The organism is Sulfitobacter sediminivivens (assembly GCF_042611115.2).
GTDB classification, from domain to species: Bacteria; Pseudomonadota; Alphaproteobacteria; order Rhodobacterales; family Rhodobacteraceae; genus Sulfitobacter; species Sulfitobacter sediminivivens.
In genome coordinates, this window is sequence record NZ_JBHGAR020000022.1 from 1 (window position 1) to 51,547 (window position 51,547).

The following is a 51,547-nucleotide window of genomic DNA, read 5'->3' on the forward strand; positions in this document are numbered from 1 at the left end:
CCGAGGCGTATATCCTGACCAAGGAAGAGGGTGGCCGTCACACGCCGTTCTTTGCCAACTACCGTCCGCAGTTCTACTTCCGCACGACGGATGTGACCGGCACCGTGAACCTGCCCGAGGGCACAGAAATGGTGATGCCGGGCGACAACCTTCAGTTCGACGTTGAACTGATCGCACCGATTGCGATGGAAGACGGGCTGCGCTTTGCGATCCGCGAAGGTGGCCGGACCGTGGGTGCGGGCGTGGTTTCCAAAATCACCGAGTAGGCCCCGGCCCTCGCTGCGGCACGCAACCGCATCTGAAACATCAAAGGCCGCAGCACACGCTGCGGCCTTTTTGCGTTGCCAACAGCAGACAAAACCCCACCAGACAACGCCACCCACAAGCCGAACCTGCAAGAACGCAATCGGGTGAGATCACAATTCGGCCAAAACCGCCGTCACGCGCTGACATCTGGTTCAAACTGCGCTATCATATGGTCATGAAATACTTCTCCCCTTACCTTCGCCACGTATTCATTCTGTTGTTTGCCATGCTGCCTGCCATGGGATTGGCGGCGGACATTGACCGGTTTCTTGGGACGTATTCCGGGACTGCTGAATTCGTCTATGAAGGAAAAAACGAACACCGCGACATGAGCGCGACGATTGTGCCGACGAAAAAGGGCTTTAGCGTCACCTGGACGTCCGTGACCTACAAGAGCGATGGGCGGAAAAAGGAAAAGACCTACACCATCGAGTTTATCCCAAGCGACAGGGCCAATATTTACGGCTCAGCGATGAAAAACAATGTTTTCGGGAAAGCCGTTCCCCTTAATCCACTGGCGGGAGAGCCCTATGTCTGGGCCCGGATAGAGGATGATACATTCACGGTCTTTTCGCTTTTCATCAATGAGGCGGGGGACTACGAAATGCAGGAATATCATCGGACGCTGGCGGCAGGTGGTTTGGATCTGGTATTCCGCAGAACCGCTCACCACCTTCCCGAAAAAGAGATTAAGGCGTTTTTGAAACGGGTGGAGTAACTGGGCGTCCTGAGAATCCGTAGATAATCTGAAAGCCAGCTTTGGGACCCGGTTCATCCAAAGCAACCGGCTGTCTCGCCAATATGCAACGAATTGCAGAAAGTTGGCACCTGAAATTCTGGCACACCCTAAGTCAGCCAACTAGGTTCTAAGTTCTGTAAATCCCCCTTGCCACCTCGACCGCACTCCCCTATAGCACCCTCACTGACTCGGGGTGCATCCATTGCGCCCCGTTTCACTTACACAACAAGACGCGATGAGGCGGGGCGATGAGCGCTCCCCCTCCAATCCGTTGACATCCCAATCGTAAGGGATATGCACATGGCTCAAAGCCAGAACATCCGCATCCGCCTGAAGGCGTTTGATTACCGGGTGCTTGATGCCTCCACTCAGGAAATCGTCAACACTGCCAAACGCACCGGCGCATCTGTTCGCGGACCCATTCCGCTGCCGAACAAGATCGAAAAATTCACCGTTTTGCGTGGACCCCACGTAGACAAGAAATCCCGTGACCAGTTCGAAATCCGCACGCACAAGCGTTTGCTGGATATCGTTGATCCGACCCCCCAGACCGTTGACGCGCTGATGAAGCTCGACCTCGCCGCTGGTGTGGACGTCGAGATCAAGCTGCAGTCATAAACGTAGGAGGGTAATATTATGTTGCGCTCAGGCGTTATTGCAAAAAAGATGGGCATGACCCGTCTGTTCATGGAAGACGGAAAGCAGATCCCTGTGACCGTTCTTCAGCTCGATAACCTTCAGGTTGTTGCACAGCGTACCATCGAAAAGGACGGCTATGTTGCTGTTCAGCTCGGTGCCGGTACCGCAAAAGTGAAACGCACAAGCCAAGCGATGCGCGGTCACTTTGCAGCAGCAAAGGTTGAACCAAAGCGTAAAGTTGCTGAATTCCGCGTTGATGCGGATGCGATGCTGGACGTGGGTGAGGAAATCATCGCGGACCATTATTTCGCAGGTCAGTACGTTGACGTTGCAGGCACATCTATCGGTAAAGGTTTTGCCGGTGCAATGAAGCGCCACAACTTTGGCGGTCTGCGTGCTACACACGGTGTGTCGATCTCTCACCGTTCACATGGTTCAACCGGTCAGTGTCAGGATCCCGGCAAGGTTTTCAAAGGCAAGAAAATGGCCGGTCACATGGGCGCTGCCCGTGTTACCACACAGAACCTCGAAGTTGTCAAAACTGACTCTGCGCGTGGTCTGATCATGGTCAAGGGCGCTGTGCCTGGCTCCAAGGGGGGATGGGTTACTGTCAAGGATGCGGTGAAAAAGCCGTTCCCTGAAAGCGCCATCGTGCCAGCCGCTCTGAAATCTGCAGCAGCAGAAGCCGCGAAAGCCGCTGATGCAGCCGCCGCAGCCGCCGCAGCCGAAGCAGAAGCAGAAGCAGCACGCCTTGCTGAAGAGCAGGCAGCAGCCGAAGCAGAAGCACTGAAAGCCGCAGAGGCCGATATTGCGTCTGACAAAGCAGAAGCCGGTGACCAAAGCGAGGCTTTGGACCCTACGAAGAAGGAAGGTGACGAATGAAACTTGATGTCATCAAACTCGACGGCGGCAAGGCCGGTTCGGTAGATCTGGACGAGGCCCTGTTTGGCCTCGAGCCACGTGCCGACATCCTGCACCGCGTCGTGCGCTGGCAGCGCAACAACGCACAGGCCGGTACGCACAAGGTAAAGACTCGTCGCGAGGTCAGCTATTCGACCAAGAAGATCTATCGTCAGAAAGGCACCGGCGGCGCACGCCACGGCGCACGTTCTGCACCGATCTTCCGCGGTGGTGGTGTCTATAAGGGCCCAACGCCCCGCAGCCACGGCCACGAGCTGACCAAAAAGTTCCGCAAACTTGGCCTGCGCCACGCGCTTTCTGCCAAGATGAAAGCGGGATCATTGGTCATCATTGACGACGCCTCATCCGATGGGAAAACCGCCGCTTTGGCCAAACAGGTGAAATCCCTGGGCTGGAAGCGCGCGTTGATCATTGATGGCGCAACCGTGAATGAGAACTTTCTGCAAGCCGCACGTAACATCGAAGGTCTGGATATCCTGCCAACGATGGGTGCAAACGTCTATGATATCCTCAAGCGTGATACACTTGTGATCACCAAAGCGGGTATCGAAGCACTGGAGGCCCGTTTGAAATGACCGCCAAGCACACTCACTACGACGTGATCCGCAAGCCGATCATCACGGAAAAAGCAACCATGGCGTCAGAGAACAACGCAGTTGTGTTCGAAGTTGCAATGGAGAGCAACAAGCCGATGATCAAAGAGGCCGTTGAGGCGCTCTTTGGTGTCAAGGTGAAGGCCGTTAACACGACCATCACCAAAGGCAAGGTCAAACGTTTCCGGGGCCAGATGGGCCGCCGCAAGGACGTGAAAAAGGCCTATGTGACGCTCGAAGAAGGCAACACCATCGACGTCTCCACCGGTCTCTGATCCGGTCAGACACGCGTGATTAAAAGGCCCTCGCACCTGCGGGGGCCTTTTGCGTTTGAGGGTAGGCGGGTGCTGGCCTGTTAAGCGCTTGTGAATAAAGATGCTTGCTATTGTGCGGCCAATGCCCCATGTGGTGCATGCGACGTTACTATATCTATCGGCATTACTGCTCCTTTTGGGCTCAGTCATTCGATCTTTCACTGACTTAGCCGACCTGCCGCATTCTGCGGGCAGCACATCTTAAGGAATACTAAAATGGCCACTGGTACAGTAAAATGGTTCAACACCACTAAAGGTTTCGGTTTTATCGCTCCCGATGGCGGCAGCAAAGACGTGTTTGTACACATCTCTGCCGTTGAGCAAGCGGGCCTCACAGGTCTGTCCGATGATCAGAAAGTTACTTTCGACATCGAAGCCGGCCGCGACGGCCGTGAATCAGCGACAAACATCGTTCTGGCGTAAGCTGGTGTTGGCTCCGTAAGGGGCCGATGTTTGAGAGAATTGAGGGGGCGTGGCTTTAGGGCTGCGCCTTTTTTTGTTTGTGGAATAGTTGGCTTGGCGCGCAGTTTCTGCACACCCGAACGTTTGCTACGACTTGTCGAAACCTTTGTCGCCCTCCATGATGGCATGTAAATGAGTTGAGTGGATGATTTTATGGCCCGTTTTCCACTTGGGCAAACTCTAGTGTCATCAGCACTTGGAGGTCCCGAACCAACAGCAGTGCTCGATTGGTACAGAACTCGACTAAGCGAATACGAGCGCATCCACAAAGAGAGAGGCGGACTTCCGAGAAGCGACCTCTGGCGCGCCCAATATCTTCAACATCCCTATTTGCTTTTGTGCTCGGAAGTGGAGCTTCGAGAGCGCTGGGTCGATGTATTTGCAAATACATCGACCCTTACTGAAGAAGGGAAGATAGGCATGGACGTAGGTGAACTGACGAAACCTGGTTCGATGACGGAAGCGTTTACACATATGCTTGAGGCATTTGCCGCCCGGGGCGGTGTCGAAGGTGATTGTGTGAACATGGGCACTGCCGAGCTATCCAAGTATTTTGCGGATGGAGAGCCGCCCGGCGTTGCAATGTTCAAAGACATGCCAAAGCGCCTCAACAATAGCATTGTGAAGTTTTCGCGCCGAGAGTTCTTGGAGCCAATGTTGAAAGAAGGACGGTTGAGATTGGCTCCGGCTAGCTATTATGCCCGCGGAAGTCACCTCAAATCAGTCCGTGATCTTGAGACAGAAAAGAAAATAAGGATACCGGCTGTGCGAGAGGCGCTCGCTGGACAAACTCACGTCAACTATGAAGGCAAAAATCTACCGATTGAAGGTGGCGCTATTACGCTGCCAATTGTTGTGCCTGACTATTTCTTGTTCTCAAGCTGCCTTGATCTTGACCAAAGAATGCCCACTGACTTTGAGGCAGATGCAGCGTTGATAATTCGGGATGCTGAATTTTTTGCACGAAAAGTGAAAAAGGCTTTCAAGAAGGAGTTTGGTCAAGCAAATGTTTATCATGGTCCGGTGAGTTATTTTGATCCATTCAGATGGCGACCAAATGGCCCTCTGTTACCGGAAATGATGAAACACTTTGCATTTTCTTATCAAAAAGAACATCGAATTGTTCTACGGCCTATTGGTGACGCGTTAGAAGCAGAACCAAAATTTCTGAGCATTGGCTCTATGGAAGACTATGCAGAGATCGTTCCTTAGATCAGCACCCTTGACCCTCACCCCCATCCCCCCTAAACGACCCCATCGGCATGCCCCAGATTCGTCTGGGGCTTTGTTGTTGTCTTGATGGTGCGCATGAATGCGCACCCTACGGACAATCGGTAGGGTGTGCCTTCAAGCGCACCGCGCCACTCTAACCGGGCACCTACGGGGGCCTATAAACCATAGCCGCCCTCGCGTGGCTGACAAGCAAAACGGAAGACAGACAACATGGCACTCAAGTCGTACAAACCGACGACGCCGGGCCAGCGTGGGCTGGTACTGATTGACCGTTCGGAGCTTTGGAAAGGTCGCCCCGTTAAGGCCCTCACTGAGGGACTTTCAAAACACGGCGGACGGAACAACACCGGACGGATCACAATGCGTCGCAAAGGCGGTGGGGCAAAGCGCCTTTACCGTATCGTTGATTTCAAGCGTAACAAGCTGGACATGTCCGCTGTGGTCGCTCGGATCGAATATGACCCGAACCGGACCGCGTTTATCGCACTGATTCAATACGAAGATGGTGAGCAGGCCTATATCCTCGCGCCACAGCGTCTGGCTGTTGGTGACAAGGTGATCGCCAGCGCCAAGGCAGACATCAAGCCCGGCAACGCGATGCCGTTCTCTGGTATGCCCATCGGTACCATCATCCACAACATCGAGATGAAACCCGGCAAGGGTGGTCAGATCGCGCGTGCAGCCGGTACATACGCCCAATTCGTTGGTCGTGATGGTGGCTATGCTCAGATCCGCCTGTCATCGGGTGAATTGCGCTTGGTGCGTCAGGAATGTATGGCCACCGTTGGTGCCGTGTCCAACCCCGACAACTCCAACCAGAACTACGGTAAAGCGGGCCGCATGCGTCACAAGGGCATCCGCCCCTCTGTACGTGGTGTCGTGATGAACCCGATCGACCACCCGCACGGTGGTGGTGAAGGCCGGACATCTGGTGGTCGTCATCCGGTTACGCCTTGGGGCAAGCCGACTAAGGGTGCAAAAACCCGGAACAAGAAAAAAGCGTCAAGTGCACTGATTATCCGGTCACGCCACGCCAAGAAGAAGGGGCGTTAATTTATGTCTCGTTCAGTATGGAAAGGTCCTTTTGTTGACTCTTATGTCCTCAAAAAGGCCGAAGCCTCCCGCGAAAGCGGTCGCAGTGAAGTGATCAAAATCTGGTCGCGCCGTTCAACGATCCTGCCACAGTTTGTTGGTCTGACGTTCGGTGTGTACAACGGTCACAAGCACATCCCTGTAAACGTCAGCGAAGACATGATCGGTCAGAAGTTTGGTGAATATTCACCAACACGGACTTACTACGGTCATGCCGCCGACAAAAAAGCGAAGCGGAAATAAGCCATGAGCAAGGATAAAAATCCCCGCCGCGTGGCAGACAATGAAGCACGTGCAAAACTGCGCATGTTGCGGACGTCGCCGCAGAAACTGAACCTCGTCGCCGCATTGATCCGCGGCAAGAAGGTGGACAAGGCCCTGACGGACCTTACCTTCTCGAAAAAGCGGATCGCAGCAGATGTGAAGAAATGTCTTCAGTCCGCGATTGCAAACGGCGAAAACAACCACAACCTCGACGTTGATGAACTGGTCGTTGCCGAAGCTTATGTTGGCAAGAACCTGATCATGAAGCGCGGTCGCCCGCGTGCGCGCGGCCGTTTCGGCAAGATCATCAAGCCGTTCTCAGAGATTACAATCGTCGTGCGTCAAGTTGAGGAGCAAGCATAATGGGTAACAAAGTAAACCCGATCGGCATGCGCCTTCAGGTCAACCGCACCTGGGACAGCCGCTGGTACGCTGATACAAAGGACTATGGTGATCTTCTGCTCGAAGACCTCGCCATCCGCGCCTTCGTCAAAGAAGAATGCAAGCAAGCGGGCATCAGCCGTGTGATCATTGAACGTCCGCACAAAAAGTGCCGCGTCACGATCCACACCGCACGCCCCGGCGTGATCATAGGCAAGAAAGGGGCAGACATCGAAGGTCTGCGTCAGAAAATCGCCAAGATCACCAAGTCTGACCTGCACCTCAACATCGTTGAGGTTCGCAAGCCAGAGCTGGACGCGGCATTGGTTGGTGAAAGCATTGCACAGCAATTGGAACGCCGGGTGTCTTTCCGCCGCGCCATGAAACGTGCCGTGCAGAACGCCATGCGCATGGGGTCTTTGGGCATCCGTGTGAACCTTGCCGGTCGTTTGGGCGGCGCAGAGATTGCGCGGACTGAATGGTACCGTGAAGGTCGCGTGCCGTTGCACACATTGCGTGCCGACATTGATTACGCCCATGTTGAGGCGATGACTGCTTATGGCATCATCGGCATCAAGACGTGGATCTTCAAAGGTGAGATCATGGAACATGATCCCGCCGCGCGTGACCGCAAGGCACAGGAACTTCAAGACGGCCCAGCACCTCGCGGTGCCGGCGGTCGGCGTTAAGGAGTAGATAGATGCTACAGCCAAAACGGACGAAATTCCGCAAGCAGCACAAAGGCAAGATCAAGGGTCTGGCAAAGGGCGGGTCTGACCTGAACTTCGGCACCTATGGTCTTAAGGCAACCGAGCCTGAGCGTGTCACCGCACGCCAGATCGAAGCGGCACGTCGTGCCATGACGCGCCACATGAAGCGTCAGGGCCGAGTCTGGATCCGGATTTTCCCGGATTTGCCAGTGACGTCAAAACCAACCGAAGTCCGTATGGGTAAAGGTAAAGGTTCTGTCGATTTCTGGGCCTGCCGGGTCAAACCGGGCCGGGTGATGTTCGAAATCGACGGCGTGAACGATGATATCGCACGTGAAGCCCTGCGTCTGGCCGCGATGAAGCTGCCGATCAAGACACGGGTCGTTGTACGCGAAGACTGGTAACCGTCACCCTTTAGGGCGACGCGGCGAAGGCAGCGCATTCTCTTGAGAATGCGCGTTCCGCTTACGGTAGAGTTAAGGAAACCCCCGTCGCGCAAGCGGTGGGGGTTTCGCTTTCTTACCTGTTTGGGGGATAGGCTTCCTTTACTCACGCGAAGTCTAAAATTACTTTCGGGCGAGGGGCGGGCACTTTGCTTCCTGCCTTTCGGTTCGGGCGCGGTGTTCTATTAGAGCCGGGCCTGCTACCCCCACCCGTAATTAAAGCTCACTGACACCCGGTCCTCATCCACCAAGTTCATCGGCACCTCGTGCCTTAACCAGCTTTCCCACAACAACACATCGCCCACCTGCGGCGCGATATACAAGAATGTCCGCATTTCCTCGCGTGCATCTTTCACCCGCGCGGGCGCGGCCATCATCATGGCCAGTCGGGGGTCCTCGAACTTGATCGCGCTGGCACCGTCGGGCATGGCCACATAGGTTGTGCCGGAAATCACCGAATGGGGATGGATGTGCGCCGTGTGAATACCGCCTCGGGGAAGGATGTTGATCCACAGGTCCTCAAGCTTCAGTTTTTTGCCATCCAGATCAAAGGCCAGATCCTTGGCAAATACCTTAACATGTTTATCCAGCACCTTCTTGAGGTCCTTGAAGATCGGAAAGCGCCAGGGCAGGTCGGTCAGGGACGCGTAAGAGGTGTAGCCCGGAAAATCGTTTTCCGCGCACCAGTTCTGACCCGCTTCGTCATCTTCGGCAACAGACAGGCATGAATCCTCTAATTCCTCCGCGTCAATAGGATTACCCTGCTCTGAAAGAGCGGCGTGATAAAGGCGGGTGGCAAAGAGCGATTTGATTTCAGACATGACGTTTCATACCTTATCCGATCCGCCGATGCGATAGTGTGGATCAAAACGCCATTTGATTGGCCCGCGAGAGGTGAAACCCATGGCCACTCTCATTACGACATTGCAGCCCGGACGTTGCGGAGTAACAGGTAAAGCCACCGAATTTGCCTTCTACATTGTATTCGGCGACGCCCTGCGTCCCGGTTGGGCGCGCACCCGCCGCGGCACATGCGCCGCGCACGCCGCCTGTGTCATTCATCCAAAATGTGATTCCCCGGCTCAGTGGACATCCGGCCAGTGCGGCGACCTTGGCAGGCGCGCTGCGTTTGTAGATCGTGCATTCGATGTCGGAGCCTTCGAACCCTTCGCCTACGATACATTCGATGTTTCCCGATGGGGTGTTGAAACTCCAGACGTCCGCATGGACAGGGGATGATAAAAATGCGAGTGCGCAGAACAGGCGGATGGACATAATAGGCTCCTATCTAAATCGGTGTTCGAACCTGTAGAATAACGTAATTGCGCCGATCTGTCTTGGGTTGCGGCCATCGCCCTGCGCAGGGGGTTGCGCGGGCCATGAAACCCCCCTATACGGCGCACTTCACCCCACTCCACCGGGAATCAGGGTCACGCTTTTGCGGCCCTCCGGTGATGTTGAAAAGGAAGATGGCAATGAAAGCCAGCGAACTACATGACAAGACGCCGGACCAGCTCCGCGACGAACTTGTGAACCTGAAAAAAGAATCGTTCAACCTGCGTTTTCAGCAGGCCACAGGCCAGCTGGAAAACGCAGCCCGTCTGCGCACCGTCAAGCGTGACGTGGCCCGTGTGCACACCGTGTTGAACCAAAAAGCTGCTGCTGCAGCATCCGAAGAATAAGGAGCCTGAGAAATGCCCAAGCGTATCCTGACAGGTACCGTAACATCGGACGCCAACGCCCAGACCGTGACCGTATCCGTAGAGCGCCGCTTTACGCACCCGGTTCTAAAGAAGACCATTCGTAAGTCCAAGAAATACCGGGCCCACGATGAGAACAACACATTCAAAGTGGGCGACAGCGTTCGCATCATCGAATGTGCACCAAAGTCGAAAACCAAACGTTGGGAAGTGTTGCAAGCCGCTGAGGCCTGAACCACGCCCACTTAATCGAAACCCTGGGGATCACGCACGCATCGCGCCCCAAAGGTCGGGAGAAACCAAATGATCCAGATGCAGACCAACCTGGATGTTGCTGACAACTCAGGCGCGCGCCGAGTTCAGTGCATCAAGGTACTGGGTGGTTCCAAGCGTAAATACGCATCCGTCGGCGACATTATTGTCGTGTCGGTCAAGGAAGCCATCCCTCGCGGTCGTGTGAAAAAAGGCGACGTCCGTAAGGCCGTCGTTGTTCGCACCGCCAAAGAAGTACGTCGTGACGATGGCACTGCCATCCGTTTCGATCGCAACGCCGCCGTTATCCTCAACAACAACAACGAGCCCATCGGTACACGTATCTTTGGCCCGGTTGTACGTGAGTTGCGTGCAAAAAACTTCATGAAGATCATTTCGCTTGCGCCGGAGGTGCTGTAATGGCTGCTAAACTTCGCAAAGGTGACAAGGTCATCGTGTTGGCTGGTAAGGACAAGGGCAAGACAGGCAGCATTACGTCTGTTGACCCAAAGTCGAACAAAGCCATCGTGGACGGCATCAACATTTCCATCCGCGCCACACGTCAATCACAAGAAAGCCAGGGGGGCCGCATCCCCAAGGCGATGCCGATTGACCTGAGCAACCTCGCAATTGCAGATGCCAATGGCAAAGCAAGCCGCGTGGGATTCAAAATGGACGGCGACAAGAAAGTCCGATTCGCCAAGACAACAGGGGATGTGATCTGATGCTTGATACCGCAACATATACGCCTCGGTTGAAGGGCGTTTACAACGACACCATCCGCGCCGCGATGAAAGAGCAGTTTGGTTACAAGAACGGGATGCAAATTCCGCGCTTGGACAAGATCGTTCTGAACATCGGCTGTGGTGCTGCTGCTGTCCGTGACAGTAAGAAAGCCAAATCCGCGCAAGAAGACCTGACACTGATCGCGGGCCAAAAGGCCATGACGACCATTGCCAAGAAATCTATCGCTGGTTTCCGTGTACGTGAAGAAATGCCAATGGGCGCGAAAGTGACCCTGCGCGGCGATCGCATGTACGAATTCCTGGATCGTCTGATCACGGTTGCAATGCCCCGTATCCGCGACTTTCGCGGCGTATCGGGCAAGTCTTTTGATGGGCGTGGCAACTATGCCATGGGCCTCAAAGAGCACCTCGTGTTCCCTGAAATCGATTTTGATAAGATCGACGAAAACTGGGGAATGGACATCGTGATCGCCACAACGGCGAAAACCGACGACGAAGCCAAGGCGCTGTTGAAAGCTTTCAACATGCCCTTCAATTCGTAAGCGGAAGGATTAGACATGGCTAAGAAATCTATGATCGCACGCGAGAAAAAGCGTGAAGCACTGGTCAAGAAGTACGCCGAAAAGCGTGCTGCCTTGAAGGCGATTGTAAGCGACCAGGAAAAGCCGATGGAAGAGCGTTTTCGCGCATCCCTCGCGCTGGCGAAACTACCCCGCAACTCTTCGGCTGTGCGTTTGCACAACCGTTGCCAGCTGACGGGCCGTCCGCACGCTTATTATCGTAAACTAAAAATTTCGCGGATCGCGCTGCGGGATCTTGGCTCTGCTGGCCAGATCCCCGGCATGGTCAAGTCAAGCTGGTAAGGGAGCGCATCAGATGAACGATCCTATCGCAGATATGCTGACACGCATCCGTAACTCTTCGATGCGCGGCAAATCCACAGTTATGACACCAGCTTCCAAGCTGCGTGCATGGGTGTTGGACGTGCTGGCAGACGAGGGCTACATCCGTGGCTATGAAGCAACAACTGGTAAAGACGGCCACCCGGCCATCGAAATCAGCCTGAAATACTACGAGGGCGAACCTGTTATTCGCGAATTGAAGCGGGTCTCAAAGCCCGGTCGCCGCGTCTATATGGGCGTCAATGACATTCCGGTGGTCCGTCAGGGCCTTGGCGTGTCGATTGTCTCCACCCCCAAGGGTGTGATGTCGGATCAAAGCGCACGCAGCCAGAACGTTGGCGGCGAAGTGCTCTGTACCGTATTCTGAGGAGAGCAAGATGTCTCGTATTGGTAAAAAAGCGGTTGATCTGCCCAGCGGTGTTACGGCATCGGTGAGCGGCCAGACCATTGAAGTGAAAGGCCCCAAGGGGACCCGCACTTTCAAAGCAACGGATGATGTCACGATCACAGTCGACGACAATTCCGTATCCGTGATGCCCCGTGGCAAATCCAAGCGCGCGCGCCAGCAGTGGGGCATGAGCCGCACAATGGTTGCAAATTTGGTCACAGGCGTGACGGATGGCTTTAAGAAAGAGTTGGAGATTCAGGGTGTTGGTTATCGTGCCGCGATCACCGGGAACACACTGAAACTAAACCTCGGCCTCAGCCACGACGTGGATTACACCGCACCCGAGGGTGTGACTGTAACTGCGCCAAAGCAAACCGAAATCATTGTGGAAGGCATTGACGAACAGCTTGTTGGTCAGGTCGCTGCGAACATCCGCGCATGGCGCAAGCCCGAGCCCTATAAGGGCAAAGGCATTCGCTATAAGGGTGAGTTCGTCTTCCGCAAAGAAGGCAAGAAGAAGTAAGGACCGGGAACATGGCAAACACCAAAAGACAACTGTTCCTCAAGCGCCGCATGCGCGTTCGGAACAAACTTCGCAAAGTGAACGCAGGGCGCATGCGTCTTTCCGTTCACCGCTCCAACAAGAACATCAGCGTTCAATTGATCGACGATGTGGCTGGCACAACTGTTGCTTCCGCATCCTCGCTTGAAAAAGCGCTGGGTGTTGTGGGCAAGAATAACATCGACGCGGCCACCAAAGTGGGTTCGGCAATTGCTGAACGCGCCAAGAAGGCTGGCGTTGAAAGCGCATATTTTGACCGGGGCGGTTTCCTGTTCCACGGCAAGGTAAAAGCACTGGCAGACGCCGCACGCGAAGGCGGTCTGAAGATATAAGAACGGCGGTGCGCAGTGAATGCGCACCCTACGACAGCACTGTAGGGTGTGCATTCACTGCGCACCTTCGATGACCGGGGCCGGTTCGGCACTTCGGTTGGAAAAATCGGGCAGCAGGCCCGCAGATCAAGGAGGCCACCCATGGCCAGAGACGACAACCGTGGCGGCAACCGCCGTAACCAACGTGATGAGACGCCTGAGTTCCAGGACCGCCTTGTCGCGATCAACCGTGTGTCCAAGACCGTCAAGGGTGGTAAGCGCTTCGGCTTTGCCGCACTGGTCGTTGTTGGCGATCAAAAGGGCCGCGTAGGCTTTGGCAAAGGTAAAGCGAAAGAAGTGCCTGAGGCCATTCGCAAAGCCACAGAGCAGGCCAAGCGTCAGATGATCCGCGTGCAACTGCGCGAAGGTCGGACATTGCACCACGACATGGAAGGTCGCCACGGCGCTGGACGCGTTGTGATGCGGACGGCCCCGGAAGGTACCGGGATCATCGCCGGTGGTCCAATGCGTGCCGTATTCGAAATGCTGGGCATCAAGGACGTTGTGTCCAAGTCCATCGGCTCGCAGAACCCCTACAACATGATCCGCGCCACCATGGACGGATTGCGCAAGGAATCTTCACCTCGCTCTGTCGCACAGCGTCGCGGCAAGAAGGTGGCGGACATCCTGCCGAAAACCGACGTCAAAATCGACGAGCAAAGCGATGTGGCCCACAACAGCCCGTCCGCTTCTGCGACAGCAGACGTATAAGGACTGAGCATCATGGCAAAAACAATCGTCATCAAGCAGATCGGTTCCCCGATCCGCCGCCCCGCCAAACAGAAACAGACTCTGATTGGTCTGGGCCTGAACAAAATGCACCGTGTGCGCGAACTGGAAGACACCCCAGCCGTGCGCGGCATGATCAACAAGATTTCACACATGGTCGAGATTTTGGAAGAAAAAGGGTGAAACCCACCGTGATTTGAACGCCCCGTGGGAAACTGCGGGGCGTTTTTATTTCTCGCCTGAGAACCGATCTTGCAATTCATCAGCGGCGGCACCGCTCTTCATTTCACCGACCAACATCTTTCCTACAATGCTACCCGCTCCAAACCCAATTGGGCTAAAACCAGTTAAAAGCGAGCCAATTCCACCGCAAAGTAGAATCAGCCCAGCCGGAACGGATGTTCTTCCAAGTGCTTCTGGAGATACGTATTCTTGGAGTTTAGGTAATGCTGCGTTCACATACTGATCGGTCCATTTAACAATTTGGCTACCTTGTTCGCCTGATACTTCTTGATCAATCATTGGTACAAGTTTGAGCAGATTTTCCAAATGGACGCTAAGTGCATCTAGTAACTTCAGCAGACGATCTTTTGTTTCTGGCTGTGTTGCACCCAGAGCATTATCAGCGCGAACGACCTCTCGAAATTCAGCGAGCCTTTCAATAGTCCCAGACACAACGAGTATGATGCTCGGCCTGCTGTTTTTTACATTCCTGAGTACGGTTTCTTTTGAAAAGCCTTTGGGTTGGGAGGTATTACCTTTGATCGTGGCCTGCGCCTCAAGTGTCAAAAGTATTTGTTGAAAACTCCTGACCGTTTGAACTGTGACTTGCTCAGAAGTCTCAATATCTAATTCAATTGCTTCGTCATAGAGGCGACGAAGTACCGAGCTAACCAAATCTACATCAGCCTTGGCGCAAAATGAAAGTAGTCGGTCCCCTTTTGACAATTCACCATTCGTATATTCTTCCCAATCGATGTTGACGTTCCAATTGTCACGAAACCAACTTGAAAATGAGTTGTTTGAGTAATTTAGAACGTATCCCAAACCGGAAGGGTGGGAGACAAACCTTTTTATAGTTTTAAGCTGGTTGTCCGTGAGATTTGCCATTCTTATTAAGTACAGTCAGAAGATTGGGCAATCAAGCATACACCCTTGATCCCCACACCTCCCCCGTCTATACGCCCCCAGTGGCCACCTTACCGCCGCATAGAATCGTAAACGCCGCGTTTGCTCACTCCCGTCGCTGGGGAGCATTTCCGGCAAAAGGAGAAGCGACATGAAACTGCATGAACTTTCAGACAACGAAGGTGCCACCAAGAAACGCAAGCGCGTTGGTCGTGGCCCGGGCTCGGGCACCGGCAAGATGGGTGGCCGTGGTATCAAAGGTCAAAAATCCCGCTCGGGTGTGGCGATCAATGGCTATGAAGGCGGCCAGATGCCGCTCTACCAACGTCTGCCAAAGCGTGGCTTTAACAAGCCGAACCGCAAATCATACGCGGTTGTGAACCTTGGTCTGATCCAGAAATTCATCGACGCCAAAAAGCTCGACGCGAAGAAAGCCATCGACGGCGCGGCACTTGTCGCCTCCGGCCTCGTTCGCCGCGAGCTTGATGGTATCCGCGTGTTGGCCAAGGGTGACATCACCTCGAAAGTTGACCTGCAGGTTGCCGGTGCATCCAAGTCTGCGATCGAAGCGGTGGAAAAAGCGGGCGGCACCCTGACCGTCACGGCACCGAAAGTGGCCGAAACAACCGCGTAAAGCGGCCTTAAGGCTTGTGAGCGGGCCGCGTCCCGCTTACATAACTTCAAGTTTTCCTTAATGCCGCCTGCCGGAAAACGGTTCGGGCGGTATTTTCGTTATAGAAAAGAGCCCTCACATGGTATCTGCCGTCGAAAACATGGCCGCCAACACCAGCTGGTCCGCGTTGGGCAAAGCAACGGACCTGCGCAACCGCATCCTCTTTACCCTCGGCCTGCTGATCGTTTACCGCCTTGGCACGTTTATTCCGGTGCCGGGCATCGACGGTGGCGCGCTGCGCGACTTTATGGAGCAGGCAGGTCAGGGTATCGGCGGCATGGTAAGCATGTTCACCGGTGGCGCGCTGGGGCGGATGGGTATCTTTGCCCTTGGCATCATGCCCTATATTTCCGCCTCGATCATTGTGCAGCTTCTGACCTCGATGGTGCCAGCGCTTGAGGCGATCAAGAAAGAGGGCGAACAGGGCCGCAAAAAGATCAACCAGTACACCCGCTATGGAACCGTGGCGCTGGCAACGTTGCAGTCTTATGGGTTGGCCGTGTCACTGGAAGCGGGCGATATCGCCGCAGATCCGGGGCTCTATTTCCGTATTGCCTGTATGATCACGCTTGTGGGCGGCACCATGTTCCTGATGTGGCTGGGTGAACAGATCACCGCACGCGGCATCGGCAACGGTATTTCGCTGATCATCTTTGTTGGCATCATCGCCGAGGTTCCTGCGGCGATCGCACAGTTCTTTGCCTCTGGTCGGTCCGGTGCGATCAGCCCGGCGGTGATTATCGCGGTGCTGGTCATGGTGATTGTCACCATTATGTTCGTGGTGTTCATGGAGCGTGCCCAGCGCAAGATCCACATTCAATACCCGCGTCGTCAGGTCGGGATGAAGATGTATGATGGCGGGGCCTCGCACCTGCCGGTAAAAGTGAACCCTGCGGGCGTGATCCCGGCGATCTTTGCCTCATCCTTGCTGTTGCTGCCTGTCACCATCAGCACCTTTTCGGGGAATTCGACCAGCCCGATCATGTCATGGCTTCTGGCGAACTTTGGCCCTGGTCAACCGCTCTATCTGTTGTTCTTTGTGGCGATGATCGTGTTTTTTGCGTATTTCTACACGTTCAACGTCAGCTTTAAACCCGACGACGTGGCCGAAAACCTCAAGAACCAAAACGGCTTTGTCCCCGGTATCCGTCCCGGTAAAAAGACCGCTGAATATCTGGAATACGTGGTGAACCGGGTTCTGGTTCTTGGAGCGGCCTATCTGGCTGCGGTTTGTATCCTGCCAGAAATCTTGCGCGGTCAGTTTGCCATTCCATTTTATTTTGGCGGTACATCGGTGCTCATTGTGGTATCCGTGACAATGGACACGATTCAACAGGTTCAAAGTCACCTGTTGGCACATCAATATGAAGGTCTGCTGGAGCGGTCGCAGCTACGCGGCAAAGGTGCTGGCAAAAAAGGCCCACGCAAAAAACGGAGCCCGGTACGTCGATGAATATAATTCTTCTCGGGCCTCCGGGCGCAGGCAAAGGCACACAAGCACGCTATCTGGTTGAGAACCGCAACATGGTCCAGCTTTCGACAGGCGACATGCTGCGCGAGGCCAAGGATTCTGGCACGGAAATGGGCAAGATGGTCGCGGGTGTCATGGCGCGCGGCGAACTGGTGACCGATGAGATTGTCATCGGGCTGATCAAAGAGAAGCTTGAAAGTGACACAACCCATGACGGTTTCATCTTTGATGGCTTTCCGCGCACGTTGGAGCAAGCTGACGCATTGGCGGACCTCATGAAATTTGAAGGGCAACGGATCGACGCGGTGATTGAAATGCGCGTTGACGATGATGCCCTTGTTGAACGCATCACTGCGCGGTCTACCTGCGGTAATTGCGGTGAGGTCTTTAATGACAACACCAAGCCGATCCCCGCCGATGGCAAATGTGACCACTGCGGCGGCACCGAATTCAAACGCCGTGCCGATGATAACGAAGAAAGCCTCAAGATCCGGTTGATGGCCTACTACAAACAGACCTCGCCGCTGATTGGGTACTACTATGCCAAAGGCTTGCTGAAGGCTGTGAACGGTCTGGGCGAGATCGAAGAGGTGCAGGCTGAGATTGCGGCGGCGCTGAAGGGCTGACGCATCTTTGAATGGCTCATTTTGCCGCCTCGGACCTCTTTCTCGGCATGAATTTTTCCTAAGGTACTGCGGCCTGACCGCCGTCTGAGCGCAGCCTGATCAACGCGCCTTGACGCCCTGTGCAAAACCTCCTAATCACCCCTATCTCTGACGAGAATCAATTTGCGACGAGGGTAGCGCCCGACACCGCAAGATCACCTGATCAGCTCAAGCCCGGTGGCCTAATCGCCTCGGGCTAATGTTGTGAAAAAAGGGTCTGGTATGACGGACCCGCAACGAAAAGGAATATGACACGTGGCACGTATTGCCGGCGTAAACATCCCGACTGCAAAGCGGGTTCCAATCGCCCTCACATATATCACTGGTATCGGCAACTCTTCCGCAGAAGCGATCTGCGAGGCGGTTGGTATTGACCGTTCGCGTCGCGTGAACGAGCTCAGCGATTCCGAAATTCTGGCCGTGCGCGAGCACATCGACGCAAACTTCACCGTTGAAGGTGACCTGCGCCGTGACACCCAGATGAACATCAAGCGTCTGATGGACCTTGGTTGCTACCGTGGCCTGCGCCACCGTCGTAACCTGCCGGTTCGTGGTCAGCGTACCCACACCAACGCTCGCACCCGCAAAGGCCCCGCAAAGGCCATTGCCGGCAAGAAGAAATAAGGGAGGGTCTGACCAATGGCACGTGAAAAGACACGCGTTAAGAAGAAGGTTTCCAAGAACATCGCCGCAGGTGTGGCGCATGTGAACTCTTCCTTTAACAACACAAAAATCCTGATTTCTGACGTTCAGGGCAATGCGATTGCATGGTCCTCTGCCGGCACCATGGGTTTTAAGGGATCGCGTAAATCGACACCTTATGCCGCCCAGATGGCAGCAGAAGACGTGGGCCGTAAGGCTGCGGACCACGGCGTGAAAACGCTGGAAGTCGAAGTGCAGGGCCCTGGCTCAGGTCGTGAGAGCGCATTGCGCGCTTTGGCTGCTGCCGGTTTCAACATCACCTCGATCCGTGATGTGACGCCAATGGCCCACAACGGTTGCCGCCCACCAAAGCGCCGCCGCGTCTAAGAGAGATATTTCTATTCGGGGCCGGGTGTTTTGCTCGGCCCCATACCGCTTTTTTGAAACCTCGAGCGTTTGTGTCTTTTGGACATGAAGCACAAACAAGGATGGAGGGACCGCATGATCCATAAAAATTGGGCTGAATTGATCAAGCCAACACAACTTGAAGTCAAACAGGGCAATGACCCCGCGCGTCAAGCAACCGTTGTGGCCGAACCGCTGGAACGCGGCTTTGGTCTGACCATGGGCAACGCGCTGCGCCGCGTTCTGATGTCGTCACTGCAAGGTGCCGCGATCACGTCCGTGCAAATCGACAACGTGCTGCATGAATTCTCAAGCGTCGCTGGTGTGCGTGAAGACGTCACCGACATCATCCTGAACCTCAAGGGTGTCAGCATCCGTATGGAAGTCGAAGGGCCAAAGCGCCTGTCGATTTCTGCCAAAGGTCCGGGTGTTGTCACGGCAGGCGATATCAGCGAATCCGCTGGCATTGAAATTCTCAACCGTGATCACGTGATCTGTCACCTTGATGACGGCGCGGATGTGTACATGGAACTGACTGTGAACACCGGCAAAGGCTATGTTTCGGCTGAAAAGAACAAGCCAGAGGATGCGCCAATTGGTTTGATCCCAATCGACGCGATCTATAGCCCGGTCAAGAAAGTGTCTTATGACGTGCAACCAACCCGCGAAGGTCAGGTGCTGGATTATGACAAACTGACGATGAAGGTCGAAACAGATGGGTCGATTACGCCGGATGACGCCGTGGCGTTTGCCGCGCGTATCCTGCAGGACCAGTTGGGTATCTTCGTGAACTTTGACGAACCTGAATCAGCGTCCCATCAGGACGATGATGATGGTCTGGAATTCAACCCGCTTCTGCTCAAGAAAGTGGACGAGTTGGAATTGTCTGTTCGCTCGGCAAACTGCCTCAAGAACGACAACATCGTTTACATCGGCGATCTGATCCAAAAGACAGAAGCCGAAATGCTGCGCACGCCGAACTTTGGCCGCAAGTCCCTGAACGAGATCAAGGAAGTGCTGTCAGGCATGGGTTTGCACCTTGGTATGGACGTTGAGGATTGGCCACCGGACAACATCGAAGACCTCGCCAAGAAGTTCGAGGATTCGTTCTAAGCCATCGGGTGTCGCGTCGGTTGAAAATACCGACGCGATACCGACAGAATACCGACATAAAACAGACGTCGGAAATATGGGCATCCCGCCCCAATAAGGCCGCTGACACGCATCACGGCTGGTACAAAGTATAAATGCCCGTAGAGGGCGATCTAGGAGACTATAAAATGCGTCACGCACGTGGATACCGCCGCCTGAACCGCACACATGAGCACCGCAAGGCGCTCTGGGCGAACATGGCAGGCTCGCTCATTGAACATGAGCAGATAAAAACAACATTGCCCAAGGCCAAAGAACTGCGCCCGATCATCGAAAAGATGATCACGCTGGCCAAACGTGGTGATTTGCACGCCCGCCGTCAGGCAGCGTCAAAACTGAAAGAAGATCAGTACGTTACTAAACTGTTCGACATCCTTGGACCACGCTACAAGGACCGTCAGGGTGGTTATGTGCGCGTGCTCAAGGCCGGTTTCCGCTATGGCGACATGGCCCCGATGGCGATCATCGAATTTGTGGACCGTGACCGCGACGCCAAAGGCGCTGGCGACAAAGCCCGTTTGGCCGCCGAAGAAGCCGCTGCAGACGAATAATCTCAAGCCGCAATTTGCGACTGCAAAGCCCCGCCATTGGCGGGGCTTTTTGTATTTGGGTGATGTGAAATCATGACCAAATAGAGCACAGGAGTTGCGCATCGCCGCAAGGCTGCGCATATCAGGACCATGAGATATTTACTTTTGATCCTTGCCTTGTTGGCCGCCCCGCTGGCCGCGCAACAGGTCCCGCAGTCGGCCGCACAGATGCAGCTCAGCTTTGTGCCATTGGTTAAACAGGCCGCGCCGGCCGTCGTCAACATCTATGCCAAGATCATGTCCGCACCCCAGCGCACACCGTTGCAGTCCGATCCTTTTTTTGAGCGATTCTTTCAGGATCCGTTTTCGGAAAAGCCGCGTGTGCAGAATTCACTTGGGTCAGGGGTGATCTTGTCTGAAGAAGGGATTATCGTGTCGAATTATCATGTGGTCGGAATGGCCACGGATATTAGGGTGGTGTTGAACGACCGGCGCGAATTCAGCGCACGGGTGCTTTTGAGTGATGCTGATGCGGATCTCGCGATCCTCAAGATTGATGCACCCGAGAGTTTGCCCTTTCTCCCTCTGCGCAAAAGCGATGAGGTTGAGGTGGGTGAATTAACACTGGCGATTGGAAACCCGTTTGGTGTGGGCCAAACTGTCAGCAGCGGGATTGTGTCCGGTCTGGCGCGGTCGGGTGCTGCGGGCAATGGCGGTCTTGGGTATTTCATACAGACTGACGCACCAATCAATCCCGGTAACTCAGGCGGCGCTTTGATTGACATCGAGGGGCGTTTGATTGGCGTGAATACGTCGATCCTGACCAGGTCCGGGGGGTCAAATGGCATCGGTTTTGCGATCCCGGCCGATCTGGTTGCAGCTTTTATTGCGCAGGCGCGTTCAGGTGCCGCGCAGTTTGAGCGGCCCTGGGCGGGGATCAATGGTCAGCCGGTTGATGCGGATATGGCGGCACCGCTGGGCTTGGATCGGCCTGGCGGAATCATAGTGTCCGGCTTGCATGCAGTGAGCCCCTTCTTGAGTGCGGGTTTGGCGGTTGGGGATGTAATCGTCTCTGTGGACGGCCAGTTGGTCAACACGCCTGCAGAGATGATCTATCGCATGAGTGTCGCGGGGTCTGGGCAGACAGTCCAAGTGGCGCGCCTGCGCGACGGCCAATCCGCTGAAATCGAAGTGGCGTTGATCGGAGCACCGGATGATCCACCGCGTGCGCAACTGGTCTTGGGTGAACAGAGCATGCTGCCCGGTCTGACCATAGCGCGGGTCAATCCGGCACTGATATCTGAGATGAATTTGCCGTTGGAGGCCACCGGGGTCGTTGTTGTGGATGCAGGCCCGTTGACACCGCGCGTCGGCCTGGGCACCGGCGATATTATTCTCAGCGTCAACGGCGTTGAGATCACGCATCCCGACGAGGTTGCAACTGTGCTTGGTGGGCAGGTGCGGCGTGTCCAGATGCTGATTCAACGTGGTGATCGTCGCATTTCCCTGCGGTTTCGGGTCTGAGCATGGTCGATTTATTCGATAGCGGCGCGGCTTTGCCCGACAGCGCCCACCGGCCTTTGGCGGATCGGTTGCGTCCCAAGGCCCTGTTAGAAGTCATCGGCCAGCAAAAGGTACTGGGACCGGACGCACCCCTGACCGTCATGTTGGCCTCTGGTGCGCTAAGCTCGCTTATTTTTTGGGGTCCGCCCGGCGTTGGCAAAACCACCATCGCGCGGTTGCTGGCGGATGAGACGGACCTGCATTTTGTGCAAATATCGGCGATATTCAGCGGTGTACCGGAACTGCGCAAAGTATTTGAGGCCGCGAAGATACGGCGTCAAAACGGGCAGGGGACATTGCTTTTTGTCGATGAAATCCACCGCTTTAACAAAGCGCAGCAAGACGGGTTTTTGCCGCATATGGAGGATGGCACCATCCTGCTGGTCGGGGCGACCACGGAAAACCCCAGTTTTGAGTTGAACGCCGCTGTGCTAAGCCGTGCTCAGGTTTTGGTGTTGGAACGGCTGCCACTGTCCGATCTGGAGAAACTCGCGCAGCGCGCTGAGCAGGAGTTGGGCAAACCGCTGCCATTGGACGGTCCGGCGCGCGAGGCATTGCTTGAGATGGCGGACGGCGACGGGCGGGCGCTGTTGAACTTGATCGAACAGGTGGTGGCGTGGAAGGGCGAAGGCAAGCTGGATAAAACTGCGCTTGCGACCCGCCTGATGCGGCGCGCGGCGCAATACGACAAGGGCGGCGATGCGCATTACAATCTGATTTCTGCACTGCACAAATCGGTCCGGGGGTCGGACCCGGATGCGGCACTTTATTGGTTCGCGCGGATGTTGGAGGGTGGTGAGGATCCACGCTATCTGGCGCGCCGGATCACCCGGATGGCGGTGGAGGATATCGGTCTGGCCGATCCGCAGGCGCAGGCGGTTTGTTTGCAATCATGGGAGACGTTTGAACGCCTCGGCAGTCCCGAGGGTGAACTGGCGTTGGCCCAAGCTGTGGCTTATCTGGCGCTCGCCCCGAAATCGAACGCCACCTATGTCGCTTATAAAGGGGCCCGTAAGGCAGCCAGGGAAACCGGGTCAGAACCGCCGCCAAAGCATATCTTGAATGCGCCGACCAAGATGATGAAAGAACAAGGGTACGGCGCGGGTTATGCCTATGACCATGATGCGGAAGATGGTTTTTCAGGGCAGGATTATTTTCCCGAAACCATGAAGCGGCCCGTGCTTTATGCCCCGGTTGAACGCGGGTTTGAACGCGAGCTGAAAAAACGGCTCGATTACTTCACCAAGCTGCGGTTGAAACGCGACGACCAGACGTAAGTCCCAGTAAAACTTGACTCTGGCGTCCGCCCGCGCGAAGGGATGCGAATGATTTCAACCCTGTCCCTTGTTGCCCTTGGTGGTGCGATTGGCGCGTCTTTGCGTTTCATTTTTGGCGCGGTCGCCTTGCGTCTGGCTGGCCCGACCGAATTCCCGTTTGCGATCCTGACTGTCAATGTCATCGGGTCATTTCTGATGGGCGTTTTTGTTGTTGCCGCTGCACATCGCGGGCTGACGCACCTTAGTCCGTTCATGATGACTGGTCTGCTGGGCGGCTTCACCACGTTTTCGGCGTTTTCGCTGGAAACGGTCACTTTGATGGAACGCGGGCAGATTGGGGCAGCAGCGGGTTATGTCGCGCTCTCTGTGGGGTTGTCGATAGTTGGATTGATGTTGGGCCTATGGTTGGCCCGAGGAGTATTTGTATGAGCCGGGTTCAGACCCTGATTGTGGAAGATGGCGACGGGGACCAGCGGCTGGATCGCTGGTTCAAGCGCACATTCCCGTTAATCTCGCAGGGGCGCATCGAAAAGATGTGCCGCAAGGGTGACATTCGTGTCAATGGTGGTCGCGTTAAGGCATCGACGCGGCTGGAGGCGGGTCAACAGGTGCGCATTCCGCCGCTGCCTGATAAAGAAGCACCCCCGCCGCCCAAACGCACGCGGGTAACGGAAGCGGATGCCAAATTCATCCGGTCTTGTGTGATTTACCGCGACGATCATGTGATTGCGCTGAACAAACCTCCCGGCCTGCCGGTGCAGGGGGGATCGGGGCAATCGGACCGTCATGTTGATGCTTTGGCAGAGGCATTGATCTTTGATCTGGATGAAAAGCCAAGGCTGGTGCACCGCATCGATAAGGATACGTCTGGTGTTCTCCTGATGGCGCGCACCCGGTCGGTTGCGGCGGCGCTGACGGCAAGTTTCCGGCACCGGGAGACGCGCAAGATCTATTGGGCCGCTGTCGCAGGCGTGCCGCATCCAAAACATGGTCAGATCAAATTTGGTCTGGTCAAAGCGGGCGGCCATGGCGCACGGGGCGAAGGCGAAAAGATGATCGCAGTCCATCCGCGTGACGTCGACACAACCGAAGGCGCAAAGCGCGCGGTAACGGACTACGCGGTGCTGGCGCAGGCCGGAACGCGCACCTGTTGGGCGGCGCTGATCCCGGTGACGGGACGCACCCACCAGTTGCGCGCGCATATGGCCGAGATTGGGCATCCGATTGTCGGTGATGGGAAATATGGTGGATCCGGTCAGGACAACATGGGTGACGGATGGGGCGCACAGCTGGGCGGTGATATCTCGAAAAAGCTGCATCTGCACGCGCGGTCCCTGACAATCGAGCATCCCGTGACCAAAGCACAGCTCAAGTTGATTGCCCCTATGCCTGATCACATGCAGCGCACGTGGGATACGTTTCAGTGGTCCGCCTCTGATGTCCCTGACGATCCGTTTGAGGAGGATTGGGGGTGAGCGCACCCTTGCGTTTGGTGATCTTTGATGTTGATGGCACGCTTGTAGACAGCCAGGGCGACATTGTCGGGGCGATGACGGCGGCTTTTGCGTCAGTGAAGGTGCCATTGCCACCTCGTGAGACGTTGTTGAGCATTGTCGGGCTGTCTTTGAATGTCGCAATGCCTGTCCTTGCGCCCGACGCCGCCAGTGATGTCCATGCGAAGATGGTTCAGGCCTATAAAGATGCCTACATTCAGCTGCGCGCGGATGCCGGCGTGGCGCAGTCATCGCCGCTCTATCCGGGTGCATTGGCGGCACTCAAGATATTGGGCGCAAGGCCGGATATGTTGTTAGGTGTGGCGACGGGCAAATCGCGACGTGGTCTGGACAAGCTGATCGAAGGCCATGGGCTGCATGAGATGTTTGTTACTCAACAGGTTGCGGATTTTCATCCGTCAAAACCACACCCATCGATGATCCTTCAGGCCATGACGGACGCAGGCGTAACCGCTGACAACACCGTGATGATTGGCGATACCAGCTTTGACATGGATATGGCTGTGGCGGCCGGGGTCAGGGGCATTGGCGTGAGCTGGGGCTATCATGGCCGCGAAAAGCTGGGCAATGCTCACTTGGTGATCGACGGATTTGCTGATCTGCTTCCGACCCTTCAATCGGTTTGGGGTGAGGCGAGATGAGCGACTGGAAAGCAAAACGATTCTGGAAAGAAGCTGTTGTCGTGCCTTCAACGGGTGGTTTTGCCATCGAGCTTGATGGGCGATTGGTCAAAACGCCCGCCAAACGCCCGCTGATCTTACCGACTGAAGTAATCGCAGACGCTGTTGCTGCAGAATGGCAGGCCCAAGAGGGCGTGATCAAACCGCAGACCATGCCAGTGACCAAAACCGCCAACGCTGCGATTGATAAAGTGTCGGTGCAGCACGCTGAAGTCGCAGATATGCTGGCGGCCTACGGTGACGCTGATTTGACGTGTTACCGCGCTGAAGCCCCCGAAGGGCTGGTTGCAAGGCAAACAGCGCAATGGGATCCTATGCTGGATTGGGCGGAACAAGCGCTGAATGTTCGGTTGCAGACCCGTGTTGGTGTGATCCATCAGCCCCAGGACCCTGTTGAATTGCGTAAACTCAGCGCTCGAACGCACGCGTTTGACGCCTTTGAGCTGACCGCGTTTCATGATCTGGTCAGTCTGTCAGGCTCACTTATTTTGGGGTTTGCTGCCACACTTGAAGCACGCGACCCCCAAGAGCTGTGGAACCTATCGCGGTTAGACGAAATTTGGCAGGCTGAACAATGGGGTCACGACGACGATGCCGAAGCGATGGCAGCACTGAAAATGGCTGGTTTCCTGCATGCCTGCCGCATGTTCCGGCTTTGTCAGTTCAATTAATACGGTTTTAATCGCCTTACAGGGGTCTCAGAGCCTTGGTTTACGCGATTTTGAACAACCCACCCTTGACCTTCAAATGGGAATCCGACCACACTGCGGGCGACTGAGTAGAGATCACTTTGCACAGTATCACCTCCGGCTTCAAAAGAGGTCGGTTTAACCGCCCATAAACGCGGCGGAATATCAGGAAGAGGTAACAATGAAAAAATCCGTAATTTTTGGCGCGCTGACCGTAGCCGGTCTTGCCGCTGGTGCTGCAGCTGCTGGCACGCTTGATGATGTGAAAGCACGCGGCAAGCTGAACTGTGGTGTGACAACCGGTCTGGTTGGTTTTGCTGCTCCAGATGCCAATGGCGTTTGGGATGGCTTTGACGTCGCGGTCTGCCGCGCTGTTGCAGCCGCGGTTCTGAATGATCCGACAGCTGTTGAATTCATTCCAACAACGGGCAAAACACGCTTTACCGCGCTGGCGTCTGGCGAAATCGACATGTTGGCTCGTAACACAACATGGACATTCTCACGTGATGTCGATCTTAAGTTCGATTTCATCGGCGTGAACTACTATGACGGCCAAGGCTTCATGGTACCCAAAGCATTGGGTGTTTCATCTGCCAAGGATCTGGACGGCGCGACCGTCTGCATTCAGACTGGTACAACAACTGAGCTGAACCTCGCGGACTTCTTCCGTGCGAACAACATCAGCTATGAGCCTGTGCCAATCGAAACAAATGCCGAAGGTCAGCAGCAGTACCTTGCCGGTGCCTGCGACACATACACTACAGACGCATCCGGTCTGGCGGCGACACGTGCGACGTTTGAAAACCCAGGCGACCACGTTCTGCTTCCTGAAATCATCTCAAAAGAGCCACTTGGCCCGCTTGTTCGCCACGGCGACAACGAATGGGGCGACGTTGTCCGTTGGACATTGAACGCACTGATCGCAGCTGAAGAGCTGGGTGTGTCATCGGCCAACATCGAAGAGATGGCTGGCAACACCACCAACCCCGAGGTTGCCCGTCTGTTGGGTACCGAAGGTACATTGGGTGAAATGCTGGGTCTTGACGCTGGCTGGGCCAAAGCGGCCATTATGGCTGGTGGCAACTACGGCGAAATCTTTGCCAAGAACATTGGCGAAGAAACACCAATCGGTCTGGCCCGTGGCCTGAACGCACAGTGGACAGATGGCGGGCTGCTTTATACGCCTCCGTTCCGCTAAGAACTGATGCCAAAGGGCGCGAGGATCACCTCGCGCCCTTTGCTCTTAGACGATTATGCTGCACATAAGATGCAGTGGGACGACCAATAAATGACCCGGCCACGCATCAAAAAGATGCACCATAAAAAAGGCCAGGGACACAGGGAACAGTTTCATGACGACACTCACCGACGCCCCGAAGGGAGAGTTCCGGCTCTCCATGCTTTTGTACGATACACGCTATCGCGCAATGACAATGCAAGCCATTGCCTTGATCTTACTGGTTGCGGCCTTTTGGTATCTTGGTTCCAACCTTGCCGCGAACCTTCGTGCGGCTGGCCTGAATATCAGCTATGAATTCTTGGGCAGCCCCGCTGGGTATGACATCAACCAGACGCTTATCTCTTATACCAGCCAATCCTCGAACCTTCAGGCAGCTTGGGTCGGGATTCTAAACACGCTGCTGGTTGCCTTTCTGGCCTGTATTACCGCGACCATATTTGGAGTGCTCGCCGGGGTGTTGCGCCTTTCCAAAAACTGGTTGGTGCGCAAGTTGATGTCCTTTTATGTCGAGATATTCCGCAACATCCCGGTGCTGATCTGGATTTTGATCATCTATACGATCATGACGGTTTCAATGCCTGCGCCGAATGCGTTCCGGGGTGAAACGCCAAGCTCAACCTTGTTCATGGACGCGGTCGCCTTTACCAACCGCGGCGTTTATATTCCCGCACCGGTCTGGGGACCGGGATCAATGGTGGTCGTGGCAACGTTTCTTTTGTCGATAATCGGCGTGTTCGCCTATCGCCGATATGCCACTAAGCTGCTGTTTGATACGGGCCGCCTGTTGCCAATGCTCTGGCCATCAATTGCGATCTTTTTCGTGCCGACGATCCTGATGTACTTCATCATGGGATCACCGATCGGGCTCGATTATCCTGCACTCAAAGGCTTTAACTTTCAGGGGGGCCTGCAGATTGGCGCGCCCTTGATCGCCCTGTGGTTCGCTTTGTCGATCTATACCGGTGCCTTTATCGCTGAAAACGTCCGTGCTGGTATTCAAGCGGTGTCACGTGGCCAAACAGAAGCTGCATCGGCACTGGGCCTGCGTCCTGGTCGGGTGATGAACCTTGTGGTGCTGCCACAAGCGTTGAGGGTGATCATTCCACCGCTTATTTCACAGTACCTGAACATCACCAAGAACTCGTCACTGGCGATTCTGGTGGGCTATGCGGACATTACTGCGACCCTTGGTGGGATTACCCTCAACCAAACAGGCCGCGCGATTGAATGTGTTCTGCTGCTGATGCTGTTCTATCTGATCATATCACTGTCGATCTCGCTGGTGATGAACGTCTACAACAATGCCACCAAGCTGAAGGAGCGTTAAGCCATGTCAGATACACATGCACAATCCGTCGCTTTTGTCCGTGAAACGGCGCTACCTCCGGCGGCACCGCCCATGGCAGCAAGTGGCCCTGTCCTTTGGATGCGCACCAATCTCTTTGCCACATGGCCGAATGCGCTTCTAACTGTTGCGGCGATCTATGTGATCTATGTGATCCTGACAGCAACCTTGCCTTGGATGCTGAACGGACTTTGGAACACTACAAGCCTGTCAGAATGCCGCGAAGCCCTTGATGGGGTGACCGGCGCTTGCTTTTCGGTTCTGACAGAACGCTGGAACCAGCTCTTGTTTGGGTTTACCTATCCAAGTGACAGCTACTGGCGTCCGACGCTCGCATTCGTGCTGCTGTTTTTAGCCGCCGCGCCGGTGTTGTTCTTTGACCTGCCCCGCAAGTTGTTGTTTTTCACAGGCGTCTATCCATTTCTTGCCTATTGGCTGATCTGGGGTGGCACGATCTTTGTGCCAATCATTGCGCTTCTGGGTTTTGTCGCGGGCTATTTCGTCTATGAGCGGTTCGTCAAAAATAGCTTTGCCGCAGGGTTCTTTGGCGGTATCGCCGTCGCCTGTGTGATCTGGTACATCGGCGGCCTGCTGATCCCTGTCGGCGCGTCTGACAATGCGATGCTTACCGCTGTACCTAGCCGTAATCTGGGTGGTTTCATGCTGAACATGATGCTGGGCGTGACATGTGTGTCCTTGTCAGTACCGATCGGGATCGCGCTCGCATTAGGGCGTCAATCTAACTTGCCGGTCGTCAAGATGATCAGCGTATTGTTCATCGAATTCATCCGGGGCGTCCCGCTGATCACGCTGCTTTTTGTGGCGAACGTAATGCTGGCGTATTTCTTTCCACCGGATGCGACGGTTGATTTGTTCCTGCGCGTGGTGATCATGATCACGATGTTCTCGTCGGCCTATATCGCGGAAGTGATACGGGGTGGTCTGGCTGCCTTGCCCAAAGGACAATATGAAGCGGCCAATTCACTGGGGTTGGACTATGCACAATCCATGCGGCTGATCATTCTGCCGCAGGCGCTCAAGATATCGATCCCTGGTATCGTCAACATCGCCGTGGGATTGTTCAAGGACACCACGCTGGTTTCTGTGATCTCGCTTTTCGACATTGTCGGTATGATCCGCGGGCCGATCCTTGCCTCTACGGACTGGAACGGAGTCTATTGGGAACTCTTTATGTTTGCTGCCGTCCTGTTCTTCATCGTTTGCTATGGCATTTCACAATATTCGCAGTGGCTTGAACGCCGCCTCGCAACAGATCACCGTTAAGAAAGGGCTAAACAATGGCCGAAGCAAAACAGATGCAAGTCTCGGACGAAATCGCGATCAGCATTAACAGTATGAACAAATGGTACGGCACGTTCCATGTGCTGCGCGATATTGATCTGACCGTCCATCGCGGCGAACGGATCGTGATTTGCGGGCCGTCCGGTTCTGGTAAATCCACGCTGATCCGCTGCATTAACGCGCTGGAAGAGCATCAAAAGGGAACGATTGAGGTGGACGGCACACTGTTGTCGTCTGATCTCAAGAACATCGACAAGATTCGGTCGGAAGTCGGCATGTGCTTTCAGCACTTCAACTTGTTCCCCCATCTCACAATTCTTGAGAATTGTACGCTGGCTCCAATCTGGGTGCGAAAAACACCCAAGAAAGAGGCTGAAGAAACGGCGATGCATTTCCTGAAGAAGGTTAAGATCCCGGAACAGGCCGACAAATATCCCGGCCAGCTTTCCGGTGGTCAGCAACAGCGCGTCGCGATTGCGCGTTCGTTGTGCATGCGACCGCGTATCATGCTTTTCGATGAACCGACATCGGCGCTTGATCCTGAGATGATCAAGGAGGTTCTCGACACGATGATCGAGCTTGCAGAAGAAGGCATGACCATGCTCTGCGTCACGCACGAGATGGGCTTTGCGCGTCAGGTTGCGAACCGGGTCATCTTTATGGATGAAGGGCAGATCGTCGAACAGAACGAGCCCGAAGAGTTCTTTAACAACCCAAAATCACCCCGGACGCAGCTGTTCCTGAGCCAGATTCTGGGTCATTAAGAGCGGGCGGGGTCTTGGCCCCACCAGCACAGAATTACAGATCGCGCGGCACCACAAAGTGTCGCGCGATTGCTTTTCCCCAATCTGCATCTCGCCAGTGGTCAATCTCAAAATCAGCGACCAGCGTGGCACCTGTCGGGTATTGATTAAACTTTGGATGGTCCGGTGGTGTCGAAACCAGCTGTGCCGCAGTGATCGAGATACCGGGATTATGCCCCAACATCAGCACCACGTTTCCCGTCGCCTGACGCAAGGCCGCCAACAAGTCGTTATGTGTAGCAAGATACAGATCACGTGTGAAAGTCGTCGGCGTATCATCGGCCAGTCCAAGCCCGATGTAAGTCTGACCTGTGCGCTTCGACGACGAGCTTAGGACCTGATCTGGCAACAGATCCTGCGCGCGAAGCCAATCCCCAAGCGCTTGGGCCGCTGCCACGCCGCGCGCATTCAGTGGCCTGTCGTGATCAGACCCGGCCCCAGCGGACCAATCTGATTTCGCGTGTCGCATCAGGATTAGGCGTTTCATCTCAATCTCCTTTAAACGCGCGCATGTGAAAAGCCGATTGGGCAGGGATGCGGCCAAATCTCTGGGACACCGGGCATGCGCGGCGCACAGCGCAGCCGCTGGTCAAACAGTCTGTATCCGCTGCCGTCTCCAGATAGTCTTTGCATCTTACCACATCATAGCCTTCGGGGGTTAGGGCACCTACGGGGCACGCGGTTCTGCAGGGCTGGTCAGCGCAGGTGAGGCATGGGTTTGGCGGTGTTTCCGGTAACGGTATTTTATCTGTGAGACACAGCGCCCCACGGAAGGACACAAACAATCCGGCCCGATCGTGTACGAGAAAACTAATAGGCGAGGCGTGAATGCGACCTGTGCGCAGCGCCCATGTATAAAACGGATGATATGGCGCGCCACCAAAAGGATAGAGCGCCGTTGCATTCAGATCTCGCGCCAAGGCACCGACGACCCGCGTTGACCAGCGATCAAGGGGGTTTGCGGCACCGTCGGTATATTCGCCTGACTCGGTGAACGCGGGCCAAAAATCGGGCTCGTTCGGGCCAAGCAGGATAAGCGTCTGGCATCCCTGAAGTGCAATATCTTCAGTGCTTGGATGAAACCCGCCCAATACACTCAGATGATGCGCGCGCGCTTTGGTTTTTAGGACGTCCCAGTTCATCCGTTGCGGATGATGCTGCCTGCACCGTGTTCGGTGAAAAGTTCCAGCAAGCAGGCATTGGGCGCACGACCATCCAATATCACTGCAGCGCGCACACCGCCGTCCAACGCATCAAGCGCTGTCTGGGTTTTCGGGATCATACCGCCTGCAATGGTCCCATCGGCCACCATGTCGCGAATTTGACCAGCACTGAGTTCAGTCAGCACTTCACCGGACGCGTTCTTGACCCCGGCAACGTCCGTCAACAGCAACAGTCGATCCGCCTTGAGTGCAGCAGCAATCGCACCCGCAGCCGTGTCGCCATTGATGTTAAAAGTCTCGCCGTTTTCGCCCATGCCCAGCGGTGCAATCACCGGAATGATCCCCTTGTCGGCAAAGTCGCGCAACAGGCGTGGGTTCACTTTGGTCGGCCTGCCGACCAGCCCCAGTTCGGGATTTTCCTGATCGCAGATGATTAAACCGCCATCCTTGCCTGAAACACCAACAGCGCGCCCACCCTGTTCTGTAATGGCCTGCACGATTTTGGAGTTCACGACGCCGCTTAACACCATTTCGACCACTTCCATGGTCGCGGCATCGGTCACACGTTTGCCATTCACAAACTCAGATTTGATGCTCAGCCGTCTGAGCATATCGTTGATCATCGGGCCACCGCCATGCACGATCACCGGGTTCACGCCGACTTGCCGCATCAATGCAACGTCGCGGGCAAATTCGTCCATCGCGTCGTCACTGCCCATGGCGTGACCACCAAGTTTTATGACCACGGTCGCATCTGCATAGCGCTGCAGATAGGGCAGCGCTTGTGATAAAGTGCGGGCCGTGCCAATCCAATCACGATTCATGTCTTGTGTTCTCATTCTCTTGACCCTCAAGCGCACACGCGGAAAGTGGACCTGTGATGCTATTCCAGCGTGGCGATGATGGCACGCAATGTTGGGATGCCCCAGCCTTTTTCTGAAGAGGTCACAACAATTTCCGGATACGCGGCAGGGTGTTTGGCGAGCGCGCCGCGTACCTGGTCCAGTACCTTAGCGCGTTCCGCTTCTTTCACTTTATCAGCCTTGGTCAGTACCGCCTGAAAAATGACCGCCGAACTGTCGAGCAGCGACATGATTTCGTCGTCGACTTTTTTGACGCCGTGGCGCGCATCAATCAAAACAAAGGCACGGCGCAGGGTTTGGCGGCCCGACAAATATTGCTTGAGCAATCGTTGCCATTTTTCGACAACTGGCACGGGCGCGTTGGCATATCCATAGCCGGGCAAATCAACCAGATAATGATCCTCACCTGCGGTGAAATAGTTAATCTCTTGCGTGCGACCCGGGGTGTTGGATGCTCGTGCCAAGGCCTTCATGCCGGTCAGCGCGTTGATCAGAGTGGATTTGCCCACGTTGGATCGCCCGGCAAAGCAGACCTCCATCCGATCGGCAGGGGGCAGGCCGTCCATGGCCACCACACCTTTGACAAACTGGGTTTCACCCGCAAAAAGAAGCCGGCCTTTTTCGCTGGCGATCGCATCCGGCTCTTCGACAACGGGAAATGGCAATTGCATGTCAGTGTACCGTCAGGCTGTCGCCCAATGCGACTGGCCCGCCCTTGATAACCTCGGCGTAAATGCCGAAATTCTGATGATCCCACGTGCTGTTGAGGATGCCCAATGTATCCACATCCCGCGCACCCGTTTCGGGATTCGCAGTTGTCGCCAGGCAGCGCTGGATCGGTTCGCGGATGGATAGTTTGGCCGCGCCAAGCGCTATTTCCTTGCCGATCCAATCCATTTCCTGCCACGGTGCCTCGCCCTCAAACCAGATGTTGCCACGCCAGCGCAGGGGCGACAAATCTGCGCCGGCCTGTTCTGACACGGCTGCATGGGACGCGGTATTACACAGGCTTATTGACGCATAGTCTGAATCAGTGAAGCCACGCCCGGACAACCGCAATATGCGGTCCGGCAGGGCGCGGTCCTGAGGCACGAGCGGCTTGACCCATTTTAGGAAAATATCTGCTTCGTGATTTGGATCAAAGGTCAGATCGGGACGGTCCGGGTGGCTGAGTGTTAGCCCCCCCGACTGTTCATCCAGCACGGCGTTGATGGCCATCAGCGCGGGGGCCTTGGACCCCCGGCTGAAATTCTGGCACGGGGCCCAGGTGCTGCCATCCGCCTTGGACGCGTCATGGGCCACTGCCCAGTTGCGGTCAAACGGCATGCTTTGACCAGCATGCAAAGTGACTGTTTGCAGTGCTTCGCGCCCATGGCTTTTCAGCGGATGCCGATAAAGGGCAATAATCTGCATTACTTTTTGCTCTTGCCGGACGGCGCTTTTGTATCATTTGCAGCGGCCGCTTTTTTGCGTTTCAGGCCGCCAGTAATGTTGCCCAGCAGATCAGGTTTATACCCTTGGCTGCGCATGATCAGATACTGCTGCGTAAAGGTGATTGTGTTGTTCGCGATCCAGTACACCACGAGGCCAGAGGCAAACCCGCCCAACATGAACATGAACACCCAAGGCATCCACGCAAAGATCATTTGCTGTGTCGGATCGGTGGGGGCCGGGTTCAGCTTTTGCTGAAGGAACATCGAAATGCCCAGCAACAGCGGCAAGATGCCGATAAAGACCAGCGCCATGATGGAACCCGCTTCGGGACCAGCCCAGGGGAGCAGACCAAAAAGGTTCAACAGCGATGTCGGGTCGGGGTTGCTGAGATCCTGGAAGGGGCCAAAGAACGGCGCGTGGCGCAATTCGATTGTGACAAAGATCACCTTGTAGAGCGAGAAAAAGATCGGAATTTGCAGCAGGATCGGCAAACAGCCCGCGGCCGGGTTCACCTTTTCGCGCTTGTAGAGCTCCATCATGCCTTGCTGCATCTTCTGGCGATCATCGCCTGCATCTTTCTTGAGCTTCTCCATCTGGGGCTGCAGTTCTTTCATTTTGGCCATGGAGACATAGGACTTGTAGGCCAGCGGAAAAAGCATGGCTTTGATCAGCAACGTCAGACCGATGATGGCAATGCCCATATTCCCGATCAGGCCATTCAGATAGTGAAGCAGCCAGAAAATCGGTTTTGTGAGGAAAAAGAACCAGCCCCAGTCAATGCTGTCGATGAATTTCGTCACCCCGTCCGCTTCGTATGCGCGCAGTGTTTCCCACTCTTTCGCCCCGGCAAAAAGCTTGGTGGTCGATGTTGTCGTTGCCCCTGCTGCAATGGTCTGGGTCGGCAGGCGGGCGAACGCACGGTAGATGTCGCTGCGCGCATCATAGGTCAAGGCCTGGTCGTATGCTTGTTCAGTCGCGGGGATCAGGACCGCTTGCCAATAGTGGTCGCTAAAGCCAATCCAGCCGTCGGCGACATCCTCGGTCACAATCGCCGGGCGGCCCCATTTGGCATTCACTTCGGCCTCTGCGATATCATCCCAATCGGTTTCAGCTAATTCGCCATCGGCGTGCGCAACCGCACCTTCGTGCAGTATAAAGAACTTTTTGAGGTCTTGCGGTTCACCGTGTTGGGCGATCATGCCGTAGGGGGCCATGCTGATTGGGGCATCGCTGTTGTTGGTGACAGATTGCGTGACCGTGAACATATATTCGTCATCTACGGCGATGGTACGGGAAAACACCTGTCCTGCGCCATTGTCCCAGGTCAGGGTGATTGGGCTGTCGATGCCAAGGGTTTCACCCGAGCTTAGCATCCATTCGGTGTCCACGCCGGGTACCGAAGCGGCGTCAACGCCCGCACCGGGGGCCCAGCCATGCAGGGCATAGTAAGCGTCATTGGTGCCTTCGGGTGACAACATGGTCACGACCTCAGCGTCCGCGTCAAGCGTAGTGCGATAGTCATTGAGCTTCAAATCGTCGATGCGTCCCCCCAACAGAGAAATTGACCCGCTCAGCCGGTCAGTGGCAATTGGCACGCGAGGCGCATTTGCAAGCGCATCTGTTGGCGCTTGGGGGCCTGTGCCGATGGCAGCAGCGGGGGCTGTGGTATCTGCGGGCGCGATAGGCACAACAGCGCCATCTACGGCCCCTTCGGTCGTCTGAACCGTACCGTCGATGGGTGTTTCCGGCTCAGGAGGCGGGAAGAGAACGAACCAAACAAGGATCACGATGAAACTGAGCGCCGTAGCAAGGATGAGATTCTTGTTCTGTTCGTCCATTGGGACAGCCACCTGATGTCTGTGATATATCAGCGTGGGTTCAACAGAGTGCAGCACCAAAGGTCAAGCGGAATCGGGTTTTTGGGGAATTTGAGCGGGTATTATTCACCGCGTTTTTTCGTACTTATGCCATAACGTGCAGGCGGCTGATTTGGGTGCTCTTGATCGGGAAAGCGTTATGTTGCTTTGCCATTCATGATGCGCGGGACTTCTTGCAATTTGGCCGTGTGCCGGGCAATCCAATCCAAGGTCTGCTCGAACGGCATGGGGCGGGCGATGCCGAACCCCTGAACATGATCGCAACCCAGTTGCGCCAGCAGCACATGCTCTCCAACAGATTCGACGCTTTCAGCCAAGGTTTCTACACCCAACCGCTCTGCCATTGTCAGGATTGCCCCAATCATGCGTTGTTGTTCCGGGTCGCGGTCTGCTTTCATCACAAATGACCGATCAATCTTGATCCGGCTGACTGCAAAGCGTCGGATCGACGCGATAGAGGCGTTTCCAGTGCCAAAGTCATCCAGATCGATACGGCACCCCAATTTGCCCAAAGCATTGATATTGCGGGTGATGACATCGTCCGGTGCACTGGCCACCACGGTTTCCAGAACCTCGACCGCCAATCTGTCAGGGGTCAGATCAAAGCGATCCAGTTCCCATTTTATCTTTTCCAATAACTGCGGATTGTTCAATTCCGACCCGGCAAAGTTCACGCCCACCTGTGGCACATCAACGCCCGCACCATCCCAGGCTTTTAGGGCCGCAAATGCGTGATACATCATGACCTCGGCCAGCCTTTCCAGCATTCCCATCTCTTCAATTGCGGGAAGAAAATCGGCAGGCGCGATCATGCCACGCTCAGGGTGCGACCAACGGGCCAATGCCTCAAACCCGGTAATCTGCCCCGTGTCAGTCGAGATCTGGGGCTGGAACCAGGGCTGAATTTGCCCGGAGTTAAGGGCCTTCACCACCTCTTCGCGCAATTCTGCACGGGTCTGGGTATCGCGGCGCATTTGGTCTGAAAAGGCCCGGATCGCCGAAGGTCCACGGCGCTGTGCCTCTCGTAATGCGGTTGCAGCGGCTTGCAGCCAACTGTATCCATCTGTGGCTGGCGACCGGGCGTGCTGGCAAAAGCCGATTGATACCGAGACATAAACGCTGATCCCATCGACCGAAACGGGTTCTTCTGCAACATTTTGCAATCGACCGGCCAACTGGATGCACATTTCAAGATCAAGGTGGCGCACCGGGGCCATGCAGACGGCAAATCGGGCATCGCCCATTTGTCCGACGTTGTCATCACTGCGCAGTACCGCAATCAGACGCTCACCTGTACGCTGTACCACGATGTCAGCCGCAGCTTGTCCATAACGGTCGATAAATTGTTGATAGTCTTCGATTGCGAGAAAAAAGGTGGCTGAGTGCCGTCCGTTTTCAGCGGCGCGTAAATAGACTTGATTGGTCAATTCTTCGAATGCGCTGCGTTGGAACAGGCCGGTGACAGCGTCGCGTGCGACCATCAGGTTTGTTGGGATTGCAGAGCTGAGCAAATAGATGACAGGCAATAACGCGGAGACAATGACCAGGGTCGCCTCACCACCAAACCAATAGGCCACAAGCGAAATCGCAGGCAGAAATGCAAGTGCGGCCGTGCTGGAGAATATAGTTGCGATGTTGCGCTGCAATCTGGTGAATGCTGAAAAATATCGCTGGCTCATCGTCGTCTCCCGAATCCAACGCGGAATCGGCGTTGATCTCAGGCGAAATTAACCCGTCAGAGTTGAGGTGCCGGTTAACAGAACACGCTTTGTTCTTTCAGATTTGTCTAAGATTTGTCTGATTTTCGCAGAATGCCAGCAAAATCAAACAGCGCCGGATCCAAAAGATGCGAAGGTCGGGCGTTCATCAATGCGCGAAACATGATCTGACGTCTGCCGGGGCTGTTGGCCTCCCAGCCATCCAAAATCGATTTGACTTGTTGGCGTTGCAACCCATCTTGCGAGCCGCATAAATCACACGGGATAATCGGGTAATTCATGGACTTGGCAAATTTTTCACAGTCGGCTTCGGCCACATGGGCGAGGGGGCGATAGAGAAACAGATCACCCTCTTCATTCACCAGCTTTGGCGGCATGGTGGCCAGACGTCCGCCGTGAAACAGGTTCATAAAGAACGTTTCAAGAATGTCATCGCGGTGATGGCCCAAGACAACAGCAGAACAGCCTTCTTCGCGCGCAATCCGGTAAAGATGCCCGCGCCGCAGACGCGAACACAAGGTGCAAAGCGTACGCCCGGCGGGAGTTTTGTCCATCACGATGGAATATGTGTCCTGATATTCAATCCGGTGCGGCACCCCCATCTGTTCCAGGAATGCTGGCAGGACAGTGGCAGGAAACCTGGGTTGGCCCTGATCAAGATTGCAGGCCAGCAGGTCAACAGGCAGAAGCCCGCGCCATTGCAGCTCATGCAGCACAGCAAGCAAAGTATAGCTGTCTTTGCCGCCTGACAGGCACACCAGCCAGCGCCTTTTTGGCGTCCCGTTTTCAATCATCCCGTATCGTTCAATCGCCTCGCGGGTCATGCGCACAATGCGTTTGCGGAGTTTTTTAAACTCTGTTGTCTGGGGAGCACCATCAAAGAGCGGGTGAATGTCTTTGGGTTGATCAAGCATGGGTTTGAATTAGATGATCCACAGTTGGCGTTCAAGCAGCGGTTTCCGAAGGGTAAATGAGATGCGTATTTTGGTGATAGTGTGGATGTTGGCTGTTGGTCTGGCCGGGTGCACCGGAAAACCTTCGATTGATGATCCCAAATTGTCTGACCGCGTGCTCAAGATCGAAGAATTTTTTGATGGGCATGTGTTGGCAACGGGGCAGTTTCAGGACACTTTCGGCACGGTGCGCCGCCGTTTCGATGTTGATATCAAGGGCACATGGGACGGCACAACGCTGACACTGGTCGAGGATTTCGTCTATGAGGACGGGTCAGAAGAACAGCGGATCTGGCGCATGAGCAAGACCGGGCAGAACACCTGGACCGGCAAGGCAGATGGCGTTCTGGGCAATGCCAAGGGGAGGTCGGATGGGGACACGTTCAATTGGGCTTACAAGATCGATCTGCCGGTGCCGGATGGCACATTGCGGGTGGCTTTTGATGATTGGCTTTGGCAACTCAGCGACACGCGCGTTTACAATCGGGGCTACATGAAAAAGTACGGCGTTGATATTGGCGAGGTTCAGATCACCTTTGACAAGGTGCGCTAGTCAGGGACGTTATCGATGCCGCTGTCACCCCATGGGTGGCACCGGGCGATACGCCGGGCGGCCAACCAGCCGCCTTTGAGGCCACCGTGCTTTTTCAATGCCTCCAGCGCATAGGCGCTGCACGTGGGATGGTACCGGCAGTTGTATCCAACCCAAGGGCTGAAAATCTGACGATAGGCGCGTATGGGCAAGGCGAGGGCATGTGCAAGCAACGTCATTTGCGCCGACCATGCAGAATACCGAGCGCCTTGTGCATATCCAATTGCAATTGGGTAAACGGCAGCTCAGCCGTGGCACCACGGCGGCCGATCAGCACGTAATCCATACCGGGCTGACCATGTTGAGGTAAAATCAGGCGAGCGACTTCGCGCAAACGGCGCTTGGCACGGTTGCGGGCGACGGCATTGCCCACTTTCTTGGAACAGGTAAATCCGACACGTATGCCGCCGGGATGCGCTGTTGTCTCATCGGGTCGTCGCTGACGCATTTGCAAGATGAATCCGGTGGTCGCCACATGCAGCGCGCGGCTGGCGCGTTGAAAATCCGCACGTTTGGTAAGTGTGTCCACACGTAAAGAAACCGCCGGGGGCGTTTCCCCTTGGGCGGCGTTTGTGCCATCCTTGGGTGCCTCCGGCGGTGTCAATTTCATAGACCTTTTGGGCGCGGTTTACGCGCTTAGTTCTTTGCGGCCTTGGGCGCGGCGTGCATTGATGATCTTACGACCCGCTTTGGTGGCCATGCGCGCGCGAAAACCATGGCGCCGCTTGCGCACGAGGTTGGATGGTTGAAAGGTGCGTTTCATCGCTCCGTCTCCACTTAATACTTTGCCCGTTGCAGGAATCGATCTTGGATTCGTGTAACGTACGTCAATTCAAGCCCGGTCTCTACTGCCGTCATCGGCCCAAGTCAAACCCTCGGGGGCGAAAATCTGCTTTGGTTGCAACAATTGAATGACTTGGGTTGAAGATATGTTTCAATAAAGCAGGAATGACGTTGAAAACAACACACGTACCACACTGTCTATCAAGCACCTGTGATCGGCCTGTCCCTTTGCGCTGCAACCCGCCATTTATGTTCTCAACCACGCAAACACCTTTGCCCAGAGGCAGAAATGACCGATATGACCGACGAAGCAAATCAAAAAACTGCCCTGGTCCGCTACTTGCCACTGATGGCCATCGCTTTGGTGGCCGCGATCGGTGCATTTACCTTGCGTGACTATCTGTCGTTTGATGCTTTGCGCGACAACAGAGAAACATTGATCGTGTTCCGGGACAGCAATTATGTGATGACAGCGCTCGTTTTCATGTTGGCTTATATGGTGATTGTTGCATTCTCTTTGCCCGGTGCCGCAATTGCCACGCTGACAGGAGGGTTCCTGTTTGGTGTCTTTCCCGGAGTTTTGTTTAACGTCATTGGTGCGACGTCTGGGGCGGTGATTATCTTCTTGGCGGCTCAATGGGGGCTGGGTGAAAAGTTGCAGGAACGGATGGACGCCTCTGACGGGATGGTGGCCAAGATCAAACATGGCATCGACGAAAACCAATGGTCGATGCTGTTCTTTATCCGTCTGGTGCCTGCGGTGCCGTTCTTTGTCGCAAACCTGATCCCTGCGTTTTTGGGTGTGCCGCTCTATCGTTTTGTCATCTCGACGTTCTTTGGGATCATGCCCGGAGGATTGGTTTACACATCCGTTGGTTCGGGCCTTGGCGAAGTCTTTGCCAAAGATGAAACGCCCAATCTCGGTATCATCTTCGAATCACACATATTGCTGCCCATTCTTGGCCTGTGTGCGCTGTCATTGATGCCAATTGTCATCAAGAAAATTACCGGCAAGAAGGACCTGCTGAAATGAACCGGATCAAAACAGATATTCTGATCATTGGTGCAGGTTCTGGTGGCCTGTCGGTGGCGGCGGGAGCGGCGCAGATGGGCGCGGATGTTGTCCTACTTGAAGGGCATAAAATGGGCGGTGATTGCCTGAACTATGGCTGCGTGCCATCAAAGGCGCTTATTGCGACGGGCAAGGCCGCTTATGGTCAGCAACATTCCGCACAATACGGCGTGGAAAACGCGCCCGGTGATGTAGATTATGCTGCTGCCAAGGATCATGTGGCAGATGTGATTGCGCAAATCGCTCCGGTGGATAGCCAGGAACGGTTCGAAGGGCTTGGCGTCAAAGTGATCCGCAAATTTGGCCGGTTCATTTCCAGCGATGAAGTAGAGGCGGGTGATACCATCATCAAAGCGCGCCGTATCGTCATTGCCACAGGTTCATCTCCTCTTGTCCCGCCAATTCCCGGACTTGAGACTGTTCCATATGAAACCAACGAAACACTGTTTGACCTGCGGCAAAAACCCAAACATCTCTTGATCATTGGGGGCGGACCAATCGGCATGGAGATGGCACAGGCGCACATTCGCATGGGCATGAAAGTCACGGTGATCGAGGGCGAAAAGGCGCTGGGCAAAGATGACCCCGAACTGGCCGCCGTCGTTCTGAACAATTTGCGCGACGAAGGTGTGGTGATTGAAGAAGGCGCACTGGCTTCCGAAATTCGCGGCAAAAAAGGGGCGATCGAGGTAGAGGCGAAGGATGGGCGAGTGTTCAAGGGGTCTCATCTGCTTATTGCAGTGGGGCGCAAGGCGAATACAGATCGGCTTGATCTGGAAAAAGCCGGCGTTGAGCCTGTGCGTGGCGGCGTCAAAGTGGATACAAGCCTGCGCACAACAAACCGTAAGATTTATGCAATTGGTGATGTGGCAGGTGGACTGCAATTTACCCATGTAGCGGGATATCATGCGGGTGTGATTATCCGTTCAATGCTGTTTGGTCTGCCTTCCAAGGCCAAGACACATTACATCCCCTGGGCGACCTATACAGACCCTGAATTGTCACAGGTTGGTCTGACCGAAGCTCAGGCGCGCGCACAGCATGGTGACAAATTGGAAGTGGTGCGGTTTCACTATAATCACAATGACCGCGCAATCGCGGAACGCAAAACCAAAGGATTTATCAAAGTGATGGTCGTCAAAGGCCGCCCCATTGGCGCGTCGATTGTGGGTTATCAAGCGGGAGAATTGATTAATCTGTGGGCCTTGGCGCTGGCCAATACCATGAAAATGAGCCAGATTGCCGCCATGGTTGCACCGTACCCCACCATCGGCGAGATCAACAAACGCGCGGCTGGCGCGTATTTCAGCCCGCGTCTGTTTGAGAGCGATATGGTTAAACGTGTGGTCGGCTTTGTGCAGCGCTTTGTCCCCTAAATGTCGATGATCAATTCCCTCTCTGGTCGATTGCTGATCCTGACGATTGTCTTTGTCATGCTGGCAGAGGTACTGATCTTTGTGCCATCGATCGCCCGGTTTCGGGAAGATTATATGCTGAACCGTTTGGAACGGGCGCAGATTGCATCATTGGCGCTGTTGGCAGACGACATGCTGGATCCCGCGCTCGAGACAGAACTGCTGAACAATGCCGAGGTGTTCAACGTGGTGTTGCGCCGCGATGAAGTGCGGCAGTTGATGTTGTCATCTGATATGCCGCAATCCATCTCTGCAACCTTTGATCTGCGCGATGCGACCGCGATGTCGCTGATCAAAGACGCAATGATGCGGCTCTTTCGTCCAGAAAACGATGTGATCCGGGTGATTGGGGCACCTGTGCGGGAGGCCGGTTTGCTGATCGAGGTGACGATGGAGACCGCCCCAATGCGGATGGCCATGCTGGACTACGGCAAGCGGATTCTAGCGCTCTCTGCGGCGATCTCTGTCTTCACCGCGTTTTTGTTGTTCGGTGCGATGCGGGTGTTCTTGGTCAAACCAATCAAGGGCGTTGTGGGGCATATGCAGAACTATGCAGAGGCACCTGAAGACGCGCGGCGCATCATTACCCCCAGTGCAGGGGTGACCGAGTTGCGCGAGGCAGAGGAAGCGCTGAAGAAGTTGCAAACAGATCTCACCCAGGCGCTTAAGCAAAAAGAGCGGCTGGCGCAGCTGGGGTCCGCCGTGAGCAAGATCAGCCATGATTTGCGCAACATCCTGACCTCGGCGCAGCTGTTTACCGACCGCATCGAGATGTCAGAGGATCCAGCGGTCAAGCGTATGGCACCCAAGCTGGTGGGGTCCATCACCCGTGCGGTGCATTTGTGCGAATCCACTCTGGCCTTTGGCAGAGCCGAAGAACCGGGACCGACCCTCACCATGGTCCATATGGCCGAATTGATCGGTGATGTGATCGAAGGCGAAAAACTGGCCGCCAGAGAGCACGTCATCGACTTTGCCACGGATATCCCAGAGCAGTTGTTGGTCCGCGCTGATCCCGAGCAAATGTACCGCGTTTTGTCCAATCTGGTGCGTAATGCGCGACAGGCAATCATGGCAACCGGCCAGCCCGGACAGATCACTATTCAAGCATTTGACACGGACGCCGCATGGCAGATCACCGTTAGGGACACCGGTCCGGGACTGCCAGCAAAAGCGCGGGCGCATCTGTTTACGCCATTTCAGGGTGGTGCGCGCAAAGGGGGATCCGGGCTGGGCCTTGCCATTGCCTCAGAACTTGTGAAAGGCCATGGTGGCACCCTTTCTCTGGGCACAACCGACGCATCTGGCACGCAATTTATCATCACTCTGCCAAAGGGCGACGGTACCGTGTGATCTGGGCAAGCGAAAATCGAGCTGACGGCAAACAGGGGCTTGCAAACCGCACCCCATCCCACTAAACCGCCCGGCAGTGGACCGATAGCTCAGCTGGATAGAGTACCTGACTACGAATCAGGGGGTCGGGGGTTCGAATCCTCCTCGGTCCGCCAATGAGAACCACCAAACAATTGATCGTATGAGATAATTGGATCTGGATATTTTCACCCCACCAGTTTTCCCACCACAAGTCATTTACTTACGCATCATTTCTTCTTTCCGCCCTACTGATGGGCATAACTCTATGGAAGGAATAAGAAATGCAGTTAAATGAATTCTATACGATCATGGGCGAACTCGATGCCGGATCACGCGCCAAGATACTCGCGCAGCTTGAAGCGGGTAATCTCGGTCAAGACAGTCACAGTGAATGGCTGGTCAATTGGCGCAAGGCCAGTGAGGCCGCGTGTGACGCGCCGGACGATTCAGAAGAAGAGGCAATGCAGCATGACGCAGCGCAGGCATTGAGCATACTTCTTGCAACAACACCGGCGACAAACGCGCAAGATCTTATCGCTCAGATCGAATGGTTTAAAGAAGACATGGGGCAATACGTTTTCGGGAACGCGGCACCCGCCCACGATAAGATATTCGATACGTTATTAAAAAGCGTACGGAACATTGGCGGCGAAGCAGCGGGTTAGCACCAGAGATCAAGGGTGGGGTCCGTTCCAGATAGGATCGACCCCGCCCCACCCCCTTCATCTCTGAGCGATACTGGACCCTGCCCCCAAAAACGCAGCGCGCGTAGTGTAGTCCACGCCCCATCCCTCTCTCGAATGACCTCTTTGTTTTAAATTTTTTGACCTAAGAATTGTTGGGTCCAGAGTCTGGAAAGAGCCCGAAACAGACAAGCAGTGCCTTTGTACAAAGCTTGTAGCCGACTTTGGAGCCTGAGGTGATTTTTCGCGCTCCACAAAACCCCATTCACATGCAAACGATCAGCTGCCGCCTTTAACCTCAATGTAAATTTCAATCGGCTCGATCACCGTGTGTTGGACCTTACTCGCAGCGGCCTCCGATGATTGGAAGGTGGTCTTCATCTTATCAAGGCCTACGTTATCGAAGATAATTGATACCCGATCTTGGTCAGTATGCTTGAACACCCGGTGGCCCGAACAGAAGCGAGAGAACGTTTTTGTGCGAACTTCTCCTCCGCCCAACCAAGTGTCCATGTTACCAACCGCATGCGTTACGACAACCGGAGTCATTTCTATTCCTCCTGTTTCTGCCGAGCTTTGTGTATGCGTCGGCAGACTCCATTGTAACAGGTTTGATGGAATATCCCAAAAGTCGCAGGAGTACGTTCTGTCCGCACTGCGGCCATTCGATCAAATTTGGCGTGGTGCGATCCTGACCAAAGTAGTCAGATGTCCGCTCAGAGCCCATCAGCGACTATGGACATCGTTCTGACCAATGTCCGCTTTCGCGAACTGTCAACGGATTTTCAGAGTGCAAACTTTTATCCCTGCTCAGCAGCTCAATGGATTGAAAGGGCGATCTATCGTAGACTTTGGCAATGGAACGTCGACTTGCAGCGATTCTTGCCGCCGATGTAGTTGGCTATACACGCCTGATGGGTGCAGACGAGCATGCGGTACTGGAAGCGCTCAAAGCGTTGCGCTCAGAAATATTCGATCCGCTGGTCGAGAAACATCATGGCCGAATTGTCAAGCTGATGGGTGACGGTGCCCTTGTGGAGTTTGCTTCGGTTGTTGATGCGGTAAATTGCGCGGCCGAGATTCAATGGGGTCTGGCGGAGCGGAACGCCAAACTGCCGCCTGAACAACGGCTTGAACTTCGCATCGGCGTCAATCTTGGAGACGTGATGATTGATGGCGATGATCTTTACGGCGACGGTGTCAATATAGCGGCGCGGCTCGAGGCGGCATCAGAGCCGGGCGATGTCTACGTATCCGATGTGGTCGCGGCCCAGGCTGCTGGCAAGGCAGTGGTTGGCTTCGAATACCTCGGTGAACGCAGGCTGAAGAACATTTCCGGACTTGTGAAGATCTACCGGTTGAGTTCCGACAGTGCGGTCAAAATTCACCGACCGATCTCCAGGAGACGCGGAGCAGGCGCGACGGTCGGCGGAACGCTCCTCCTCGTAGCGGCCATCGTTGCCTGGCAGATCATGGACAGACCTGATGCCGACAAGACGGTTGCCTTCGACGAAGACGCCATGTTGGCCAGGCCCACAGGCCCGACGATTGCTGTTCTGGCGTTCGATAATCTGAGCGGAGATCCCTCGAAAAACTATTTGTCCAACGGCATCAGCGAAGACGTGATCATTGAATTGGGGCACTATCGCGATCTCAATGTATTGTCGCGACACACCACCTTCGCCTTCCGGGGCCAGCACCAAGATGTTCGCAAGATCGGTGAAACGTTAAATGCTGATTTCGTACTGGAGGGAACAGTAAGACAAGCTGGTGATCGTCTTCGTGTAACCGCGCGTCTGATTGACACCCAAAGTCGCGCGCAGGTCTGGTCGGAGCTATTCGATGACGATCTCACAGCCGTCAACTTGTTCGACGTGCAATCTCGGATCACTGAACGCGTCGCGGTAGCCATCGGCGACACGCGTGGCGCTGTAAGGCGCACACACGAGCAGCGCGCACGGGCAAAACCGCCGGAACATCTGTCATCTTATGAATGCACCATGTTCTATGACGACTTGTATGACAGGCCGGACGTGCAAGAACGGGTCTACAACTGCATTGAACGCGTCATCCAAGAGGAGCCGAATTACTGGCGCGCCTGGGCGCAACTAGCCGAAGCACTGCGCGTAGACCTGAGCTTTTTCAACAATCGCTATGAAGGCAGTTATGCGGAAAAACTCGACCGAGCGTTGTCAGCAGCCAAAAAGTCCAAGGCGTTGAACCCTGACTCGGCGCGTGTCCGGCTCGTACTGGGTATTCTTCTGTTGATGAATGGAGATCGCGTCGGTTTTTTTGCCGAAGCGGAAGATGCGCTCGCGATCGGGGGCGACCGAAGCGTAGAAGCGGAATTCGGCTACTGGCTAGTCTGGACCGGTCGCTTCGAACTTGGGGCGGCGCTCCTGCAGCGGGCCATCGACCTCGATCCGGGGTCGACCGTAAAAGACTGGCATCAAGCTCTTGCGGAATACCATTTTCACAAGGGTGACTACGAACGCGCGCTTGCAGAGGCAAAAAAGGGTGTGCTGTTGGACTATTGGTGGTCGATGGTTCCCGAAGTCGTAGCTCTCGCCAAGCTCGGTCGAACCGATGATCTTGAACGCGCCCGTAAACGACTTGAAGCCGCGCGTCCCGGTGTGAAAGTTGCAGATATCGTTTGGGTCTATCGCCGTTACCAGCGACCTGACGCTCTAATTGTGCCTTTTGTCGAGATGCTCCGAACGGCTGGATTTCCGGAAGGCAAATACCGCACGCTGGATCCCAAGGATTCTGGTTGATCGATTATTGCATTCAAACAACCAAAGCACTCGGAATTTTTGTCATTAATTAGCCCGAAAGCAGACGGCCAATTATGTTACTCAGACGTCAGCTTCGTCCGCATTACAGACCTTCACACTGAAAAATGAACTCAGTCGCCATCTTCCGGCGTGACATCTACCGGCTCCAGATCCGGATAGCTGAACCCACCGAATACATGCCTGTGAAAATGATCGCCCTGCACTTTCTGAACAGGGGATATCCCATCGACGCCTGCAACCCACTTGCTGGCGTCTAGCTTTACGCGTTCGTTGGTTGATGCCACCGAAAGGTGATTGATGCGCATGTAGGCGGCCTGTGAGGCGTTGTCTCGCACATCCTTTACGCGCTGGTTGAACAGCCTCAACACGTGGGCCTTGCGCATTTTCCTCACGGCTGTGTCACGGGTGATATTGGCGCGCTCAGCGGCAACATGGACCGGCAGGCCCTCTGAGGCCATGAGCTCAATGCATTTGCGCATCTCGTCGCTAATACGAACACGGGTTTTCTTGGGGGTCGCCGGCACTTTATCGGTCATGGGAAAGCTACAATGTTGTTGGCATATCCGCTTTGTGGCGCGCCATGTTCTTGGCGTAAGGATTGGAGACGCGGCGATCTATTGCACGGGCCGTAGCCTGTGGAAGTCTTGACGCTGCCAGAGTGATTTCTAGCCCGACAGTTTCTGCCCATAGCCTGAGGGTTGGAAACTGGGCTGTTCTGGCAAATGATTCCAGTTTGTTTATATGGCCATCTGCGAGACCGGCGGCCGCGTTGATATCTTCCTGAGATAATCCAAGCGCGCGCCGCTTTTTTACCAGTTCACCGACAAGGGATTTGTACTGGTCATAAACCTTCTTTGCGTACTGCTTGTCGTGATCGAGCGTGCACGGATCTGGTGCGGGGCCAAGTTTTCCAAGATCGACGGAATGAGTACCTTGGGCGAACGTATCGAACGCGCCCTTCCGATTGTTCAAGCACTACGTCCACGAGGGAGGCATCTCCACACCGTTAGTCGCCCATTGGCCCAAAGGTTTCACGCCTCGCACGAATGCACACGCTGCCTGCCATGTTGTCGATATCCTGCCCACGATACTGGAGGCCACAGGATGCGCCTACCAAAACGAAGTTGGCGGGCATGAAATCCAGCCAATACAGGGCGAGTCGTTGATGGATTTGTTTAAGGGAGACGAATGGGAACGCGATCAGCCCATTTTATGGGAGCATGAAGGTAATGCTGCCGTGCGGTTGGGCCAGTTCAAGCTTGTCCGGCAGTATGGTCAGGCTTGGGAGCTGTACGACATGGAAGCGGACCGAACCGAATTGCGTAATCTTGCAGGTATGAACCCCAAGTTGGAAGCTGAAATGGCGGCGCAATATGCTGATTGGGCGACCAAAATTGGCGTGATGGAATGGGATGAGGCACTGCCCAGGTTATTAGCCGCTTGGAACATGGAATCCGTTGATGGATAATTTCCTGCCGTCCTCAGAGTTTTGATATACGAGCGGCAGCAAAGTCCCGCCAGCCGACCTACATGCTCTTAAGGAAACGGGACAGAAAGTTTCGAAACCGGTATGTAAAATGACCAAATTAACGACCTGTTTTATTCGGTTAGATTGAGGGAAAATCTGTTTTAAGCCCTTACCTAAGAATGATGCGGGGGGGGTGAATGCCAGCTTTCAGTTTTGCGCGACCATTCGCTAGACTGATCGCAGCTCTATCCCAAATCGGCAAAATGAAAGGCGGCGCATGAATAATCTCACGACTGCACCCACCCTGACGACCACGCGGTTGGTGTTGCGCGGACCCGAACGGGATGATTTGCCTGCATTGACCCGTTTCATGACCAGTGCCCCGTCGATGGTAGCGCAGGCAGAGACGGTCACAGCGGAACAGGCCTGGTTCGGGTTTCTGACTGGTATTGGCCACTGGCATTGGCACGGCTTCGGCTTCTTTATTGTCGTTGAACAAAGCACGGGTGATCCCGTTGGCCGGGTCGGCGTGATCAAGCACTCAAACTGGCCGGATGTAGAGCTGGCATGGCATCTGTTTGAAGGCGCGGAGGGAAAAGGCTTTGCCACGGAAGCGGCGTTCGCCGTCAAGAAGTGGGCCTGTGAGGACTTGGGGTTAGATAGGCTATATAGTTACATAGACTGCGGAAATACGCGGTCACAGGCTGTGGCAAAGAGGCTTGGGGCGGTCACGGACGGAACGCGGGCGAGCCATGAACCTGAGGCGGAGGTGTGGGTGCACTCAAACGAAATCGACAGCACGTCTCAAAAAGCCTGAAACACCGGGGCCGGCGTTGGGGCCCGCGCCGGGGAACGTGCAAAACTGCACAAGCGGCGTCATGGCCGGCGGAATTTTCAAATTCGGTCGTTCGCACGTCTCTGGTGAAAGACCGAATTACAAAGCACTGCGGCCAGAAAAACCTCCAAACGAAAAAAAGCCGCCCCCGAGGGAGCGGCTTTGATCACGAACTGGTCGGATATCAACCCTGACGGGCTTTGAATCGACGCTGTGTTTTGTTGATCACGTAAACACGGCCCTTGCGACGCACAACGCGGCAATCACGGTGCCGGTTTTTGAGCGAGCGGAGCGAATTGCGAACTTTCATGTTCTTATCCTTCCATCTGTGGCCCCGCCTTATCAGTAAAGACAAGGACCAGCGCCGGGTTACGGGCGACCCTGCGGCATGCAGGGCCAATGAAACAGGTGGTGGGCGATACTGGGATCGAACCAGTGACCCCTTCGATGTCAACGAAGTGCTCTACCGCTGAGCTAATCACCCACTTATATAGCGCGAAACCCTTTGCCCCAAACAAAATGGGGCGCGAGATGCCGCGCCGGTTCCGGTGCTATAAAAGGAGTCGTGGATATGATCAAGGGCTTTTGGCAATTGCGAAATATGCGCTAAGGTAGTGGCGAGAGGGACGCTCATGCCGATGTCAGCTTATCAAGTACTGCACCCGGACCAAAACAGGTCTTGCGTGGTGTTCGCATCACCCCATTCGGGGTGCGATTATCCGTGGTCGTTCCTGCGCACAACGGTGTTGGATGAGCATGCGATTAGATCGTCAGAGGATGCCTTTGTTGACCGGCTTTTTGAATGCGTCCCACAATTTGGGGCTCCTTTTATCCGGGCCGGCGCGCCACGCGCCTATGTCGACCTGAACAGGTCCTGTGAGGAACTTGATCCTGCATTGATCGAAGGGGTGGGCAGGCAGGGCCATAACCCGCGGGTTGCCTCCGGTCTTGGGGTGGTGCCGCGTGTGGTGGCCAATGGTCGGGCGATTTATCGCGGCAAGATGAGCCGCAGCGAGGCAGAGCATCGCATCCAGAATTTCTGGCACCCCTATCATAAAAAGCTGCAAGAGCTTTTGGACGCGGCGCAGCAACGACACGGTCAGGCGGTTCTGATTGACTGCCATTCAATGCCACATGAGGCGATGGATGGCGTGGTGCGATCGGGTATGCGCAGACCGGATGTGGTACTTGGAGATCGCTTTGGGGCCGCTGCCAGTGGTGACGTTGTTGACCGCGTGGAGGCGGCATTTGCTGCGGCAGGGTTTACCGTGACCCGCAACACGCCATTTGCGGGGGCCTACATCACTCAGGCCTATGGTCGCCCGTCGCGGGGACAGCACGCTGTTCAGGTAGAAATTGACCGATCCCTTTACATGAACGAAGCATTGATCCGCCCGAACGGCAATTACGACGCCGTGCGGGCCGCGCTGCGTCAGGTGGTGGCCGAAATCGCAACAATCGGCCAAGGGCGTGTGCCTCTGGCCGCCGAGTAGCGTTTGTCTGGTGCATTTTCCTGCGCGCGCCTATCGCAGGGCGCGGCCCTTTACGATTGCTTTGTTCCCGAATCGGGTGCGAATTGCATCGGTTGCGCGTTCCGCCTTGCTGCGCTTTTCTGCGTTTGGATCCAGCAAATCCCCGGCAAGGTCGGCACCTTCGGGGCTGCTGAGATCGGAAATGCCGCAGCCGATCAACCGGT

General features: G+C 55.1%; 68 protein-coding genes, 2 tRNA genes and 1 pseudogene. 51 read left to right on the plus strand and 20 right to left on the minus strand.

Annotated elements, in window-relative coordinates; all coding sequences use genetic code 11:
* From ACEWL3_RS17240 to rplP, 13 genes are all read left to right on the plus strand, one after another.
* Window positions 1-266 (plus strand): EF-Tu C-terminal domain-related protein (locus ACEWL3_RS17240; RefSeq protein WP_492012010.1); only part of this gene is annotated, 266 nt, incomplete at its 5' end.
* 209 nt (window positions 267-475) lie between these two features.
* The gene (locus ACEWL3_RS17245; RefSeq protein WP_386184474.1) at window positions 476-1,024 is read left to right on the plus strand and encodes a hypothetical protein; all 549 of its coding nucleotides are present in this window, start codon (window positions 476-478) and stop codon (window positions 1,022-1,024) included.
* 321 nt (window positions 1,025-1,345) lie between these two features.
* Window positions 1,346-1,663: a 30S ribosomal protein S10 gene (gene rpsJ, locus ACEWL3_RS17250; RefSeq protein ID WP_005849850.1), complete on the plus strand. Its 318-nt coding sequence runs from the start codon at window positions 1,346-1,348 to the stop codon at window positions 1,661-1,663.
* Between the two features lie 18 nt (window positions 1,664-1,681).
* Window positions 1,682-2,566, plus strand: coding sequence for a 50S ribosomal protein L3 (gene rplC, locus ACEWL3_RS17255; protein WP_386184472.1), 885 nt, complete (start codon window positions 1,682-1,684; stop codon window positions 2,564-2,566).
* Complete coding sequence (gene rplD, locus ACEWL3_RS17260; RefSeq protein ID WP_386184470.1) at window positions 2,563-3,180, plus strand: 50S ribosomal protein L4; 618 nt, start codon at window positions 2,563-2,565, stop codon at window positions 3,178-3,180. Before rplC ends, rplD begins: the two co-directional genes overlap by 4 nt.
* Window positions 3,177-3,473, plus strand: a complete 297-nt coding sequence (locus tag ACEWL3_RS17265) for a 50S ribosomal protein L23 (protein WP_386184468.1) — start codon at window positions 3,177-3,179, stop codon at window positions 3,471-3,473. The genes rplD and ACEWL3_RS17265 overlap by 4 nt, the downstream gene beginning before the upstream one ends.
* Window positions 3,474-3,728: 255 nt before the next feature.
* Window positions 3,729-3,935: a cold-shock protein gene (locus ACEWL3_RS17270; protein WP_386184465.1), complete on the plus strand. Its 207-nt coding sequence runs from the start codon at window positions 3,729-3,731 to the stop codon at window positions 3,933-3,935.
* A 192-nt stretch (window positions 3,936-4,127) separates the two neighbouring features.
* The gene (locus ACEWL3_RS17275; protein WP_386184463.1) at window positions 4,128-5,186 is read left to right on the plus strand and encodes a hypothetical protein; all 1,059 of its coding nucleotides are present in this window, start codon (window positions 4,128-4,130) and stop codon (window positions 5,184-5,186) included.
* Window positions 5,187-5,417: 231 nt separating this feature from the next.
* Window positions 5,418-6,260 (plus strand): 50S ribosomal protein L2, encoded by an 843-nt coding sequence (rplB, locus tag ACEWL3_RS17280; protein ID WP_114879836.1) that lies wholly within the window; start codon window positions 5,418-5,420, stop codon window positions 6,258-6,260.
* Between the two features lie 3 nt (window positions 6,261-6,263).
* A complete protein-coding gene (rpsS, locus tag ACEWL3_RS17285) occupies window positions 6,264-6,542 on the plus strand; it encodes a 30S ribosomal protein S19 (RefSeq protein ID WP_114879835.1) in 279 nt (92 codons plus the stop codon).
* A 3-nt stretch (window positions 6,543-6,545) separates the two neighbouring features.
* A complete protein-coding gene (rplV, locus tag ACEWL3_RS17290; RefSeq protein WP_114879834.1) occupies window positions 6,546-6,926 on the plus strand; it encodes a 50S ribosomal protein L22 in 381 nt (126 codons plus the stop codon).
* On the plus strand, window positions 6,926-7,633 hold the full coding sequence (gene rpsC, locus ACEWL3_RS17295) for a 30S ribosomal protein S3 (protein WP_114879833.1): 708 nt from the start codon (window positions 6,926-6,928) through the stop codon (window positions 7,631-7,633). The genes rplV and rpsC overlap by 1 nt, the downstream gene beginning before the upstream one ends.
* An 11-nt stretch (window positions 7,634-7,644) precedes the next feature.
* Entirely contained in the window at window positions 7,645-8,058 is a 414-nt protein-coding gene (gene rplP / locus ACEWL3_RS17300) for a 50S ribosomal protein L16 (protein WP_114879832.1), read from the plus strand.
* A gap of 239 nt (window positions 8,059-8,297) precedes the next feature.
* Here the strand turns inward: rplP and ACEWL3_RS17305 are convergent, their stop codons facing one another.
* On the minus strand, window positions 8,298-8,918 hold the full coding sequence (locus ACEWL3_RS17305) for a TIGR02466 family protein (RefSeq protein ID WP_386184458.1): 621 nt from the start codon (window positions 8,916-8,918) through the stop codon (window positions 8,298-8,300).
* A gap of 43 nt (window positions 8,919-8,961) precedes the next feature.
* Window positions 8,962-9,372, minus strand: a complete 411-nt coding sequence (locus tag ACEWL3_RS17310; RefSeq protein WP_386184456.1) for a DUF6636 domain-containing protein — start codon at window positions 9,370-9,372, stop codon at window positions 8,962-8,964.
* A 200-nt stretch (window positions 9,373-9,572) separates the two neighbouring features.
* On the opposite strand from ACEWL3_RS17310, the gene rpmC reads away from it, so the two are divergent.
* From rpmC to rpmD, 11 genes are all read left to right on the plus strand, one after another.
* On the plus strand, window positions 9,573-9,779 hold the full coding sequence (gene rpmC, locus ACEWL3_RS17315; protein WP_386184454.1) for a 50S ribosomal protein L29: 207 nt from the start codon (window positions 9,573-9,575) through the stop codon (window positions 9,777-9,779).
* A gap of 12 nt (window positions 9,780-9,791) precedes the next feature.
* The gene (gene rpsQ, locus ACEWL3_RS17320; protein ID WP_386184451.1) at window positions 9,792-10,031 is read left to right on the plus strand and encodes a 30S ribosomal protein S17; all 240 of its coding nucleotides are present in this window, start codon (window positions 9,792-9,794) and stop codon (window positions 10,029-10,031) included.
* A 69-nt stretch (window positions 10,032-10,100) separates the two neighbouring features.
* Window positions 10,101-10,469 carry a 50S ribosomal protein L14 gene (rplN, locus tag ACEWL3_RS17325; RefSeq protein ID WP_013963207.1) on the plus strand — a complete coding sequence of 123 codons (369 nt, stop codon included), beginning with the start codon at window positions 10,101-10,103 and terminating at the stop codon, window positions 10,467-10,469.
* A complete protein-coding gene (gene rplX / locus ACEWL3_RS17330; protein WP_114879827.1) occupies window positions 10,469-10,774 on the plus strand; it encodes a 50S ribosomal protein L24 in 306 nt (101 codons plus the stop codon). The genes rplN and rplX overlap by 1 nt, the downstream gene beginning before the upstream one ends.
* Complete coding sequence (gene rplE, locus ACEWL3_RS17335; protein WP_386184448.1) at window positions 10,774-11,337, plus strand: 50S ribosomal protein L5; 564 nt, start codon at window positions 10,774-10,776, stop codon at window positions 11,335-11,337. Before rplX ends, rplE begins: the two co-directional genes overlap by 1 nt.
* Before the next feature lie 15 nt (window positions 11,338-11,352).
* Window positions 11,353-11,658, plus strand: a complete 306-nt coding sequence (gene rpsN / locus ACEWL3_RS17340) for a 30S ribosomal protein S14 (RefSeq protein WP_114879825.1) — start codon at window positions 11,353-11,355, stop codon at window positions 11,656-11,658.
* Between the two features lie 13 nt (window positions 11,659-11,671).
* Window positions 11,672-12,064: a 30S ribosomal protein S8 gene (gene rpsH, locus ACEWL3_RS17345; RefSeq protein WP_386184444.1), complete on the plus strand. Its 393-nt coding sequence runs from the start codon at window positions 11,672-11,674 to the stop codon at window positions 12,062-12,064.
* 10 nt (window positions 12,065-12,074) lie between these two features.
* On the plus strand, window positions 12,075-12,608 hold the full coding sequence (rplF, locus tag ACEWL3_RS17350; protein ID WP_386184441.1) for a 50S ribosomal protein L6: 534 nt from the start codon (window positions 12,075-12,077) through the stop codon (window positions 12,606-12,608).
* An 11-nt stretch (window positions 12,609-12,619) separates the two neighbouring features.
* On the plus strand, window positions 12,620-12,979 hold the full coding sequence (rplR, locus tag ACEWL3_RS17355) for a 50S ribosomal protein L18 (RefSeq protein WP_386184438.1): 360 nt from the start codon (window positions 12,620-12,622) through the stop codon (window positions 12,977-12,979).
* 141 nt (window positions 12,980-13,120) lie between these two features.
* Entirely contained in the window at window positions 13,121-13,729 is a 609-nt protein-coding gene (gene rpsE / locus ACEWL3_RS17360) for a 30S ribosomal protein S5 (RefSeq protein WP_386184436.1), read from the plus strand.
* A 12-nt stretch (window positions 13,730-13,741) separates the two neighbouring features.
* Entirely contained in the window at window positions 13,742-13,930 is a 189-nt protein-coding gene (gene rpmD / locus ACEWL3_RS17365; protein ID WP_386184434.1) for a 50S ribosomal protein L30, read from the plus strand.
* Window positions 13,931-13,975: 45 nt separating this feature from the next.
* Here the strand turns inward: rpmD and ACEWL3_RS17370 are convergent, their stop codons facing one another.
* Complete coding sequence (locus ACEWL3_RS17370) at window positions 13,976-14,857, minus strand: hypothetical protein (RefSeq protein ID WP_386184432.1); 882 nt, start codon at window positions 14,855-14,857, stop codon at window positions 13,976-13,978.
* A gap of 169 nt (window positions 14,858-15,026) precedes the next feature.
* On the opposite strand from ACEWL3_RS17370, the gene rplO reads away from it, so the two are divergent.
* The 17 genes from rplO (at window position 15,027) to ACEWL3_RS17455 (ending at window position 30,787) form a co-directional block, all read left to right on the plus strand.
* Window positions 15,027-15,509, plus strand: coding sequence for a 50S ribosomal protein L15 (gene rplO / locus ACEWL3_RS17375; RefSeq protein WP_386184430.1), 483 nt, complete (start codon window positions 15,027-15,029; stop codon window positions 15,507-15,509).
* A 118-nt stretch (window positions 15,510-15,627) separates the two neighbouring features.
* Complete coding sequence (gene secY, locus ACEWL3_RS17380; protein ID WP_386184428.1) at window positions 15,628-17,001, plus strand: preprotein translocase subunit SecY; 1,374 nt, start codon at window positions 15,628-15,630, stop codon at window positions 16,999-17,001.
* A complete protein-coding gene (locus ACEWL3_RS17385; protein ID WP_386184426.1) occupies window positions 16,998-17,645 on the plus strand; it encodes an adenylate kinase in 648 nt (215 codons plus the stop codon). Before secY ends, ACEWL3_RS17385 begins: the two co-directional genes overlap by 4 nt.
* Before the next feature lie 294 nt (window positions 17,646-17,939).
* Complete coding sequence (gene rpsM / locus ACEWL3_RS17390; RefSeq protein ID WP_386184424.1) at window positions 17,940-18,308, plus strand: 30S ribosomal protein S13; 369 nt, start codon at window positions 17,940-17,942, stop codon at window positions 18,306-18,308.
* A gap of 15 nt (window positions 18,309-18,323) precedes the next feature.
* On the plus strand, window positions 18,324-18,713 hold the full coding sequence (gene rpsK / locus ACEWL3_RS17395; RefSeq protein WP_114879814.1) for a 30S ribosomal protein S11: 390 nt from the start codon (window positions 18,324-18,326) through the stop codon (window positions 18,711-18,713).
* Between the two features lie 114 nt (window positions 18,714-18,827).
* Window positions 18,828-19,844: a DNA-directed RNA polymerase subunit alpha gene (locus ACEWL3_RS17400; protein ID WP_114879813.1), complete on the plus strand. Its 1,017-nt coding sequence runs from the start codon at window positions 18,828-18,830 to the stop codon at window positions 19,842-19,844.
* A gap of 167 nt (window positions 19,845-20,011) precedes the next feature.
* Complete coding sequence (rplQ, locus tag ACEWL3_RS17405) at window positions 20,012-20,434, plus strand: 50S ribosomal protein L17 (protein ID WP_386184421.1); 423 nt, start codon at window positions 20,012-20,014, stop codon at window positions 20,432-20,434.
* Window positions 20,435-20,563: 129 nt separating this feature from the next.
* Window positions 20,564-21,937, plus strand: coding sequence for a trypsin-like peptidase domain-containing protein (locus ACEWL3_RS17410; RefSeq protein ID WP_386184418.1), 1,374 nt, complete (start codon window positions 20,564-20,566; stop codon window positions 21,935-21,937).
* 2 nt (window positions 21,938-21,939) lie between these two features.
* Complete coding sequence (locus ACEWL3_RS17415) at window positions 21,940-23,253, plus strand: replication-associated recombination protein A (protein ID WP_386184416.1); 1,314 nt, start codon at window positions 21,940-21,942, stop codon at window positions 23,251-23,253.
* A 48-nt stretch (window positions 23,254-23,301) separates the two neighbouring features.
* Window positions 23,302-23,682 carry a fluoride efflux transporter CrcB gene (gene crcB, locus ACEWL3_RS17420; RefSeq protein ID WP_386184413.1) on the plus strand — a complete coding sequence of 127 codons (381 nt, stop codon included), beginning with the start codon at window positions 23,302-23,304 and terminating at the stop codon, window positions 23,680-23,682.
* Window positions 23,679-24,728: an RluA family pseudouridine synthase gene (locus ACEWL3_RS17425; RefSeq protein ID WP_386184411.1), complete on the plus strand. Its 1,050-nt coding sequence runs from the start codon at window positions 23,679-23,681 to the stop codon at window positions 24,726-24,728. The genes crcB and ACEWL3_RS17425 overlap by 4 nt, the downstream gene beginning before the upstream one ends.
* The gene (locus tag ACEWL3_RS17430; RefSeq protein WP_386184408.1) at window positions 24,725-25,408 is read left to right on the plus strand and encodes an HAD-IA family hydrolase; all 684 of its coding nucleotides are present in this window, start codon (window positions 24,725-24,727) and stop codon (window positions 25,406-25,408) included. Before ACEWL3_RS17425 ends, ACEWL3_RS17430 begins: the two co-directional genes overlap by 4 nt.
* Window positions 25,405-26,118, plus strand: coding sequence for an ATP12 family chaperone protein (locus ACEWL3_RS17435; protein WP_386184406.1), 714 nt, complete (start codon window positions 25,405-25,407; stop codon window positions 26,116-26,118). The genes ACEWL3_RS17430 and ACEWL3_RS17435 overlap by 4 nt, the downstream gene beginning before the upstream one ends.
* Window positions 26,119-26,317: 199 nt before the next feature.
* On the plus strand, window positions 26,318-27,334 hold the full coding sequence (locus ACEWL3_RS17440; protein WP_386184403.1) for an amino acid ABC transporter substrate-binding protein: 1,017 nt from the start codon (window positions 26,318-26,320) through the stop codon (window positions 27,332-27,334).
* Between the two features lie 154 nt (window positions 27,335-27,488).
* Window positions 27,489-28,703: an amino acid ABC transporter permease gene (locus ACEWL3_RS17445; protein ID WP_386184401.1), complete on the plus strand. Its 1,215-nt coding sequence runs from the start codon at window positions 27,489-27,491 to the stop codon at window positions 28,701-28,703.
* A gap of 3 nt (window positions 28,704-28,706) precedes the next feature.
* Window positions 28,707-30,005, plus strand: a complete 1,299-nt coding sequence (locus ACEWL3_RS17450; RefSeq protein WP_386184399.1) for an amino acid ABC transporter permease — start codon at window positions 28,707-28,709, stop codon at window positions 30,003-30,005.
* 14 nt (window positions 30,006-30,019) lie between these two features.
* Window positions 30,020-30,787, plus strand: a complete 768-nt coding sequence (locus ACEWL3_RS17455) for an amino acid ABC transporter ATP-binding protein (RefSeq protein ID WP_114879803.1) — start codon at window positions 30,020-30,022, stop codon at window positions 30,785-30,787.
* 34 nt (window positions 30,788-30,821) lie between these two features.
* Here the strand turns inward: ACEWL3_RS17455 and ACEWL3_RS17460 are convergent, their stop codons facing one another.
* The 8 genes from ACEWL3_RS17460 to ttcA all read right to left on the minus strand — a co-directional run bounded on the left by ACEWL3_RS17460 (window position 30,822) and on the right by ttcA (window position 38,795).
* Complete coding sequence (locus ACEWL3_RS17460; RefSeq protein ID WP_386184395.1) at window positions 30,822-31,313, minus strand: SixA phosphatase family protein; 492 nt, start codon at window positions 31,311-31,313, stop codon at window positions 30,822-30,824.
* Between the two features lies 1 nt (window position 31,314).
* Entirely contained in the window at window positions 31,315-31,968 is a 654-nt protein-coding gene (locus ACEWL3_RS17465; protein ID WP_386184393.1) for a 4Fe-4S dicluster domain-containing protein, read from the minus strand.
* A complete protein-coding gene (gene argB, locus ACEWL3_RS17470; RefSeq protein WP_386184390.1) occupies window positions 31,965-32,828 on the minus strand; it encodes an acetylglutamate kinase in 864 nt (287 codons plus the stop codon). Before argB ends, ACEWL3_RS17465 begins: the two co-directional genes overlap by 4 nt.
* Window positions 32,829-32,872: 44 nt before the next feature.
* Window positions 32,873-33,523, minus strand: coding sequence for a ribosome biogenesis GTP-binding protein YihA/YsxC (yihA, locus tag ACEWL3_RS17475; protein ID WP_386184388.1), 651 nt, complete (start codon window positions 33,521-33,523; stop codon window positions 32,873-32,875).
* Between the two features lies 1 nt (window position 33,524).
* Window positions 33,525-34,265 carry an MOSC domain-containing protein gene (locus ACEWL3_RS17480; protein ID WP_386184386.1) on the minus strand — a complete coding sequence of 247 codons (741 nt, stop codon included), beginning with the start codon at window positions 34,263-34,265 and terminating at the stop codon, window positions 33,525-33,527.
* Entirely contained in the window at window positions 34,265-36,124 is a 1,860-nt protein-coding gene (gene yidC / locus ACEWL3_RS17485) for a membrane protein insertase YidC (protein ID WP_386184384.1), read from the minus strand. Before yidC ends, ACEWL3_RS17480 begins: the two co-directional genes overlap by 1 nt.
* Window positions 36,125-36,300: 176 nt before the next feature.
* A complete protein-coding gene (locus ACEWL3_RS17490; protein WP_386184381.1) occupies window positions 36,301-37,842 on the minus strand; it encodes a putative bifunctional diguanylate cyclase/phosphodiesterase in 1,542 nt (513 codons plus the stop codon).
* A 107-nt stretch (window positions 37,843-37,949) separates the two neighbouring features.
* A complete protein-coding gene (ttcA, locus tag ACEWL3_RS17495; RefSeq protein WP_386184379.1) occupies window positions 37,950-38,795 on the minus strand; it encodes a tRNA 2-thiocytidine(32) synthetase TtcA in 846 nt (281 codons plus the stop codon).
* Window positions 38,796-38,856: 61 nt separating this feature from the next.
* On the opposite strand from ttcA, the gene ACEWL3_RS17500 reads away from it, so the two are divergent.
* Window positions 38,857-39,387, plus strand: a complete 531-nt coding sequence (locus ACEWL3_RS17500) for a DUF3833 domain-containing protein (protein WP_386184377.1) — start codon at window positions 38,857-38,859, stop codon at window positions 39,385-39,387.
* Here ACEWL3_RS17500 and yidD read toward each other — a convergent pair.
* From yidD to rpmH, 3 genes are read right to left on the minus strand one after another with little or no spacing between them, the layout of a single operon-like run.
* The gene (yidD, locus tag ACEWL3_RS17505; RefSeq protein WP_386184375.1) at window positions 39,384-39,605 is read right to left on the minus strand and encodes a membrane protein insertion efficiency factor YidD; all 222 of its coding nucleotides are present in this window, start codon (window positions 39,603-39,605) and stop codon (window positions 39,384-39,386) included. The genes ACEWL3_RS17500 and yidD overlap by 4 nt on opposite strands.
* A complete protein-coding gene (gene rnpA, locus ACEWL3_RS17510; protein WP_386184476.1) occupies window positions 39,602-40,030 on the minus strand; it encodes a ribonuclease P protein component in 429 nt (142 codons plus the stop codon). The genes yidD and rnpA overlap by 4 nt, the downstream gene beginning before the upstream one ends.
* 24 nt (window positions 40,031-40,054) lie before the next feature.
* Window positions 40,055-40,189 carry a 50S ribosomal protein L34 gene (rpmH, locus tag ACEWL3_RS17515; RefSeq protein WP_025063397.1) on the minus strand — a complete coding sequence of 45 codons (135 nt, stop codon included), beginning with the start codon at window positions 40,187-40,189 and terminating at the stop codon, window positions 40,055-40,057.
* Between the two features lie 309 nt (window positions 40,190-40,498).
* Here rpmH and ACEWL3_RS17520 point away from each other — a divergent pair, with 309 nt between their 5' ends.
* The 5 genes from ACEWL3_RS17520 to ACEWL3_RS17540 all read left to right on the plus strand — a co-directional run bounded on the left by ACEWL3_RS17520 (window position 40,499) and on the right by ACEWL3_RS17540 (window position 44,735).
* Window positions 40,499-41,242, plus strand: coding sequence for a TVP38/TMEM64 family protein (locus ACEWL3_RS17520; RefSeq protein WP_386184373.1), 744 nt, complete (start codon window positions 40,499-40,501; stop codon window positions 41,240-41,242).
* Window positions 41,239-42,657 carry a dihydrolipoyl dehydrogenase family protein gene (locus ACEWL3_RS17525; RefSeq protein WP_386184371.1) on the plus strand — a complete coding sequence of 473 codons (1,419 nt, stop codon included), beginning with the start codon at window positions 41,239-41,241 and terminating at the stop codon, window positions 42,655-42,657. Before ACEWL3_RS17520 ends, ACEWL3_RS17525 begins: the two co-directional genes overlap by 4 nt.
* A gap of 6 nt (window positions 42,658-42,663) precedes the next feature.
* On the plus strand, window positions 42,664-44,049 hold the full coding sequence (locus tag ACEWL3_RS17530; protein WP_386184369.1) for a sensor histidine kinase: 1,386 nt from the start codon (window positions 42,664-42,666) through the stop codon (window positions 44,047-44,049).
* A 78-nt stretch (window positions 44,050-44,127) separates the two neighbouring features.
* A tRNA-Arg gene (locus tag ACEWL3_RS17535) sits at window positions 44,128-44,204 on the plus strand.
* A gap of 147 nt (window positions 44,205-44,351) precedes the next feature.
* Window positions 44,352-44,735 (plus strand): hypothetical protein, encoded by a 384-nt coding sequence (locus ACEWL3_RS17540; RefSeq protein ID WP_386184367.1) that lies wholly within the window; start codon window positions 44,352-44,354, stop codon window positions 44,733-44,735.
* 297 nt (window positions 44,736-45,032) lie between these two features.
* Here the strand turns inward: ACEWL3_RS17540 and ACEWL3_RS17545 are convergent, their stop codons facing one another.
* Window positions 45,033-45,302: a hypothetical protein gene (locus tag ACEWL3_RS17545; protein ID WP_386184365.1), complete on the minus strand. Its 270-nt coding sequence runs from the start codon at window positions 45,300-45,302 to the stop codon at window positions 45,033-45,035.
* A 308-nt stretch (window positions 45,303-45,610) separates the two neighbouring features.
* On the opposite strand from ACEWL3_RS17545, the gene ACEWL3_RS17550 reads away from it, so the two are divergent.
* Window positions 45,611-47,527, plus strand: coding sequence for an adenylate/guanylate cyclase domain-containing protein (locus tag ACEWL3_RS17550; RefSeq protein ID WP_386184362.1), 1,917 nt, complete (start codon window positions 45,611-45,613; stop codon window positions 47,525-47,527).
* 131 nt (window positions 47,528-47,658) lie between these two features.
* Here ACEWL3_RS17550 and ACEWL3_RS17555 read toward each other — a convergent pair whose 3' ends face one another.
* Window positions 47,659-48,084 (minus strand): hypothetical protein, encoded by a 426-nt coding sequence (locus ACEWL3_RS17555; RefSeq protein WP_386184359.1) that lies wholly within the window; start codon window positions 48,082-48,084, stop codon window positions 47,659-47,661.
* Between the two features lie 7 nt (window positions 48,085-48,091).
* Window positions 48,092-48,520 carry a helix-turn-helix domain-containing protein gene (locus tag ACEWL3_RS17560; RefSeq protein ID WP_386184357.1) on the minus strand — a complete coding sequence of 143 codons (429 nt, stop codon included), beginning with the start codon at window positions 48,518-48,520 and terminating at the stop codon, window positions 48,092-48,094.
* On the opposite strand from ACEWL3_RS17560, the gene ACEWL3_RS17565 reads away from it, so the two are divergent.
* Both ACEWL3_RS17565 and ACEWL3_RS17570 read left to right on the plus strand, forming a co-directional pair.
* Entirely contained in the window at window positions 48,513-49,016 is a 504-nt protein-coding gene (locus ACEWL3_RS17565; protein WP_386184354.1) for a sulfatase/phosphatase domain-containing protein, read from the plus strand. The two genes, ACEWL3_RS17560 and ACEWL3_RS17565, sit on opposite strands and share 8 nt — an antisense overlap.
* Window positions 49,017-49,293: 277 nt before the next feature.
* Window positions 49,294-49,833, plus strand: coding sequence for a GNAT family N-acetyltransferase (locus tag ACEWL3_RS17570; protein WP_386184351.1), 540 nt, complete (start codon window positions 49,294-49,296; stop codon window positions 49,831-49,833).
* A gap of 202 nt (window positions 49,834-50,035) precedes the next feature.
* Here ACEWL3_RS17570 and ykgO read toward each other — a convergent pair whose 3' ends face one another.
* Together ykgO and ACEWL3_RS17580 are read right to left on the minus strand one after the other, a co-directional pair.
* On the minus strand, window positions 50,036-50,161 hold the full coding sequence (gene ykgO, locus ACEWL3_RS17575; RefSeq protein ID WP_005850168.1) for a type B 50S ribosomal protein L36: 126 nt from the start codon (window positions 50,159-50,161) through the stop codon (window positions 50,036-50,038).
* Window positions 50,162-50,260: 99 nt separating this feature from the next.
* Window positions 50,261-50,335, minus strand: a tRNA-Val gene (locus ACEWL3_RS17580).
* Window positions 50,336-50,483: 148 nt separating this feature from the next.
* Between ACEWL3_RS17580 and ACEWL3_RS17585 the strand changes: the two genes are divergently transcribed.
* Window positions 50,484-51,344, plus strand: a complete 861-nt coding sequence (locus ACEWL3_RS17585) for an N-formylglutamate amidohydrolase (RefSeq protein ID WP_386184349.1) — start codon at window positions 50,484-50,486, stop codon at window positions 51,342-51,344.
* 30 nt (window positions 51,345-51,374) lie between these two features.
* Here ACEWL3_RS17585 and ACEWL3_RS17590 read toward each other — a convergent pair.
* A pseudogene (locus ACEWL3_RS17590) lies at window positions 51,375-51,547 on the minus strand (DNA polymerase IV); the annotation flags it as partial.

What these genes read in the sequence shown, in the direction of transcription:
- ACEWL3_RS17305 (WP_386184458.1), bottom strand. Translation starts at nt 8,918, where the DNA reads ATGTCTGAAATCAAATCGCTCTTTGCCACCCGCCTTTATCACGCCGCT.
- rplP (WP_114879832.1), top strand. Translation starts at nt 7,645, where the DNA reads ATGCTACAGCCAAAACGGACGAAATTCCGCAAGCAGCACAAAGGCAAG.
- ACEWL3_RS17385 (WP_386184426.1), top strand. Translation starts at nt 16,998, where the DNA reads ATGAATATAATTCTTCTCGGGCCTCCGGGCGCAGGCAAAGGCACACAA.
- rpsE (WP_386184436.1), top strand. Translation starts at nt 13,121, where the DNA reads ATGGCCAGAGACGACAACCGTGGCGGCAACCGCCGTAACCAACGTGAT.
- ACEWL3_RS17410 (WP_386184418.1), top strand. Translation starts at nt 20,564, where the DNA reads ATGAGATATTTACTTTTGATCCTTGCCTTGTTGGCCGCCCCGCTGGCC.
- rpsJ (WP_005849850.1), top strand. Translation starts at nt 1,346, where the DNA reads ATGGCTCAAAGCCAGAACATCCGCATCCGCCTGAAGGCGTTTGATTAC.
- rpsH (WP_386184444.1), top strand. Translation starts at nt 11,672, where the DNA reads ATGAACGATCCTATCGCAGATATGCTGACACGCATCCGTAACTCTTCG.
- ACEWL3_RS17265 (WP_386184468.1), top strand. Translation starts at nt 3,177, where the DNA reads ATGACCGCCAAGCACACTCACTACGACGTGATCCGCAAGCCGATCATC.
- ttcA (WP_386184379.1), bottom strand. Translation starts at nt 38,795, where the DNA reads ATGCTTGATCAACCCAAAGACATTCACCCGCTCTTTGATGGTGCTCCC.
- ACEWL3_RS17415 (WP_386184416.1), top strand. Translation starts at nt 21,940, where the DNA reads ATGGTCGATTTATTCGATAGCGGCGCGGCTTTGCCCGACAGCGCCCAC.
- ykgO (WP_005850168.1), bottom strand. Translation starts at nt 50,161, where the DNA reads ATGAAAGTTCGCAATTCGCTCCGCTCGCTCAAAAACCGGCACCGTGAT.
- rpmC (WP_386184454.1), top strand. Translation starts at nt 9,573, where the DNA reads ATGAAAGCCAGCGAACTACATGACAAGACGCCGGACCAGCTCCGCGAC.
- ACEWL3_RS17455 (WP_114879803.1), top strand. Translation starts at nt 30,020, where the DNA reads ATGGCCGAAGCAAAACAGATGCAAGTCTCGGACGAAATCGCGATCAGC.
- ACEWL3_RS17520 (WP_386184373.1), top strand. Translation starts at nt 40,499, where the DNA reads ATGACCGATATGACCGACGAAGCAAATCAAAAAACTGCCCTGGTCCGC.
- ACEWL3_RS17490 (WP_386184381.1), bottom strand. Translation starts at nt 37,842, where the DNA reads ATGAGCCAGCGATATTTTTCAGCATTCACCAGATTGCAGCGCAACATC.
- yidC (WP_386184384.1), bottom strand. Translation starts at nt 36,124, where the DNA reads ATGGACGAACAGAACAAGAATCTCATCCTTGCTACGGCGCTCAGTTTC.
- ACEWL3_RS17545 (WP_386184365.1), bottom strand. Translation starts at nt 45,302, where the DNA reads ATGACTCCGGTTGTCGTAACGCATGCGGTTGGTAACATGGACACTTGG.
- secY (WP_386184428.1), top strand. Translation starts at nt 15,628, where the DNA reads ATGGTATCTGCCGTCGAAAACATGGCCGCCAACACCAGCTGGTCCGCG.
- ACEWL3_RS17465 (WP_386184393.1), bottom strand. Translation starts at nt 31,968, where the DNA reads ATGAACTGGGACGTCCTAAAAACCAAAGCGCGCGCGCATCATCTGAGT.
- ACEWL3_RS17400 (WP_114879813.1), top strand. Translation starts at nt 18,828, where the DNA reads ATGATCCATAAAAATTGGGCTGAATTGATCAAGCCAACACAACTTGAA.
- rplD (WP_386184470.1), top strand. Translation starts at nt 2,563, where the DNA reads ATGAAACTTGATGTCATCAAACTCGACGGCGGCAAGGCCGGTTCGGTA.
- ACEWL3_RS17440 (WP_386184403.1), top strand. Translation starts at nt 26,318, where the DNA reads ATGAAAAAATCCGTAATTTTTGGCGCGCTGACCGTAGCCGGTCTTGCC.
- rplR (WP_386184438.1), top strand. Translation starts at nt 12,620, where the DNA reads ATGGCAAACACCAAAAGACAACTGTTCCTCAAGCGCCGCATGCGCGTT.
- rplF (WP_386184441.1), top strand. Translation starts at nt 12,075, where the DNA reads ATGTCTCGTATTGGTAAAAAAGCGGTTGATCTGCCCAGCGGTGTTACG.
- rplN (WP_013963207.1), top strand. Translation starts at nt 10,101, where the DNA reads ATGATCCAGATGCAGACCAACCTGGATGTTGCTGACAACTCAGGCGCG.
- crcB (WP_386184413.1), top strand. Translation starts at nt 23,302, where the DNA reads ATGATTTCAACCCTGTCCCTTGTTGCCCTTGGTGGTGCGATTGGCGCG.
- rpsK (WP_114879814.1), top strand. Translation starts at nt 18,324, where the DNA reads ATGGCACGTGAAAAGACACGCGTTAAGAAGAAGGTTTCCAAGAACATC.
- ACEWL3_RS17500 (WP_386184377.1), top strand. Translation starts at nt 38,857, where the DNA reads ATGCGTATTTTGGTGATAGTGTGGATGTTGGCTGTTGGTCTGGCCGGG.
- ACEWL3_RS17425 (WP_386184411.1), top strand. Translation starts at nt 23,679, where the DNA reads ATGAGCCGGGTTCAGACCCTGATTGTGGAAGATGGCGACGGGGACCAG.
- ACEWL3_RS17570 (WP_386184351.1), top strand. Translation starts at nt 49,294, where the DNA reads ATGAATAATCTCACGACTGCACCCACCCTGACGACCACGCGGTTGGTG.
- rplB (WP_114879836.1), top strand. Translation starts at nt 5,418, where the DNA reads ATGGCACTCAAGTCGTACAAACCGACGACGCCGGGCCAGCGTGGGCTG.
- ACEWL3_RS17525 (WP_386184371.1), top strand. Translation starts at nt 41,239, where the DNA reads ATGAACCGGATCAAAACAGATATTCTGATCATTGGTGCAGGTTCTGGT.
- ACEWL3_RS17275 (WP_386184463.1), top strand. Translation starts at nt 4,128, where the DNA reads ATGGCCCGTTTTCCACTTGGGCAAACTCTAGTGTCATCAGCACTTGGA.
- ACEWL3_RS17585 (WP_386184349.1), top strand. Translation starts at nt 50,484, where the DNA reads ATGCCGATGTCAGCTTATCAAGTACTGCACCCGGACCAAAACAGGTCT.
- ACEWL3_RS17555 (WP_386184359.1), bottom strand. Translation starts at nt 48,084, where the DNA reads ATGACCGATAAAGTGCCGGCGACCCCCAAGAAAACCCGTGTTCGTATT.
- rpsN (WP_114879825.1), top strand. Translation starts at nt 11,353, where the DNA reads ATGGCTAAGAAATCTATGATCGCACGCGAGAAAAAGCGTGAAGCACTG.
- ACEWL3_RS17445 (WP_386184401.1), top strand. Translation starts at nt 27,489, where the DNA reads ATGACGACACTCACCGACGCCCCGAAGGGAGAGTTCCGGCTCTCCATG.
- ACEWL3_RS17310 (WP_386184456.1), bottom strand. Translation starts at nt 9,372, where the DNA reads ATGTCCATCCGCCTGTTCTGCGCACTCGCATTTTTATCATCCCCTGTC.
- rplV (WP_114879834.1), top strand. Translation starts at nt 6,546, where the DNA reads ATGAGCAAGGATAAAAATCCCCGCCGCGTGGCAGACAATGAAGCACGT.
- rplC (WP_386184472.1), top strand. Translation starts at nt 1,682, where the DNA reads ATGTTGCGCTCAGGCGTTATTGCAAAAAAGATGGGCATGACCCGTCTG.
- rpmH (WP_025063397.1), bottom strand. Translation starts at nt 40,189, where the DNA reads ATGAAACGCACCTTTCAACCATCCAACCTCGTGCGCAAGCGGCGCCAT.
- ACEWL3_RS17460 (WP_386184395.1), bottom strand. Translation starts at nt 31,313, where the DNA reads ATGAAACGCCTAATCCTGATGCGACACGCGAAATCAGATTGGTCCGCT.
- ACEWL3_RS17480 (WP_386184386.1), bottom strand. Translation starts at nt 34,265, where the DNA reads ATGCAGATTATTGCCCTTTATCGGCATCCGCTGAAAAGCCATGGGCGC.
- rpsQ (WP_386184451.1), top strand. Translation starts at nt 9,792, where the DNA reads ATGCCCAAGCGTATCCTGACAGGTACCGTAACATCGGACGCCAACGCC.
- rplO (WP_386184430.1), top strand. Translation starts at nt 15,027, where the DNA reads ATGAAACTGCATGAACTTTCAGACAACGAAGGTGCCACCAAGAAACGC.
- ACEWL3_RS17550 (WP_386184362.1), top strand. Translation starts at nt 45,611, where the DNA reads ATGGAACGTCGACTTGCAGCGATTCTTGCCGCCGATGTAGTTGGCTAT.
- rplE (WP_386184448.1), top strand. Translation starts at nt 10,774, where the DNA reads ATGCTTGATACCGCAACATATACGCCTCGGTTGAAGGGCGTTTACAAC.
- ACEWL3_RS17270 (WP_386184465.1), top strand. Translation starts at nt 3,729, where the DNA reads ATGGCCACTGGTACAGTAAAATGGTTCAACACCACTAAAGGTTTCGGT.
- yidD (WP_386184375.1), bottom strand. Translation starts at nt 39,605, where the DNA reads ATGACGTTGCTTGCACATGCCCTCGCCTTGCCCATACGCGCCTATCGT.
- yihA (WP_386184388.1), bottom strand. Translation starts at nt 33,523, where the DNA reads ATGCAATTGCCATTTCCCGTTGTCGAAGAGCCGGATGCGATCGCCAGC.
- rplX (WP_114879827.1), top strand. Translation starts at nt 10,469, where the DNA reads ATGGCTGCTAAACTTCGCAAAGGTGACAAGGTCATCGTGTTGGCTGGT.
- ACEWL3_RS17435 (WP_386184406.1), top strand. Translation starts at nt 25,405, where the DNA reads ATGAGCGACTGGAAAGCAAAACGATTCTGGAAAGAAGCTGTTGTCGTG.
- rpsC (WP_114879833.1), top strand. Translation starts at nt 6,926, where the DNA reads ATGGGTAACAAAGTAAACCCGATCGGCATGCGCCTTCAGGTCAACCGC.
- argB (WP_386184390.1), bottom strand. Translation starts at nt 32,828, where the DNA reads ATGAGAACACAAGACATGAATCGTGATTGGATTGGCACGGCCCGCACT.
- ACEWL3_RS17370 (WP_386184432.1), bottom strand. Translation starts at nt 14,857, where the DNA reads ATGGCAAATCTCACGGACAACCAGCTTAAAACTATAAAAAGGTTTGTC.
- ACEWL3_RS17530 (WP_386184369.1), top strand. Translation starts at nt 42,664, where the DNA reads ATGATCAATTCCCTCTCTGGTCGATTGCTGATCCTGACGATTGTCTTT.
- ACEWL3_RS17450 (WP_386184399.1), top strand. Translation starts at nt 28,707, where the DNA reads ATGTCAGATACACATGCACAATCCGTCGCTTTTGTCCGTGAAACGGCG.
- ACEWL3_RS17245 (WP_386184474.1), top strand. Translation starts at nt 476, where the DNA reads ATGGTCATGAAATACTTCTCCCCTTACCTTCGCCACGTATTCATTCTG.
- ACEWL3_RS17540 (WP_386184367.1), top strand. Translation starts at nt 44,352, where the DNA reads ATGCAGTTAAATGAATTCTATACGATCATGGGCGAACTCGATGCCGGA.
- rpmD (WP_386184434.1), top strand. Translation starts at nt 13,742, where the DNA reads ATGGCAAAAACAATCGTCATCAAGCAGATCGGTTCCCCGATCCGCCGC.
- rpsS (WP_114879835.1), top strand. Translation starts at nt 6,264, where the DNA reads ATGTCTCGTTCAGTATGGAAAGGTCCTTTTGTTGACTCTTATGTCCTC.
- rplQ (WP_386184421.1), top strand. Translation starts at nt 20,012, where the DNA reads ATGCGTCACGCACGTGGATACCGCCGCCTGAACCGCACACATGAGCAC.